Source organism: Streptomyces sp. NBRC 110028, assembly GCF_001417735.1.
Taxonomy (GTDB): domain Bacteria; phylum Actinomycetota; class Actinomycetes; order Streptomycetales; family Streptomycetaceae; genus Streptomyces.
Window position 1 is genome coordinate 230,687 of the sequence record NZ_BBUZ01000026.1, and the last position, 53,314, is coordinate 284,000.

The window sequence follows — 53,314 nt, forward strand, 5'->3', positions numbered from 1 at the left end:
CCGGGGTGACGGCCGCGGCGGCGGAGGCGGCACGCCGCTGGGGCGCCGGCTCGACCGGCTCCCGGCTGGTCACCGGGTCCACCGAACTGCACGCGACGCTGGAGGCGGAGCTGGCCGCGTTCTGCGGCTTCGAGGCGGCGCTGGTGTTCTCCTCCGGGTACGCCGCCAACCTGGCCGCGGTCTCGGCGCTGAGCGGCCGGGGCGCGCTCATCGTCTCCGACGCGGGCAACCACGCCTCCCTCATCGACGGCTGCCGGCTCTCCCGCGCCGAGGTCGCCGTCGCCCCGCACGCCGACCCCGGCGCCGTCGCCAAGGTCCTCGACGGGGCCCGGAAGGAGGACCCGGCTCGGCGCGCGCTCGCCGTCTCCGACTCCGTGTTCTCGGTGGACGGCGACGTGGCACCGCTGACCGGGCTCGCCGCCGCCTGCCGGGCGCACGGCGCGGCGCTGGTGGTGGACGACGCCCACGGCCTGGGGGTGGTGGGCGACGGCGGCCGCGGCGCCCCGTACGCCGCCGGGCTCGCGGGCGCGCCGGACGTGGTGGTCACGGCCACCTTGTCGAAGTCGCTGGGCAGTCAGGGCGGCGTGGTGCTGGGGTCCGCCCGGGTGATCGAGCATCTGGTGAACACCGCGCGTACGTTCATCTTCGACACCGGCCTCAACCCGGCCGCCGTGGGCGCCGCCCTGGCGAGCCTGCGGCTGCTGCGCCGGGAGCCGGAGCGCGCCGCCCGGGCCCGTACGGTCGCGGCACGGCTGCACGCACGGCTGACCGCCGCCGGGCTCACCGCGGCGCGGCCCGACGCCTCGGTGGTGTCGGTGCGCGCGCCCTCCCCCGAGCAGGCGGTGCGCTGGGCCGCGGACTGCCGTGCGGCCGGTGTGGTGGTGGGTGCCTTCCGTCCCCCGTCCGTACCCGACGGCATCTCCCGGGTACGGCTCACCGCTCGCGCGGATCTGACGGATCAGCAGGTGGAGCAGGCGGCCGACGTGATCGTGGGAACCGCACCGGCCGCCTGACGGATCGATCTGACGGATCGGTGTCCGGCGGTGTGGAGGCCTTCCGGCTACGGCCGGGAGGCCTCCCCGGAGCCGGGATCACCGAGATCGCCGTGGCACAGGTCCTCGACGAACGAGGTCCAGGCCGACGGGGGGAACAGCAGGGCGGGACCCGCGGTGTTCTTCGAGTCCCGCACGGCGAGCAGACCCGGGCTCAGCCGGGCCGTTTCGACGCAGTTGTTCATTCCGACGCTGTAGCTGCTGCGCAGCCAGGCAGCGGACTTGACGGACAGATCGGACATGGTGCCCCTCTCAGGCGCCGCCCCCGATTTTCTTGATGAACGTCAATGATTCCTCTGGTGCCAGGGCGTTGGCCCGCAGTACATCGAATGCGCTGCTGTACGCCCGGAGGTCTTCTTTCCGCTCCAGATAGAGGCTACTCGTCAAATGGTCGAGAACTACTACGTCGAGGTCAGTAATGTGCGTAAAAGAGAAGATAATGAAAGGACCTGTAATACCAATGGGCATTCCGGCGGAAAACGGCAATACCTGCAACCGCACCTGCGGTAATTCGGCCAGCTCGGCCAGTTGTCGCAGCTGTGCCCGCATCACCCCGGCGTCGCCCACTCCGCGCCGTAACACCGCCTCGTCGAGCACCGCGTGCAGCCGCAGCGGCTGGTCCTCGCGCAGCACCGACTGGCGCGCGATCCGCACCTCGACCAGCGTGTCCAACTGGTCCTCCGGCAGCTCCGGCAGCGCCGCCCGGGTCACCGTCCGCGCGTAGTCCGCGGTCTGCAGCAGCCCCGGCACCACCGTGGTCTCCAGCGTGTACGCCGCCGACGCCTCCGCCTCCAGGCTGATGAAGTCCCGGTAGGCGGGCGGCAGCAGATCGCGGTACGCGTACCACCAGCCGCGCCGCGACCCCTCCGGATCCGAGGCGCCCCCGCCGCACAGCGCCTCCAGCAGGGCCCGCAGCTGTGGGTCGGTGACCCCGTAGACATCCAGCAGCCGGGCCACATCGGCGGGCTTCGCCCCGCTGCGCCCGGTCTCGATCCGGCTCACCTTCGACTGGTGCCAGCTCAGCCGTCGCGCGGCCTCGCCACTGGTGAGCCCCGCCAGATCGCGCTGGCGGCGCAGCTCCGCGCCGAGCTTGCGGCGGCGTACCGCCGGGCCGTACCGCATGGGATCTCCCTCCCGCATGTCCCGCACTTGTCCCGCCCTGTCGTGACCATGGCCCAGTCTGCCCGGCAAATCCGGTCTTCCGTAGCAGAGTTCACCGCTTCGGGCGACAGATATATGCATAACTTGGTGGATCGCCCACGTCACGGAGGGCATCGGTGGCAGTCTGACGGTCGGAGCCGCCGGGGCCGCCCACCCGGACCCCAAGGCTGCGCGGCGCCGCCCGAACGCGTCCGCAGCCGTGCCCCGGCGGGAAAGGGACAGGCCGTCATGGCAGACCATCAGGAAGCATCCGTCACTCTGCCGAGCGCGCCCGCCTCGGTCCCCGCGGCCCGCGCCTACGTGGGATGCGTGCTGGCCGAATGGGGACTCGGGGAAGGCGAGGAGGCCGCGGACACCGTGCGCCTCATCGTCTCCGAGCTCGCCACCAACGCCGTACGGCACACTTCGGGCCAGTCGCCCACCTTCACCGTGGACATAAAGCTCGACCACGAGGGGAGGCTGGAGATCGGCGTCACGGACAGTTATCCGCGCCGCCCCCAGCGGCTGTCCGCCGACCCCCACCAGGACAACGGACGGGGCCTGGTCATCATCGGCTGTCTGGCCGCCGAATCGGGTGGCGAGGTGTTCGTCATCCCCACCGCGGAAGGCGGCAAGACGGTGGGGGTCGCACTGCCGTGGACCGTGCCGGTGCGCTAGCCCTCGTCGTCATGCGGCACGGTCGGCGGGGGGTGGGCCATCCGGCGGCGGATCCAGCGCGGGAGGACGCCCCACAGCCCGCAGCACACAGCGAACGTGCCCGTCGCCGCGGCGATGCCCGGGCCGCGGCCCAGCACCACGTCCACCACGAGCAGCACCGACCCGGTGAACGCCATCGTCAGCACGTACAGACCGGCCGAGGCCAGCCTCCCGGAGACGTCCACGACCCGTCGCTTGGCGCCCCTGCGGAACAGCGTCCGGTGCAGCGCCGCCGGGGCCGTGAACAGGGCCGCCGCCACGACCGCGAGCAGCAGCGTGGCGACGTACGTGCCGCGCTGCACCTCGTCCAGCGTTCCGAAGCGGTTGGTGAAGGCCAGGGTCAGCAGGAAGGCGAAGAGGATCTGCACCCCCGTCTGGGTGACCCGCAGCTCCTGCAGCAGCTCGGCGAAGTTCCGGTCGTCACGCTCCAGCGCGGTCTCGCGCCGGACGGTTCTCGGGGCGTCGTCCTTCATACCGCTGCGGGTTACCGGAAGCGCTCACAATACGCGCTCCACCTGCCCCGTAGCCGCCCGCGCCTCGGCCAGCTCCAGGATGCGCGCGTACGTACGGCCCGCGTCCGGGCTGATCAGATAGTGGGGCATGTCGCCGCGCTCGATCACCCCGTACGGACTGGTGCCCATCAGATACGAGGAGTACAGGATCAGCCCGTTCGGCCGGCGCGGATCGACGGCCAGTGCCGAGAAGCCGGGGAACTCGTCCGTCCGGTAGACCCGCAGCCCGTCCGCCACCGCCCCGTACCGCTCCTTGAACCGGCCGAACCGCTCCAGCGAATCCTTGATCTTCCGGGTCATGTCCTCCTGGTACTGCCGCGACAGGGTGGCCGCCGCGTCCGAGGACGGATCCAGCAGATAGCAGCGGTACACCCCGCCCCGGCGCAGCAGCCCCAGCACCGCGTCGCGGTAGCGGGCCGGGCGCTCGGTGGTGACCAGCCGGGACGAGGAGGTGCGCAGCGCGGTGCCCATGTCGAGCACCTCCGCGGACGCCGCGTCCAGCATGCGCGCCTTCTCCGCCGAGCTGGGCCGTTCGGGATAGGCGTGCACCGGCGTGCCGCCCGCCAGCCCCCGGCCCGCCAGCCACGCCTTGGCCGCCTCGCCCGGGCCGCCGTCGCCCGCCATCAGATAGACGTCCTTGCCCTCATGGCTGCCGACGTGCGCGAACAGCTCCGCATACCGGCCCGCGGTGCGGTAGACGTCCTCCGAGACCGCCAGACAGTCCGGCGGCGTCGCCTTCTCCAGATGCGCGGCCAGATTGATGTCGGGGGAGTGGATGGTGCCGGTCCGGCCCTCCCCGGTGTGCCGTATCGCCCCCTTGTGCACCGCCATCCGCACATGCAGCTCGCCGTCCACCCCCGCCTGCGCGAACTCGTCCCGCAGATGCCGCAGATCGAGGGTGAGGAACGTCCGGGCCGCCTCCAGCGCGACATCGCGGGCCACGCTCTCGCTGTCGTCGTGGATCGCGAAGAACCCGCCGTCCCCACGCCAGTTCCACAGATCGCTGCGGGCACAGCGGTGCTGCGCGGAGACCTGGCCGATCCGCGCCCGCATCCGCTCCCGCAGCAGATCGAAGCCGTGCGCGGCCCGGTCCCTGGGATTGGAGCGGACGATCGTCGAATAGCCCGAGGTATCGACGAAGACGAGATACACCTGGTCGTACGTCCGGTCCGCCTGGAACTGATCGCTCACCATGGTTCCCCCTCCCGGTGCCGGTCTCCCCCGACCGGCACCGGCCCACGCTAACGCCTCACAGGGGCGGTCACACCAGACCGCGCTCGACCGCGCCGCGCTCCACACAGAACTCGTTGCCCTCGGGATCGGTCATCACCACCCACCCCAGCCCGTCCTCCGTGCGCCGGTCGTCGAGGACCCGGGCGCCGAGCCCGCGCAGCCGCTCCACCTCCTCGTCCCGGGTGCCCGAGGGCGGCTGGATGTCGAGGTGGATCCGGTTCTTGACGGTCTTGTCGTCCGGCACCCGCTGGAACAGCAGACCGGGCACGCCGGTCCGGCCCGAGACGATCAGCACCTCGTCGTCCGGCGCCTCCTCGTCCCTCATGACGTAGCCGGTCAGCCGCGACCAGAACTGCGCCAGGGCGTACGGATCGTGCGCGTCGAAGGTGATGTGCCGGACCGGATTGAGATACGTCATTCGGGGTCCTCCGCGGGTGACGGGTGATCAGGACCGCCCTGATCACCCGTCAACCCAGGGCAGGCCCCGGCAGCCGGCCGGTATTTTTCAGCGCACCTGCCCGTACCAGACCTTCCCGGTCCAGATCCGCTCCAGCCGCACCACCGTGCCCGCCTTCGGCGCGTGCCAGATCCGCCCTTTGCCCGCGTAGAGGCCGACGTGGTAGACGCTGCCTCCCGCGTGGAAGAAGACCAGGTCACCGTGTTCGCGGGTGGACGCCTTGATGTGGCGGGTGCGGTTGTACTGGGCGGCGGCGGTGCGCGGCAGCCGCTTCCCGGCCCGCTTGTACGCGTACTGGGTGAGCCCCGAGCAGTCGAAGCGGTTCGGTCCCGCCGCCCCGTACGCGTACGGCGCGCCCTTCTTCGAGGCCGCGATCCGCAGCGCCTCGGCCGCGACGGTCGCCGCGTCGGCCTGCTGGGGCAGGGCGGGCGCCGCCACGGTGCCGCCGACGGCGACGGCGGTGAGGGCCGAGAGGGCACCGGCCCGGGAGACCATTCTGGGGATCCGTATGTGCGCGGTCATCTCGCACACCACCCTTCGGTGACCGGGTTCGGCCGTCCCAGGGATGGTCGCCCAAGGTGTCCGCCGGTTCCGAGCCGAGCGGGCGCGGTATGAGGGTGGTCACGGCTCCGCCGTTCGGGTGAAGGGGCGGGCCGTGGCCCGGGCCCTGGCCTGCGGGGACGGCGGAACAGGCGCCGTCGGCCGCAACCCGGCGGCGGTCTCGCGCCGGAATCCGGACTGCGCCGTTCGGGTGACGCGGCGGGCGCTCAGCGCGGCGGGACGGACGGCAGTGTCACCCGCTCCGAGCGCCGCTCCCCGTCCAGCACCCGCAGCGCCCGGGCCAGGGTCGCGGTGTGCAGCTGGCTCTCGCCCCGGTCGTGCATCAGCGCCAGCGCGTCCCGCAGCGCGATGGCCCTCCCGACCAGCGCCTGCGCGGCGCGCAGCCCGCTGTAGGTGTCATGGCCGCGGGCCGGATTGATCCGGCCGAGCAGATCGACCGCCTCCAGATAGCGGTCCACGAGGTCTCCCTCCGCGCGGGTCAGCGCGGGCAGCGGGGGCAGTTCCGGCGGAAGCACGGCGCGATCACCTCGCCCCGGGCAGCGAACCGGCACGCTTACGGCTCTCGGTGATCCCGTCCACCAGCCCGTACGCCACCGCGGCCGCGGCGTCGAAGATCGTGTCGCGGTCGACGTCGGCGCGGATCCGCTCGGCGCTCTGCCCGGTGTGCCGCGCCAGCATCTCCTCCAGCAGCGCCTGGGTCCGCAGCAGCTCACCGGCCTGGATCTCCAGGTCCGAGGTGGTGCCCCGGACGGGCTCGCCGAACGCCGTCTGATGGATGAGCACCCGCGCGCCCGGCAGCGCCAGCCGCTTGCCCGGCGTCCCGGCGGCGAGCAGCACGGCGGCGGCGGACGCGGCCTGGCCCAGGCAGATGGTCTCGATGTCACAGCTGACGAAGCGCATCGTGTCGTAGATCGCCGTCATCGCGCCGAACGAGCCGCCCGGGGAGTTGATGTAGAGCGAGACGTCCCTCTCGGGGCCGGCGTATTCGAGGTGGATGAGCTGCGCGATCACATCGTTGGCCGCGGTGTCGTCGATGGGCGTGCCGAGGAAGACGATGCGCTCGGAGAGCAGCTTGGAGTAGGGGTCCATGGTGCGCACGCTGGTGCTCGTGCGCTCCGTGAACTCGGGCAGGACATGGCGCGCCGCCGGTCGTTCCATCGCGGTCACCTCTCGAGGGTCGTGGGGCCCGTGGCTCGGTAAAAAATGTACAGGACGTACGTCCCGTACGATGGGGAGCATGGCGTACGAGATTCCGGTGACGCAAGCCCGGGCGGAGCTGGCGGAGCTGATCAACCGCGTGGTCTACGGCGGTGAGCGGGTGGTCCTCACCCGGCACGGAAAGCCGCTGGTGGCCCTGGTGTCCTCGGCTGACCTGCAACGACTCGACGCGGTCGAGGCGGAGGCGGCGGAGGAGCAGGTGATCAGTACGGTGTCGGCGATGCGTCCGACCTCGTCCGCTCCCGGCGAACGGCGGCGCTTCGGTATCGCGGCGGAGCACCGCGGCCCGGACGCCGGGGATCGGCGTCCGGGCCGCGGGTGACGACGGCTGGGGGAGCGGCGGCTAGGTCCTGTCCGGCGGATCTTCGTGGATCAGCCCGCGGCGTCTGGTGTGGTGCGTCGCAAGGCGGAGGGTCGTCCTCGTACCGGGTCGTACTCGGGCGATCCCGACAACGCGGCGAGGTGCCGCGCCAGGCGTCGCGGGCCCGCGGAGATCCGCCGGACAGGGCCTAGGAGCTGAGCTCCCAGACCGCGTGGGCGATGGCGTCGCTGTTGCGGTCCAGCGCGGTGTCGTCGACGTTGGACGTCTTGTCGCACGCGGAGTGGTAGCACGGGTCGAACGGCTCGCCCGCCGTGCCGCCCCACTTCTCCGCCTGCGCCTGGCTCTTGGTGGACTCGGCGCCGGTGAACAGCCCGCCGACCCGCACCCCGGCGTCCTTGAACGGGGCGTGGTCCGAGCGGCCGTCGCCCTCGGTCTCCTTCTCGGCCGCGATGTCCTTGGCCGCGTACCAGTCCTTGAAGACCTTCTCCAGCTCCGGATCGTCGTCATAGACGAAGTAGCCGGGGTTGGGGGAGCCGAGCATGTCGAAGTTCAGATACGAGTCGATCGTGGCCTTCTCGTCGGACTTCAGGCTGTCCACGTACCTCGTGGAGCCGACCATGCCGTCCTCCTCGTCGCCCCACCAGGCGAACCGCAGATGCTTGGTGGGCTTCAGGTCGGCCTTGGCGACGGCGAGCGCGACCTCCAGGATCGCGGCGGAGCCCGATCCGTTGTCGTTGATGCCGGGACCGGCCTCGACCGAGTCCAGGTGCGAACCGGCCATGAGCACCTGGCCGGCGCTGCCGCCGGGCCAGTCGGCGACGAGGTTGTAGCCCTCGGCGCCGCCCGAGGTGAACTCCTGGACGGACGTCTTGAAGCCCGCCGCGTCCAGCTTGTCCTTGATGAAGTCCAGCGACGCCCGGTAGCCGGGCTGCCCGTGGGCGCGGTTGCCGCCGTGTCCGTCGGCGATCGACTGGAGCTTGGCGAGATCGCCCTTGACGGCCGCCACGTCGATGTCCGGCGCGGCGGCGCGGGGCGATGAGGCCGCCCCGGCTCCCGGCGCCCCGCCCAGCAGGGCGGCGGCGACGGCGGCACAGGTTCCGGCCGCGAGCGCGCCGCGGCGGATCAGCATTATTCGATTCACAGAAGGCTCCGTACAGATGTGGGGGGTTGGAGCGAAACGGATGGATCATGTGACGCGGACATGAGGATCAGCGGTTTGCCATGTAGGCGTCAAGAGCGATTCTTTGCCGACGCGTTAACCACGCCGCAACACCACCGAACTAACCTGCCATAACCCGTGAGCGAGGATGAGGTGGGGAAAACGTGCGCTTGACGCCGCACGAGCAGGAACGGTTGCTCATCCATGTGGCCGCCGAAGTGGCTGAAAAGCGTAGGGCGCGGGGGGTGTCGCTCAATCATCCCGAGGCCGTCGCGCTGATCATCGTGCACATCCTGGAGGGCGCCCGGGACGGCCGTACCGTCGCCGAGCTGATGGCCTCCGGCCGCACCGTGCTCACGCGCGACGAGGTCATGGAGGGCGTCCCCGAGATGATCCACGACGTCCAGGTCGAGGCCACCTTCCCGGACGGCACCAAGCTCGTCACCGTCCACCAGCCGATCGTCTGACGGGAGCGGCGTTCCATGATCCCCGGAGAGATCCTCTACGCGGACGAGCCGGTACGGCTGGGCGAGGGGCTGCCGGTCATCCGGCTCACCGTGCTCAACGCGGCCGACCGGCCGGTCCAGGTCGGCTCCCACTACCACTTCGCCGAGGCCAACCCGGGCCTCACGTTCGACCGCGCCGCGGCCCGCGGCCACCGGCTCCACATCGCGGCCGGCACCGCCGTGCGCTTCGAACCGGGCATCCCGGTCGAGGTGGACCTGGTGCCGCTGGCGGGCGCGCGGGTCGTGCCCGGGCTGCGCGGGGAGACGGGAGGCGCGCTGTGATCGAGCTGAGCCGCGCCGCCTACGCGGATCTGTTCGGGCCGACCGCCGGGGACCGCATACGGCTCGCCGACACCGATCTCGTGATCGAGATCGAGGAGGACCGCTGCGGCGGCCCCGGCCGCTCCGGCGACGAGGCGGTCTTCGGCGGCGGCAAGGTGATCCGCGAGTCCATGGGCCAGTCCCGCGCCACCCGCGCCGAGGGCGCCCCCGACACCGTGATCACCGGTGCCGTGGTGCTCGACCACTGGGGCGTGGTCAAGGCCGACGTCGGTCTGCGCGACGGCCGTATCACCGGGATCGGCAAGGCCGGGAACCCCGACACCATGGACGGTGTCCACCCCGACCTCGTCATCGGGCCCGAGACCGAGGTCATCGCGGGAAACGGCAGGATCCTCACCGCGGGCGCCATCGACGCCCATGTCCACTTCATCTCCCCGACCCTGATCGACCAGGCCCTGTCCTCGGGCATCACCACCCTCGTCGGCGGCGGCACCGGACCCGCCGAGGGCACCAAGGCGACCACCATCACCCCCGGCCCCTGGCACCTCGCCCGGATGTTCGAGGCGCTGGAGGCGTACCCCGTCAACATCGGGCTGCTCGGCAAGGGCAACACCGTCAGCCACGAGGGCATGTGGTCCCAACTGCGCGGCGGGGCCCTCGGTTTCAAGATCCACGAGGACTGGGGGGCCACCCCCGCCGCGATCGACGCCTGCCTCGGTGTCTGCGAGGAGAGCGGCGCCCAACTCGCCATCCACACCGACACCCTCAACGAAGCCGGGTTCGTCGCCGACACCCTCGCCGCGATCGCCGGACGCTCGATCCACGCGTACCACACCGAGGGCGCGGGCGGCGGTCACGCGCCCGACATCATCACCGTGGTCTCCCAGCCGAACGTGCTGCCCAGCTCGACCAATCCGACCCGGCCGCACACCGTCAACACGGTCGAGGAACACCTCGACATGCTGATGGTGTGCCACCACCTCAACCCGGCCGTCCCCGAGGACCTGGCCTTCGCCGAATCCCGCATCCGGCCCGGCACCATCGCCGCCGAGGACATCCTGCACGACCTCGGCGCGATCTCGATCATCTCCTCCGACTCCCAGGCCATGGGCCGGATCGGCGAAGTCGTCCTGCGCACCTGGCAGACCGCGCACGTCATGAAGCGGCGCCGGGGCGCCCTGCCGGGGGACGGGCGCGCGGACAACCACCGGGCACGCCGCTATGTCGCCAAATACACCATCAACCCGGCCGTGGCGCAGGGCCTCGACGGCGAGATCGGTTCGGTGGAGTCCGGAAAGCTCGCCGACCTGGTGCTGTGGGAGCCCGCCTTCTTCGGCGTCAAACCGCATCTGGTGCTCAAGGGCGGCCAGATCGCGTATGCGCAGATGGGCGACGCCAACGCCTCCATCCCCACACCGCAGCCGGTGCTGCCCCGGCCCATGTTCGGCGCGGTGGGGCGTGCCCCGGCCGCCAACTCCCTGAACTTCGTCACGCGGGCCGCGCTGGACGACGGCCTGGCCGACCGGCTCGGCCTCGGGAAGCGGTTCGTGCCGATCCGGGGGACGCGCGGGGTGACCAAGGCGGACATGCGGGAGAACGACGCCATGCCGCGGGTGGAGGTCGACCCCGACACCTTCACGGTGACGATCGACGGCGACCCCGTCGAACCCGCCCCGGCCGCCGAACTCCCCATGGCCCAGCGGTACTTCCTCTTCTGACCGCGATGACCGCGATGACCGCGAAGACCACGGACGACACCGCCGCCACACCGCCACGGGCCACGACCGCGGCGCTGCTCATCCTCGCCGATGGGCGCTTCCCCGCCGGGGGCCACGCCCACTCCGGCGGGGTCGAGGCCGCCGTCACGGCGGGCCGGGTGCGCGACGCGGCCACCCTGGAGGCGTTCTGCCGCGGGCGGCTGCACACCGCCGGGCTGACCGCGGCCGCGCTCGCCGCCGCGGCCGCCGCCGGGATGGACCCGCTCGCGCTCGACGAGGCCGCCGACGCCCGGACGCCCGCCCCCGCGCTGCGCACCACCGCACGCCGCCTCGGCCGCCAGCTGATGCGCGCCGCCCGCGCCACCTGGCCCTCGCCCGAACTCGACGCCCTCGCCGCCGCCCGCCCGCGCGGCGCCCACCAGCCCGTCGTACAGGGCCTGGCCGCGCGCGCCGCCGGGCTCGACCCCACGGCCGCCGCGTACGCCGCCGCGTACGAGTCGGCCGGGGGACCGGCGTCCGCCGCCGTACGGCTGCTCGGCCTCGACCCGTTCGACGCCACCGCCGTCCTCGCCCGCCTCGCCCCCGAGATCGACCGGATCGCCGCCCGGGCCGCCGAGGCGGCCCACCGGGCCCTGGACGAGGGCCCCGGCGCGCTGCCCGCCGCCGCGGCGCCGCTGCTCGACATCGCGGCCGAGCACCACGCCACCTGGCCCGTACGCCTCTTCGCCTCCTAAACCGCCCCCCGGAGCCGCCATGCACCTCGATCACCCCGAGACCTATCCCCGCCGCCACACCCACGGCGCCGCCCCCGGCGCCGACCCCCGCCGCCCCGACGGCAGCCGCCGGGCGCTGCGCGTCGGCCTCGGCGGACCGGTCGGTTCCGGCAAGACCGCGACGGTCGCCGCGCTGTGCCGGGCGCTGCGCGAGGAACTGGCGATCGCCGTGGTCACCAACGACATCTACACCCGCGAGGACGCCGAGTTCCTGCTGCGCAACGCGGTGCTGCCCGCCGAGCGCATCACCGCCGTCGAGACCGGCGCCTGCCCGCACACCGCGATCCGCGACGACATCTCGGCCAACCTCGAAGCGGTCGAGGACCTGGAGGAGAGCGTCGGCCCGCTCGATCTGGTCCTGGTCGAGTCCGGCGGTGACAACCTCACCGCGACCTTCTCCAAGGGCCTGGTCGACGCGCAGGTGTTCGTCATCGACGTCGCGGGCGGCGACGACATCCCGCGCAAGGGCGGCCCCGGCGTGACGACGGCCGACCTGCTCGTCGTCAACAAGACCGACCTCGCCCCGTACGTCGGATCCGACCTGGAGCGCATGGCGCGCGACGCCGAGGAGCAGCGCGGCGATCTGCCCGTCGCCTTCACCTCCCTGGTCGCGCCGGACGGCGTCCGGCCGATCGCCGACTGGGTCCGGGAGCGGCTGACCGCCTGGACGGCGGCCTCGGCGTGACCGGCGGCCCCGGCGTGACCGGCGGCGCGACAGGGGCGCACGGCACCGGCGTACGCGCCGCCGCCCGCCTCGTCGCGGCCGCGGACGGCCGCGGCGGCACCGCGCTGCCCGTGCTGGCCGGGGACGGGCCGCTCGCCCTGCGGCGGACCCGGGCGACCGGCGAGGGCGAGGCGTGCGTCACCGTGGTCGGGGCGATGAGCGCCCCGCTCGGCGGCGACCGCATCGCGCTGACCGCGACCGTCGGCCCCGGCGCCCGGCTCCGCGTCGGGTCGTCGGCCGCGACGCTCGCGCTGCCCGGCCGCCGCGCCGAGCCCGCCCACTACGCGATCCGGCTGACCGTCGCCGACGGCGCCACCCTGCACTGGCTGCCCGAGCCCCTGATCTCCGCCCACGGCAGCGACCTGCGCATGACCACCACCGTCGAACTCGCCCCCACCGCCCGCCTGGTGCTGCGCGAGGAACAGATCCTCGGCCGCTCCGGCGAGCCCCCGGGCGGGCTGACCAGCCGGCTCACCGTGCACCGCGCCGGGCGCCCGCTGCTGGACCAGGAGCTGTCGTACGGCCCCGGCGCGCCCGGCTGGGACGGCGGCGCGGTGCTCGGCGGACGCCGGGCGGCCGGTCAGCTCCTCGTCGTCGACCCGGCGTTCGACACCGACCCGGTGCCGCCCCGCCTGCTCGCCGACACGGCCGTCATCACCCCGCTCGCCGGGCCCGCCGCCCTGGTCGGCGCGGTGGCCACGGACGGTCTGCGGCTGCGCCGGACGCTGGACGAGGCGATGGCGTCCATGCCCGCCCTCAGCGGGCGGCCGGCGGAATGTCGCGTACGAACACCGGCTTGAGCCGCTTCTCCGGCAGCGCGTCCGGCAGCCGTTCCCAGTCCAGGACGTGGGAGACGACGCGCTCGGGCGCCACCTTTCCGGAGCCCGCGAGTGCGAGGGCGTCGGGCAGGTGGTCGCGTACGTTGTCCCGGGCGACGCGCAGGGTGACGCCGGTGAGGTACATGTCGAGCAGCGGCAGTTCGCCGGGCCGGAAGTGGTTGCCCGCGCTCTCGCAGACGCCCTCGGGGGCGAGCGAGGTGAGCGCGAAGGTGAGCTGGTCGACGCGGCCGGTGGCCTCGACGGCGATGTCGAAGCCGTGCCGGATCGGCTCGATCGCCTCGGCGGTACGGGCGCCATAGCTCTCCGCGAGCGCCGCGCGAGGGACCAGTTGTCGCCGGCCGAGGCCATGGCGATGGGGTCGGGCCCCGGCGGCAGCGGCACCAGCATGGCGTCCGCGTACGGCACGCGGACCAGGTCGGAGAAGAGCCCGCCCCAGCTGCCGCCGATCGGCGTGCCGTACATCTCCATGTGCGGCACGGTCGTGCAGTTCACCGCGTCGCCGACGTCCACGACGCGGGCCACGCACTCGTGGCCGAGGGGGAACGGCGGGTCGATGCTGTGTTTGCTATGCGGCTGCCGTCGCGTGGCGTGCCCGGCGAGGATCGCGGAATCCACGTCGCAGGGGGTGGCGGCCACCGGTGCGACGATGGCGTCCCGGCCGGACTCTCCAGCCGGGGGTCGGGCGCCTCGCGCCATTCGACGGTGTGCCGTGCGACGTACGTCAGTTCACGCATCGCCCGGCTCCTGCGTGCTCTGGCGGGCGAGGGCGACCAGGTCGGCGTACCGGATGACCGACCCGCCCGCGCCCCACGTGCCGTCCGGCTGCTCGTGGATCAGCACCCACACCCGTAGCGCCTCGTCCGGGGAGAGCCCGGCGGCCTTCAGCACGCCCTTGGTCACGTCCTCGACCAGACCGGCCTTGCGGCGCTCGGACAGGGCGCCCCGGGGCACCGTGATGTCGACCAGGAAGCGCGGCGCGTCGTCCTCCGCGGTGGTCTGGGCCCCCTCGGGCAGCTCGATCAGATAGCTCCACGCCTGGGCGCGGAAGAGGGCGGTGTCGGGCACGCCCTCCCAGCGCAGCAGCAGCGTGGCGAGATCGCGCTGAATGTCCGCGCGGCCCTCCTCGGTCAGGGCACCGGTCGGGGCGGTCAGCCGGATCATCGGCATGGCTGTTCCTCGGCTTTCGTCGTCCAGCGATGTCAGGTGGTCTATGACGGTCGTTATAGCGCGAGGTCACGCTAGACTATGACGAGCGTTATAGCCAGAGGGGGAGTGAACATGGCCAACGGTGGCCCGCAGGTCCGGCAGCGGATCGTGACCGGAGCGGCCGACATGATCAGCCGGCGCGGTCTGAACGCCACGAGCATCCGCGAGATGGCCAAGCACGCCGAGGCGCCGCTCGGCTCCACGTACCACTACTTCCCCGAGGGCAAGCAGCAGTTGGCCACCGAGGCCGTCCGGTACGCGGGGGAGGGCATCGCCCGCGTCCTGCGCAAGGAGCTTCGGGCGGGCCCGGCCGCGGGGCTCCGGGCGTTCCTCGCCCTGTGGCGCGGGATTGTCATCGACACCGGCTTCCGGGCCGGATGCCCGGTCCTCGCCGTCTCCATCGAGGAGCCCCCGCCCGGCGAGACCCCGCCGGCCCTCGTGGCCGCCGCGGAGGTCTTCGACGACTGGGAGGACCTGCTCGCCGCCTCCCTGCGGGAGCACGGCGCCCCGCCCGGGCAGGCGGAGCAGCTCGCGACGCTCGTCGTCGCGGCCGTCGAGGGAACCGTGGCCATGTGCCGGGCCAAGCGCAGCATTCAGCCACTGGACCGCACCGCCGAGCAGCTCCAGGCCCTCATCGCCGGGGCCGTCGGGAGCTGACGGGCCGTACGTGAAGGTGACGTGTTGATAAAGAAACGGCGGTTTGCCCTGTACTCAGGAGTAAGTGAGGCGCGAGGATCCTCCTGACACTCTGTGATCATCGCCGCACTGGCGGCGCAACAAAGCAGGGGGATTACTACGTGAGACGCACAGCAGTGCTCGGCGTGGCCGGCGGAGTGATGACCGGTGCGCTGATAACCGGTGCGCTGGCCGCTCCCACGGCGGGGGCATCGGAACCCACGCGGACGCCGGGGGGTGTCGCGGAGGCCCGCGGGGCGGCGATCGCCGCGGCCCGGGCCGCGAAGGCGGGCATCGACTGGACGGACTGTCCGGCCGACTGGAACCTGGCCAAGCCCATCCAGTGCGGCTATGTGACCGTTCCGCTGGACTACGCCAAGCCGAACGGCCGCACCATCAAGATCGCGGTGGACCGCGTCGGCAACACCGGGACCGCCTCCGAGCGGCAGGGTTCGCTGATCTACAACCCGGGCGGACCGGGCGGCTCCGGGCTGAAGTTCCCGACCCGGGTCACCAACAAGAACCCGCTGTGGGCGAAGACCGCGAAGGCGTACGACTTCGTGGGCTTCGACCCGCGCGGGGTGGGCCACTCGGCCCCCATCTCCTGTGTGGACCCGCAGGAGTTCGTCAAGGCGCCCAAGATGGACCCGGTGCCCGACAGCGAGGCGGACAAGCGGGCGCAGCGCAAGCTCGCCGCGGAGTACGCCGCCGGGTGCCAGGAGCGCAGCGGCCGGATGCTGCCGCACATGACGACGCCCAACACCGCCCGCGACATCGATGTCCTCCGGGCCGCGCTCGGCGACAAGAAGCTCAACTACCTGGGCGTGTCCTACGGGACGTACATCGGCGGCGTCTACGCGACGCTCTTCCCGGACCATGTGCGCCGCCTGATCGTGGACTCGGTCGTGAACCCGTCGCGGGAGAAGATCTGGTACCAGGCCAACCTGGACCAGGACGTCGCGTTCGAGATGCGCTGGGACGACTGGAAGGCGTGGGTGGCCAAGAACGACGCGGCCTACCACATCGGCGACACCCCGGGAGAGGTGCAGGCGCAGTGGGAGAAGCTGCGCGCGACCGCCAAGAAGAACCCGATCGGCGGCGTCGTCGGCCCGGCCGAGCTGCTCGGCTTCTTCCAGAGCGCCCCGTACTACGACTCGTCGTGGGCCACCGTCGCCCAGGTGTGGAGCGACTACCTCGCCGGTGACGAGAAGGCGCTCGTCGAGGCCGCCGGCCCGGACATGTCGGACACCGCGGGCAACATCGCCTCGGAGAACGGCAACGCGGTGTACACCGCCGTGGAGTGCGCCGACGCCAAGTGGCCGGCCAGTTGGCCGAAGTGGGACCGGGACAACACCCGGCTGCACCGCGACTACCCGTTCCTGACCTGGTCCAACGCCTGGATGAACCTGCCGTGCGCCACCTGGCCGGCCAAGCAGCAGAACCCGCTGGAGGTCGGTGCGGGCAAGGGTCTGCCGAAGACGCTCATCGTGCAGAGCACTCGTGACGCCGCGACCCCGTACGAGGGCGGCGTCGAGCTGCACAAGCGCCTCAAGGGCTCGCGTCTGATCACGGAGAGGGACGCCGGTTCGCACGGCGTCACCGGGCTGGTCAATCCCTGCATCAACGACCGGGTGGACGCCTACCTGCTCAAGGGCACGGTGGACGCCACGGACGTGACGTGCGCTCCGCACGCCACGCCGAAGCCCGCGAAGACCGGCACGGCCGCGAAGGCCGCCGGGGCCGTCGGGTAACGGTCGACCGGGCCCGCTTCCGTACGAGTCGGCGCGTACGGAAGCGAGCCGGCGGCGGCCGCCCCGGCCCGGGGCGGCCGCCGCCGCGTTTCCGGGGAAAACTGCCGACTGTACAACTCACCGCCGCCTCCGGCGAGTCGCCGCATGATGTCCGTAATGGCGGTAAATGCACCGCAAGTTGGCGGTGTGGGGTTTCGGACCCCCCAAGGGTGTGAGCGAATTCGATCGCTTTTTTACGCTCATGGAATTCGCCTCTCGTATTCGTTACCAAGAAAAAATCATCGTCATTTCGGGGTGCGCCGCGACCGCTATGCTCCAGGGCCCATAGCGAGTTCTTCGCACGCATTTTCTCCCGCTGCTTTTAAGGAAGCCGATGGTTTTCGCCGGCGCGTCACCTGGAGGCCGACGGCCCGCCTCCGCGCTCGTATGGCTCATTCCCCCCGCCGCGCTCGCGGCCTGCGCGGCGCTCGCCGTGACCGTGGTGTCCGCCGGGGCGCGGGCGACAGTCGCCTGGTGCGGCGCGGCGGCGACGCTGGCGGTGGCCCTGGCGGCGGCCGAGTCGGCCCGCCGCGGACGCCTGATCGGCAAGCTGCGCGCCCGGATCGCCGAACAGGACGCCGCGTACCGGCAGCGCCTGGTCGACCAGGAGGTGGAGACCCGGCGGCTGGCCGTGGACGTGCTGCCCGTGGCCGTGGAGCGGCTGCAGCGCGGGGCCGAGGTCGACGTCCTGATGAAGGACATCCCGCCCTCGCCCGACCTCGACCCGGACTTCGAATCCGCCCGGCGCGCCGTCCTGCGGATGGTGCTGGAGACCGTGCGGGCCGAGGAGGACCTGCGGGACGCGGCCGGGCGGGCGTTCGTCAACATCGCCCGCCGGGTGCAGGCCATCGTCCACCAACAGGCCATGGACATGCGCGACATGGAGGACAAGCACGGGGCCGCCCCCGAGGTCTACCGCGATCTGCTCCACCTCGACCACGGCAACGCCCTGATCGGCCGGCTCGCCGACAGCATCTCGGTGCTGGGCGGCTCCCACCCGGGCCGCCAGTGGCGCAACCCGGTGCCGCTGTACAACGTGCTGCGCGGCGCCATGTCCCGCATTCTCGAATACCGGCGGGTGGATCTGCACTCGGTGGCCGATGTCGGCATCGTCGGCCCGTCCGTGGAACCGCTCATCCACGCCCTTGCCGAACTGCTGGACAACGCCACCCGCTACTCCCCGCCCATGACCCGGGTACATCTGACGGCGGTCGAGGTGCAGTCCGGGGTGGCGGTCGAGATCGAGGACGCCGGGGTGGGCCTGTCGGAGGAGAGCGGCAGGCGCGCCGAGTACGTGATGGAGCAGGCGGGCACCGGCTTCGACCTCGACGACCTCGGCGAGACGCCCCGGCTGGGCCTGGCCGTGGTGGGCCGGCTCGCCGTGAAGTACCGGTTCCAGGTCTCGCTGCGGCCCTCCGCGTACGGCGGCGTCCGCGCGGTGCTCGTCGTCCCGCAGGACGTCATCTGCCCCACCCCCGCCCCCGGCGGTGCCATCGCCCGGGCCCAAGTGCTGCCGCCGCCCAAGCCCATCAAGCGCGCCGCGCCCTATCCGCCGCTGCCGGACCACATCACCGGCCCGGTCGCCCACGACCACAACGGGATCCGCCACAACACCGCCGGACTGCCCCAGCGCCGCCGCCGGATGCCGACCGTGACCCCGCCCATCCGCGTCGACGCCGACCCGGAGCCCGCCCCGGCGGGCCCCCCGGCACCGGCCGAGCCGCCCATCCAGCCGGGGATGTGGCTGGCCGCGTTCACCAAGGCCGTGTCCGGCGAGGCGGATCCGGTGGACCTCGCCGGCCGGCCCTACGGCGACGAGCTGTCGGATACGGCGAACGCCCCGGACAACGCCTCGGACGCCCAGAACACCTCGGATAAGGGTGAGTAGCACGTGACGCAAGCGCGGTTCAACATGGACTGGATGCTCCGGGACCTCGCCAAGAGCGTTCCGCAGACCCGCCACGTGGTCCTGCTGTCCTCGGACGGACTGTGCATGGCCCAGGTCGGTACGGACGAGGACACCGCCGACCGCCTGGCCGCCGCCTGCGCGGGACTGCAGAGCCTGTCCACGGCGATCGCCGCCGAATTCCCCACCGGCGACGGGCGGATGCGGCTGGTGGTCATCGAGGTCGACGGCGGCTTCTTCTATCTGATGGCGGCCGGCACCAGCTCCTACCTCGCGGTGCTCGCCGAGGACGGCGTGGACGCCGGGCTGATGGGCCAGTGCATGAGAGACCTGGTCGCCCGGCTCGGCGAACACCTCAGCAGTCCGCCACGGGCCGGACGCGTGACATGAGCCGGACCGGAAAGGGCACCGACGAAGGAGGCCCCGAACGGCTCTACCTCGTCGACGGCGGCCCCGGCCGGTCCGCGCGGGCGGACACCATCGAACTGGTCAGCCTGATCGTGGCCCGGGCCGAACCCGAGCCGGGCATGCCGCCCGAGGCCGCCGCCGTGCTGCGGATGTGCCACTTCCCGCTCTCCGTGGCCGAGATCTCCGCGTATCTGACGCTGCCCGTCAGCACCGTGACCGTCCTCCTCGCGGATCTGCTCGCCCACCACCAGGTGGAGGCCCGGGCACCGGTCCCGGCCGCGGTGCTGCCCGACACCGAACTTCTGCAGGCGGTGATGCATGGACTACAAAACCTCTGAGCCGATCGTCGGACCCCGCAGCGAGGACACCCTTCCGGCCTCCGCCGCCGCGGCCGTCAAGATCGTGATCGTCGGCGGATTCGGCGTCGGCAAGACCACCATGGTCGGCTCGGTGAGCGAGATCCGCCCGCTGACCACCGAGGAGACGATGACCCAGGCCGGGGTCGGCGTCGACGACATCGCCGGGGTGGAACGCAAGACCGAGACCACCGTGGCCATGGACTTCGGCCGGATCAGCCTCAACGAACAGCTGGTGCTCTACCTCTTCGGCACCCCCGGCCAGGAGCGCTTCTGGTTCCTGTGGAACGGCCTCTTCGAGGGCGCGCTCGGGGCCGTGGTCCTCATCGACACCCGCCGTCTGGAGGTCAGCTTCGACGTCCTGGGCCGGCTGGAGGAGCGGGGCGTCCCCTTCGTCGTCGCCATCAACGCCTTCCCCGGGGCGCCCGACCACCCCGTCGGCCGACTGCGCGCGGCCCTGGACCTGCCCGACTCCGTCCCCATCGTCGACTGCGACGCCCGCGACCGCGCCTCCAGCCGCGACACCCTCCTCAGCCTCGTGCGCTATCTGCAACACCTCACCACCGCCACCCCGGAGACACCGTGACCCCTCCCCCCGACCAGTGCCCCGCCCACGCCCAAAGCCCCCTCGCCGGTGTGGTGGACCTCTTCGGATCCGAGAACGAGAAGGACCCGATGGGCCTGTACGAGCGGCTGCGCACCGAGCACGGACCGGTGGCCCCGGTGCGGCTCGGCGACGACGTACCGGCCTGGCTGCTGCTGGGCTACCGCGAGAACCTGGAGGTCGCCCGCACCCCCTCCCGGTTCTCCCGCGACTCCCGCTACTGGAGCGCCTGGGCGGAGGGCCGGATCCCGGACGACTCGCCGCTGCTCCCGGTGGTCGGCTGGCAGCCCATGTGCACCTTCGCCGACGGCGACGAGCACGAGCGGCTGCGCGCCGCGCTCACCGACAGCATGAACCGCGTTGACCGCCGAGGCATCCGCCGCCACATCACCCGCTTCACCCATCGACTGGTCAACGAATTCTGCGCCGAGGGACAGGCCGAACTCGTCACGGGCTTCGCCCAGCGGTTGCCCATGCTCGTCCTCACCCAGGTGCTCGGCATGCCCGACGAGTACGGCCCACGGCTGGTCGAGGCCACCCGCGACCTGATGAAGGGCTCCGACACGGCCCTGCGCAGCGACCGTTACGTCACCGACACCCTGCGCCACCTCGTCGAGCGCAAGCGCGCCGAGCCCGGCGAAGACCTCGCCTCCTGGCTGCTGGGCCACCCCTCCGAGCTGACCGAGGAGGAGGTCGTCCAGCATCTGCGGCTCGTACTGCTCACCGGCAACGAGACCACCACCAACCTCATGGCCAACACGCTGCGCATGGTCCTCACCGACCCGCGCTTCCGCGCCTCCCTGGCCGGCGGCCACATGACCCTGCCGGACGTCATCGAGCACGTGCTGTGGAACGAACCGCCGCTCACCGTGGTCCCCGGCCGCTGGGCCACCGGCGACACCGAACTGGGCGGACGGCGGATCAAGGCCGGGGACATGCTGCTGCTCGGCCTCGCCGCCGGGAACGTCGACCCCGCCATCCGCCCCGACCTCGGCGCGCCCATGTACGGCAACCGCTCACATCTGTCGTTCAGCGGCGGCCCGCACGAATGCCCCGGCCAGGACATCGGCCGCGCCATCGCGGACACCGCCATCGACACCCTGCTGCTGCGCCTGCCCGATCTGCGGCTGGACGTGCCGGAGACCGAGCTGAACTGGGTCGCGTCGTGGATCTCCCGCCATCTGGTCGCGCTGCCGGTCGCGTTCATGCCGCGCCGGCCCGCCACCGATCCGGTGGACACCTCCGGGCTGCTGCCCGCGCCCAGGACGCGCCCCGCGCGCGCGGTGCTCGCGGACGACGAGGAGGCCTTACCCGTGGACGAGGCCGCCACCGCCGCCATGCCGCCCCCCGCGCGGGTGCCGTGGTGGACGGCCCTGTGGCGGTGGCTGCGCGGCACCGCGTCGTGAGCTGACGCCGTGAGCTGATACGGGGCCGGCCCGCTCAGCGGGCGAGCAGCGTCCCCACCGCCAGCAGCGCGAGCACCACCCAGGCGAACCACAGCCAGCCATTGCTCCCCAGCGCCACGGTGTAGGCGGTCACCGCCACCAGGCCTCCCACCGCGCACACCGTCATTCCCTTGGCGGATCCGGTCATCCCCGACCTCCTCACGGCGGTCCCGGCATCCCGGCGCCGGAACACCGGCCCCACGGCCGAGACTCCATGGTCTCTCGGTCGTGGGGTCTTCGGCTAGCGCCCGCGGGCCTGGAGCGACGCCAGATAGGCGTTGTACGCGGCGAGTTCCTGATCGCCGTCGCGGTCCGCCGTACGGTCGTCGCGCCGCGCCTGGCGCTGGTCCGACCGGTACCACTGGTACACCAGCGCCACCAGCACGATCACCGACGGGACCTCGCTGAACGCCCAGGCGATGCCGCCCGCCGCGTTCTGGTCGGCCAGCGCGTCGATCCCCAGCGAGCCGGGCGGATGCTCGAACGTGCCGACCATGGGCGCGGTCGCCATCATCAGCGCGATCCCGAAGAACGCGTGGAAGGGCATCCCCGCGAACAGCTCCAGCATCCGCATCACATAGCCCGGCCGGTGCGGACCCGGGTCCACGCCCATGATCGGCCAGAAGAAGACCAGACCCACCGCGAGGAAGTGGACCATCATCGCGATGTGCCCGGCCTTGGACCCCATCAGGAAGTCGAACAGCGGGGTGAAGTACAGCCCGTACAGGCTCGCGATGAACAGCGGGATCGTGAACACCGGGTGGGTGATGAACCGCATGTAGCGGCTGTGCAGCAGCGCCACCAGCAGCTCCCGCGGCCCCTTGCGGCCCCGCCCGGCCGCCGGCAGGGCGCGCAGGGCCAGCGTCACCGGCGCGCCCAGCAGCAGGAGGATGGGGGAGACCATGCTGATGATCATGTGCTGGACCATGTGCACGCTGAACATGACCATGCCGTAGTCGTTCAGCCCGGTGCACATCGCGACCACGATGGTCAGCACACCCGCCACGAACGCCGCCAGCCGCCCGACCGGCCAGCGGTCACCGCGCCGCCACAGCCGCGCGACGCCCCAGCCGTACAGGGCGAGGGCGAGCACACAGCCGACGAGGAAGAAGGGATCACCGCCGAACTGCAGCCCGCGCGACAGCGTGAACGGCGGCAGATCCATCATCATGCCGTGCCCGCCGTGATCCATTCCCTATCCCCGGCCTTCCTGGGTTCTCCCGGTGCGCACGAAAAGTGCTCGCACCAGCCTAGAACCGGTCAGATCACAGCACGCACTCGGCCTCGGTGTACCGCTCGGTGGGGACCGTCTTCAGCCGCTCCACGGCGTCCGCGAGGGGCACCAGCACGATGTCCGTGCCGCGCAGCGCCGTGATCTTGCCGAATTCGCCGCGGTGCGCCGCCTCCACGGCGTGCCAGCCGAAGCGGGTGGCCAGGACCCGGTCGTACGCCGTCGGCGTGCCGCCGCGCTGCACATGGCCCAGGATCACCGGCCGGGCCTCCTTCCCCAGCCGCCCCTCCAGCTCGACGGAGAGCAGGCGGGCGATACCGGCGAACCGCTCGTGGCCGTAGACGTCCCGTTCCCCGGCCGTGTACTCCATCGTGCCCTCGCGCGGCTTGGCGCCCTCGGCGGCCACCACGATGGCGAACTTCTTGCCCGCCTCGAACCGTGCCCCGACGGTCGCGGCCAGCTCCTCGATGTCGAACGGGCGCTCCGGTACGACGATCGCGTGGGCGCCCGCGGCCATGCCCGAGTGCAGCGCGATCCAGCCGGTGTGGCGCCCCATGACCTCGACGATCAGCACCCGCTGATGGGACTCCGCGGTGGTCTTGAGCCGGTCCAGGGCCTCGGTCGCCACCCCGACCGCGGTGTCGAAGCCGAAGGTCACATCGGTCGAGGCGATGTCGTTGTCGATCGTCTTCGGCACCCCGACGATCGGCAGCCCGGCGTCGGACAGCATCCGGGCCGCCTTCAGGGTGCCCTCGCCGCCGATCGGGATGACCGCGTCCAGGCCCAGCTCCTCGACATGGCCCTTCGCGCGCTCCACCCCCTCGCGCAGGTGCGCGGGCTGCACCCGGGTCGAGCCGAGGATGGTGCCGCCGAGGGCCAGGATGCCGCCCACGGCGTCCAGGTCGAGCTTGCGGTAGTCACACTCCAGCAGGCCCTTCCAGCCGTCCTGGAAGCCGATCACCTCGTCGCCGTGGTCGACGACGGCGCGGTGGACGATGGACCTGATGACCGCGTTCAGCCCGGGGCAGTCGCCGCCGGACGTGAGCACACCGATGCGCATGGCGCGTGATTCCTCTGTCTATGAGAGGCCGACGGCCGGACCGCGCTGTCCGGCGGGACGACAGACACCCTAACGGCGACCGGGCGGGCCCGCCGGGGACCCGCCCGGGAACGGGTCAGGCGGGCTGGGCGGTGGCCGCCGCGATCCGCTCGTTGCGCAGCGCCTCGTACCACTGGTCGTCGACCGGCGGCAGCCCGTTCACATCGAGCGCCAGCTTCAGCAGATGGTCCGCGATGTACGGGTTGCGGGCCATCACCGGACCGTGCATGTACGTCCCGAAGACGGTGTCCTTGTACGCGCCCTCGTAGCCGTCGCCCGTGCCGTTGCCGTTGCCGAACCGGACACGCGCGAAGGGGCGCGCGGTCGGGCCCAGATGGGTCACGCCCTGGTGGTTCTCGAACCCGGTCAGCGGCGGCAGGCCCAGCGGGTCGTCGATGTCGGCCAGCACATCGCCGACGCAGCGGGCGCCCTCACCGCGGGTGCTGATCACGTCCAGCAGCCCCAGACCCTGCTGGCGCTGCCCGAGGTCGTTGATGAACTCGTGGCCGAGGATCTGGTACCCGGCGCACACCGAGAAGACGATCGCCCCGTTGGCGACCGCGCGGTTCAGCCCGCCGTCCCGCATCAGCCGCTCGGCGGCGAGCCGCTGCGGGCGGTCCTCACCGCCGCCGATCAGGTAGATGTCCCCGGAGGTGGGGATCTGCTGGTCGGAGCGGACGTCCAGGCGGGAGACGTCCAGCCCGCGCTGGCGCGCCCGGCGCTCCACCACCAGGACGTTGCCCTGGTCGCCGTACGTGCTCAGCAGGTCGGGGTAGACCCAGACCAGACGCAGGCCGTTCTGGCTCGTGCTACGCATCGTCGTGTCTCCTCGTACGGGGGTCAGTTGCCGACCCGGCGGCGCAGGTCCTGGAACGCGGTGTAGTTGGCGATCACCTCGATGCGGCCGGGCGGGGAGATCCGCACCGCCTCGTCCGCGTCGGCGCAGACCCGGAAGTCGAGCCCGGCGACCTCCAGGCGCACCGCGAGGTCCAGCTTGCGGTCGCCGATCACGCAGATCGGGTGCCCGGCGAGCCGGGTGTAGTCCACGTCCCACAGCCAGGAGGTGTCGGTGCCGTCCGCGCCGCGCGCGTTCACCGAGAGGATCACCGGGGTGGGCGGCGGATCGATCAGCGAGAACGTCTCCAGCCAGCCGGCCGGGTTCTTCGCCAGCAGCAGCCGCAGCTGCCGCTCCTGGAAGGTGACCACGTCATAGCGGCCGGCGACGGCCTGCACCTGGTACATCCGCTCCAGCGCGACCTGCGGGGGCACGCCGAAGGTGGCGGCCACGGCCGCCGAGGTGGCCGCGTTCGCCTTGTTCGCGCGGCCGGGCAGCTGGAGGTGGATCGGCCAGGCCGCGCCGTGCGGGTCCAGCACGTAGTCGCCGTTCAGCGCCCAGCTGGGCACCGGGCGGCGGAAGCCGCACTCGCCGCACACCCAGTCGTCGCCGGGGCGCTGGAGCACCCCGCCGCACGACGGGCAGGACCAGGCGTCGTCCTTCCACTCCTGACCCGCGGCCACCCACACCACATTGGGGCTGGAGGAGGCGGCCCAGACGATGAGCGGGTCGTCCGCGTTCGCGATCACCATGGCCTTCGTACCGGCCAGGCCCTCGCGCCACTTCTCGGCGAGCATCCGCGTCTCGGCGGCCCGGTCGAGCTGGTCGCGCGAGAGGTTCAGCAGCGCGATGGCCTTGGGCTCGGTGTCGCGGGCGACCCCGGCGAGGTACTTCTCGTCGACCTCGATCACGCCGTAGCGGGCGTCGGAGCCGCCCGCCAGGGCCGAGGTGATGCCCGCGGGCATATTGGCCCCGAGCGCGTTGGAGACCACCGGGCCCGCGGCCCGCAGCGCCTCGGCGATCAGCCGGGTGGTCGTGGTCTTGCCGTTGGTCGCCGACACCAGGATCACGTCCAGGTGGTTCGCCAGCCTGCTGAGCAGATCGGGGTCGAGGCGCAGGGCCACCTTGCCGCCGATCACCGACCCGCTGCCGCGGCCCGCGGCCTTCGACACCGCCGCCGCGGCCTTGCCCGCCGTCACGGCCAGCTTGGCACGTGGCGACAGCGGCTCTGAGTTGCCTGCCATCGTCTCTCGATCCTCCTCGCATACCGGCGCCGCACCTGCCCCCCGAGGCACCGGTGGTACGCCCCCTCCGCGCCGAATCGCCAGCCGGGAGGCCACGGTCGGGGATCAGCCTATCGAGATCCGGCCGGTGTCCCGAATCCCGTCGGCCCTTCCGGGGGACCGTACGCTTGGCTCCCATGCGAAACGGCGCGATCCCCGGGAGCCGGGGGAGGGTGCGGCCCCTGCGGCTGCTCGGCGATCAGGCGCTGCGCGCGCCCTGCGAGGAGGTCACCGCGTTCGACGCCGCGCTCGCCGGGCTGGTCGAGGACCTGTTCGCCACGATGTACGCGGCGGGCGGGGTGGGCCTCGCCGCGAACCAGATCGGCGTGGGGCTGCGGGTCTTCGTGTACGACTGCCCGGACGACGAGGAGCGGCGTCATCTGGGGCATGTGGTGAACCCCCGTACGGTCACGGCCGACGGGGTGACCGTACGGGGCGCGGAGGGCTGTCTGTCGCTGCCGGGCATCGAGGCGGGCACCCCGCGCTTCGACCGGGCGGTGGTGGAGGGCGTGACGGTGACCGGGGAGCCGGTGCGGGTCGAGGGGAGCGGCTTCTTCGCCCGCTGTCTGCAGCACGAATGCGACCACCTGGACGGCGGGCTGTTCCTGGACCGGCTGGACGGCTTGCGGCGGCGCCGGGTGCTGTGGGCGGCCCGCCGCGCGCCGTGGGCGCACCAGCGGACGTCATTCCGTGGCGCTCAGAACCCCGGGGCGCCGATGCGGTCGTCCACCAGGGCCAGCCTGCCCCACAGCAGATCGGTGAGGTGACGCACCAGCCGCTCGCGCGAACAGGGCCGCTCCCGCAGCCACCAGTCGCCCGCGGCGTGCATCATGCCGACGATCCCGTGGCCCCAGATCCGGGCCACCTCCTCGCCGCCGGGGCCGAGTTCGACCCGGTCGGCGATCACCTTGGCCAGCTCGTCGCCCATGCGGCGCAGCAGCGGGGCGGAGTGGTGGCCCACGTCGAAGCCCTGTTCCTGTTCCTGCTGCTGGCCCTGGTCGGCCGGGTGCATCAGGAAGCGGTAGACCTGGGGCCGGGCCTCTATGGCCGCCAGATAGGTGTCCAGCGTGGCCGCCACCCGTCCGCGGCGGTCGGGCGCGGGGGCGTCCAGGGCGTTGCGCAGCGAGGCGAGCAGGCCGTCGGTGTGGCGTACCGCGAGGGCGCGGTAGAGCCCTCCCTTGTCGCCGAAATGGCGGTACAGAATGGGCTTGGTGATGCCCGCTTCCGCGGCGATCGCGTTCATCGAGGCCTCGGGGCCGTCGCGCAGCACCACCCGGTCGGCGGCCTCCAGCAGCTCCTTGCGGCGCCGTGCGGCGGCCTGCTGCTGATGGTCCTCGCGCTGGCTGGTCCCGGTCTCCATGACGTGGCCTCCCCGTCCCCCTGATGTTTCACGCGTTACATGTATGGGCTCCGCGTATCTGCGCAACGTAACACCCGGCCGGGCGGAGGGGTTCGAACGGCCGTGGAGTTGACATCTCCTACTGGCCGGTAACAGACTGCTGTTACCGTAGGTAACGGCAGATGTAGCAGGTGGAGGGGCCATGGCGGAATTCTCGTTCGAACTCAACGAAGATCAGAAGGCAGTGCGCGAGTGGATCCACGGCTTCGCCGCGGACGTCATGCGCCCCGCCGCCGCGGAATGGGACGAGCGCGAGGAAACCCCCTGGCCGATTATCCAGGAGGCCGCCAAGATCGGCCTGTATTCCCTGGACTTCTACGCCCAGCAGTACTTCGACCCCACCGGCCTCGGCATCCCCATGACCATGGAGGAGCTGTTCTGGGGCGACGCGGGGATCGCCCTGTCCATCGTCGGCACCGGCCTGGCCGCCGTCGGCGTGCTCGCCAACGGCACCGAGGAGCAGATCGGCACCTGGATCCCGCAGATGTACGGCGACGCCAATGACGTGAAGGTCGCCGCCTTCTGCTCCTCCGAGCCCGACGCGGGCTCCGACGTCTCCGCCATGCGCACCCGGGCCGTCTACGACGAGGCCAAGGACGAATGGGTCATCAACGGCACCAAGACCTGGGCCACCAACGGCGGTATCGCGGGCGTCCACGTCGTGGTCGCGGCCGTCGACCCGGAGCTCGGCTCCAAGGGCCACGCGTCCTTCATCATCCCGCCCGGCACCCCCGGCCTGTCCCAGGGCCAGAAGTTCAAGAAGCACGGCATCCGCGCCTCCCACACCGCCGAGGTGGTCCTCGACGGCGTACGCGTGCCCGGCAGCTGCCTGCTCGGCGGCAAGGAGAAGCTGGACGAACGCCTCGCCCGCGCCCGCGAGAGGGCCACGGCGGGCGGGGAGCGGCTGAAGAACGCCGCGATGGCCACCTTCGAGGCGTCCCGCCCGGCCGTCGGCGCCATGGCCGTCGGCACCGCCCGCGCCGCGTACGAGGTCGCCCTCGACTACGCCAAGACCCGGCAGCAGTTCGGCCGCCCCGTCATCGACAACCAGGGCGTCGCCTTCCAGCTCGCCGACATGCGCACCCGGATCGACGCCTCGCGCCTGCTGGTGTGGCGCGCCTCCTGGATGGCCGTGAACGGCAAGCCCTTCGAATCGGCCGAGGGCTCCATGTCCAAGCTGTTCGCCAGCGAGACCGCCAAGACCGTCACCGCCCAGGCGGTCCAGATCCTCGGCGGCAACGGCTTCACCCGCGAGTACCCGGTCGAGCGGATGCACCGCGACGCCGCGATCTACACCATCTTCGAGGGCACCAGCGAGATCCAGCGCCTGGTCATCGCCCGCACCCTCTCCGGCGTCCCGATCCGCTGACCCCCGTGCATCACTTCGCGCCGAAGCGGCGTTCGCGCCCCGCGAACGCCGCCAGCAGGCCGCGCAGTTCGTCCGCCGTGAAGTCCGGCCACAGCGTGTCCACGAAGAACAGCTCCGCGTAGGCCGCGCGCCACAGCATGAAGTTCGAGATCCGCTGCTCCCCGGACGTCCGCACCAGCATGTCGATGTCCGGGAGGTCGCCGTGCGGCAGGTGCCGGGTGAACAGCGCCTCGTCGATCAGGCCCGGGTCCAGCGCCCCGTCAGCCGAGGCCCGCGCCAGCGATGTCGCCGCGCGGGCGATCTCCTCCCGCCCGCCGTGGTTGAAGCAGAACGCCAGCGTCATCGCGCGGTTGCCGGCCGTCTCGGCCTCGGCCCGGCGCAGGGCGGCCAGGGTGGCGCGGGGAAGGCGGGCCTCGGAGCCGAGCCAGCGCAGCCGTACGCCGCGCTCGCCGTACGCGCGGAAGACATCGGCCAGCTGGGCGGTGAGCCGCATGAGGGCGGCCACCTCGCCGCGCGGCCGGTTCCAGTTCTCGGTGGAGAAGAAGAACAGCGACAGGTGCTCGACGCCCTCCTCCAGCGCCGTGTCCACCACGCGCGGCAGCGCCAGCACGCCCGCCTCATGGCCCCGGGTGCGGGAGAGGCCGCGCGAGGACGCCCAGCGGCCGTTGCCGTCCATGATGATGGCCAGGTGCCGCGGCCGCGCCGAGCGCTCCTCCCGCGGGCCGCGCTGCCGTACGACGGCGGCCTCCCCGGCGACGGACGCCCGCAAGCGCCGTTTGACCGAGGGCACTCTCCAGGCTCCGACCTCGAACACCCGCGCGTCCCTCCGCCTCGGCTTCCCCGGTGCCGTGTCTGACGACGGGGCGGGGCCGCGGGTTACCTGCCCGGTGGCCGAACCATTCGTTTGGTCGGCACGGCCGGCTCGGCGACGGCCCTCGTCATGGTTTCCGCGCGACGCCCCCGTGCACATCCGTCGTCTCGACGGGCGTTTCGGACGGCCCGGGCCGCCACAGCGGACACGAGACGATACCGGGTTCGATCAGCTCCAGGCCGTCGTAGAAGCGGCTGATCTCCTCGAGGCCGCGCAGCACGTACGGCACGGCGCCGGTGTCGTCGTAGCCCTGCTGGGCCTCCTTGAGCGCCTGGTTGGTGTCGGTGCTGTCGTAGTGCACGAAGTAGCTGCCGGAGGGCAGGGCCTGCTGTAACCGGCGGACGATCGACACCGCCGCGCCGTAGTCCTGGATGTGGCCGAGGATGCCCATCAGCATCAGGGCGATGGGCCGGTCGAAGTCCAGCGTCTTCGCCGCCATCTCCAGGATCCGGTCCGGGTCGTGCAGATCGGCGTCGATGTAGTCGGTCACGCCCTCGGGGGTGCTGGTGAGCAGCGCCTGTGCGTGCCGGAGCACCAGCGGGTCGTTGTCGACGTAGACGATCCGGGCCTCGGGCGCCACCCGCTGGGCGACCTGGTGGGTGTTGTCGTAGGTGGGCAGCCCGGTGCCGATGTCCAGGAACTGGCGGATTCCGCACTCGCCCGCCACATGGGTGACGGTGCGGATGAGGTACGCGCGCGAGGCGCGGGCCATGACCTCGATGTTCGGGGCGACCTCCCGGTACTGATCACCGGCGATCCGGTCCACCTCGTAGTTGTCCTTGCCGCCCATCCAGTAGTTCCAGATCCGGGCCGAGTGCGGGACGTTCGTGTCGATCTTCGACCACGCCTGCTGGTCGGGGCCGGGGGCGGACGAACCGTTGGTCATCGGGGCTTCTCCTGCCGTGCGTCATGCCTGTGCGAGGCTCCAACTTACCTACTCTGCACGGAAGTTCAGTGGTTCTGGGCATAGCGGCGGACGGGTGAGCGAATCCGTGGCAGGCGGCGGGCGAAGGAGGCCGTCTGGAGCGTCACCGGAGTCTCGCCCGGGCCCGGCTCCGCGCCCGGACCGGAACCGGGCTCCATCGGAGGCTCCTCGTCGACCGTGACCACCGGGGCGTGCTGGGCGAGGGTGCGGAAGGCGTGGTCGAAGCCGGTCAGCGCCGCGTCGATCTCCGCGAGGTCCGCCGCGCCGGCGCCACGCGCGGCCAGCCGGTCCTCCAGTACCGTCGCGGGCGCGGTCACATGGACGAACGCCCCGTCGCGCTCGGCCACCGCATCCGCGAAGTCGAACGCCTGGATCCAGGTGACCCGGGAGTGCCCGCGCCGCAGCGGCCCGTAGACCAGCTCGCCGACCAGCCCCGCGTCCACCGCGAGCGCCCCGTCGTGCTGGAGCAGCTCGCGGTAGGGGCGGACCGGGTCCAGGTGCGGGAGGTCGGGGGAGGGGCGGGTGACGGTGAAGCCGTGCCGCTCCGCGAGCCCGGCCAGCAGCCCGTCCCGGCGGACACCGTCACACCCCTCGACGATCAGTGTGCGCCGCTGTGGATACGCGTGCTGGAGGTTCATCCCGTCTTCCCGTCGTTCCGGAGCGATCCGGATTGGATGGAGGGACGACACCGCCGCCCGCCACGGCGCCTTCAGTGTGCGTGGCGGGGCGGCGGGGGCGGGAGTGCGCTACGGGGTTGTGCGGTTGTGCGCCCGTAGTGGTTTTCGAATCATGGCCCGTCAGGGGGTACGCCCGGCGCGCCTTGGGGCGGCCCCCGGATGGGGGTCCGCGCGAGTCCTGGGCGACGCTGACGCGAGCCCCCGCGCGATGCCGGCGCGGTGGCCTACGAGATGAGGAAGTCGGCCTCGCCCGCCTTGGCGGCCTCCAGGAAGGAGGCGACCTCGGAACGGGTGTAGATCAGGGCGGGGCCGCCCGGGTCGGTGGACTGGCGGAGGGCCACCCGGCCGTCCGCCAGCCGCTTGGCCTCGATGCAGGTGCCTCCGTTGGATCCGCTCCAGGGCTTTTCCCAGCCCTCCGTGCCCAGGTCCGTAGCCGGCATCCCGGTGTAGACGGGGTCTGTCATCACAGCTCCTTACGCAGTTCGGCCAGGATGGTGCTGGTATCGCCGATCGGGTCCGCCTGGACCGCCATCCGGTCCAGGACCTCCAGATAGGCCCCGACCTCCTTCGACCGGTCCACGTAGACCGCGCCGGTGAGGTTCTCGGTGTAGACGACGTCGGGCAGTTCGGAGAACCCGAAGCGGAAGTAGTGGAAGGGGCCGAAGGCCCCGGGGTGCGGCCCGGACGCGAAGCGCATGATCTGCAGCCGGACCTTGGGCATCGACAGCGTGTCGACGATGTGGTCGATCTGGCGCCGCATCACCTCGCTGGGGCCGACGGGGCGGCGCAGCACGGTTTCGTCGAGGATGGCCCACATGATCGGTGCGTCCGGCTTGGTGAGCAGGCTCTGCCGCTGGAGGCGCAGGGCGGTGCGGCGCTCCAGCTCCTCCTCGGTGTCGTTGGGGAAGCCGATGCGGAGCACCGCCCGGGCGTAGTCCTCGGTCTGCAGCAACCCGGGGACGTAGTGCGGCTCATACGCACGGATGACGGTGGCCTCGCTCTCCAGGCTGACATACGCACTGAACCAGTCGGGCAGTACGTCCCGGAACTGATGCCACCAGCCGGGCTGGTTGGCCTCCCGGGCGAGGGCGAGGAAGCTCTCGAGCTCCGATCCCCGGACGCCGTAATTCCACAGCAGTTCCTTGACGTACGGGATCTTGAGGCCGACTTCCGCCTTCTCCATCCGGCGCACCGTCAGCGGGGTCACCTCGATGGCCTGAGCTGCCTCTTCGAAGGAAACCCGGGCCTTCTCCCGCAAGTGCCGCAACCGCTTGCCGAGAACCTTGCGTAAGACGGTGGGGGCGGCGCCGCTCGGCCGTGCCTCGCTCACGTCCCGCCTCCCGGAGTGGCTGTCATATGCCTGCACAGTGTGCCTGCACAGTGTGCCACGAGCCCGACGACACAGACAGAGCTATGCGGATCGTTCTGAAATTATCAGAACGAAGGTTGCGGGGTGAGTGACCCACCACGCATAGTGAGCGGGTGACCCATCTCACCCTCCACGGCGGGGGCTCCCAACCTCCTTTGTCCACAACGTCGTTGACACAGCCGTCGCCTACGGCGCCGTGCGGCGGGGATCCCGAAACCTTCCGTGGCGCGTGCCGGGGAGGGTTACGGTGATGCCGGGCGCACAGCCGGTAAGCGGGCGCCAGTGCGCCCCCGTCAACGCCGCGTTGGCCGCGGCCCTCAAGGAATCCGGTTGCTCCTACGCCTCGTTGGCGCACCGGGTCAACGAACTGGGCCGCAGACAAGGGCACGAGTCGAACTACGACAAGGCGTCCGTCACCCGCTGGCTGCAGGGCGGCCAGCCGCGCGGCAGCACACCCGAACTGATCGCCGCCGTGCTCTCCAACCGGCTCGGCCGGCCGCTGGCCCCCGCCGAGCTCGGCTTCATCGCCGACCGTCAGCGCCCCGTCGTCGCCAGAGCGCTGGCCTACCGGGAGGACGTAGCAGAGACCTTGCACACGCTCGCCGAACTCGGCTCCACCGATATCTCCCGCCGCAGCCTGCTGGGCGCGGTGCCCTTCGTCGCCGGAGCCCTGGTGACCCCGCAGCGCGAATGGCTGCTGTGGCTGGTCGAGAACCAGGACACCCCCCGGCTCTCCTCCGCGGCCGATGGCGGCCGTGTCGAGCAGGTCCACGCGGCCATCAGCATGTTCGACGAGATGGACAACCGCTTCGGCGGCGGCCAGGTCCGCGCCAGCATCGTGCTCTATCTGTCGACCGAGGTCGTGCCGATGCTCCAGCAGCGCGGCGCGCCGCCGCACGAGCGGCGCCAGCTGTTCACCGCGGCCGCCAAGCTGGCCGCGATGGCCGGCTGGAGTTCCTACGACAACGCCGAATACGGCCTGGCCCAGCGCTATATGACCCAGGCGCTGCGGCTGTGCGCCGAGGGTGGCGACCGGGTGCTCGGCGGCCAGATCCTGGCCGGCCTGTCCCATCTGGCCACCAACCTCGGCCAGGCGGAGGCGGGCGTCGAACTGGCCCGGGTCGGCGTCGCCACCGCGAAGAACGCGGGCAGTCCGCTCGGCCTGATGCGGCTGCACGCCATGGCCGCGCGCGGCCATGCGGCGCTCGACCAGCCCCGGGAGGCGTCCAAGGCGCTGCGCGCCGCCGAGGCCCAGCTGGAGGCGAGCCGGGGCGCCCAGCAGGAGTCGCCCTGGGTGCGCTTCCTGGACCACCACTATCTGGCGGCCGAGGCGGCCCTGTGCTTCCGGGACCTGGGCAACGCGACGGAGGCCGAGAACGCGGCCACCGAGTCGGTCCGCGCCAACGCCGACCGGCGCCGCCGCCAGGCCATCAGCCGCTCCGTCCTCGCCACGGCCTACCTCCAGCAGAACCGGCTGGACGAGGCCATCAGCGCCGCGGGCGAGGCGCTGGACACCCTCAGCGGGGTGCACAGCGAGCGCTCGATCCAGGCGCTGCGCGACTTCCGCAGCCGGCTGCGGCCCCGGCGGGGCGAGCCCATGGTGCGCGAGTTCGAGCATCGCTCCCGGGCGGTGCTCGGGTCCGCGGCCTGACCGCGGCGCGCGGCGGGCTCCCGGAGCGGGGGACCGGGGGGCTGCCGTGCGAAGGGGTGCGCAAAGGGGGCAGGGGAGTACGGCCGTGGCGGGTGTCACCGGGTCGGGTGACACCCCGCCCTTGGTCGCCGATGGGTGTCAGTAGCCGTTCGGGGTGGGGGCGTTCTGGGCCCGGTCCACGGGCACGTGCGCGCCCGAGACCCCGCTGGAGGCGTCGGAGAGCAGAAACGCCACGACCCGGGCGACCTCCAGCGGTGTGACCAGCCGGCCGGCCGGAACCTCGGCCGTGAACCGGGCGTAGCTCTCCGGCTCCTCGGCGCGCATCCGGTCCCAGCGCTTGCCGGGGATGAGCATCGAGCCGGGCGAGACGGCGTTCACCCGGATGTGGTCCGGGCCCAGTTCGCGGGCGAGTGAGGCCGCCAGATGGATCTGGGCGGCCTTGGCCGCCCCGTACTGCGCCTGTGGTCCCGGTTTCCAGCCGGAGATGGAGGCGACCACCACCACCGAGCCGCCGCCGCGGTGCCGCAGATGCGGCACCGCGGCCTTGATCAGCCGCGCCGTATGGCCGACGTTCAGCTCCCAGGTCGCCGACCAGTCCCGGGCGTCCGCCTCCTCCAGCCCGCGGCCCCGTGCGCCACCCGCGCACGCCACGACGCCGTCCAACCCGCCGAAACGTTCCGCCGATGCCTGGACGAATGCCTCCAGCCGGTCCGGCGCCGTGAGGTCGAGGGCCTCGGTGAACAGTGCCCCCGGCGGACTCGTATCCGACTGCGTGGACAGCGACGCCTTAAGGGCCCGCAAGTCCTCAGCCGTCCGCGCACAGGTGGCCACCCGCGCGCCGGTGGCGGCCAGCAGCCGCACGATCTGTTCGCCGAGTCCCCGGGTGCCCCCGGTGACCAGCACGCGCTTGCCGTCCAGGCGGAACACACCCGGCAGTCCGGACCCTGCGGCCGGGGCGGATTCCCCGCCGCGGTCCCCGCTCACGCCTGCCCCGCCAGGGCCGTGCGGCCCGAACCACTACGCCCGTACAACCGGACAACCCCCATGCCCTCTCGCCCACCGGTCGGTTCAACCGTTTTTCTACATGACGGTGACCGATGACGCTCCGAGCTGCCGTCGAAGGAGGAACCATGCCGGTATCCGGCATCCAGCGCGACCGCGTCGACTCCGTCCGTGGCAGCCGGTCCAGGCGGGTCGGGCGGGGGGCGCGCACCAACCGCCACCGGCTCAGACGCAGCGCTGTCAGTCGCCAGCAAGCGCCTACCCGCGTAACCGAATGTCAACCACCCCATGTGCCTGTATGTCATGAGAGCCCACAGACCGACGAGGACGGACACCGTGAGCCGATCCCTCCCAGGACTGCCGCAGCGGCCGGCACCGGCCGATGACGAGGACCTGGGGCGCGATCGCCCGGCCCTCGCGGTGTCCGTCAACCGCCACTGCATCCGGATCACCGGGCCCGAACCGCGCGGGGAGGGGCCGATGAGCGCCCTGGTCGCCCGCCGCCTCTTCCGGGCCGAATTCCCCGCCCTTCCCGACCGTGCCGCCGCGGTGCGGCGCATGGTCACCGGCCATCTGAACGACTGGCGGCTCGGCGCGCTCGTCGACGGTGCAGTCCTCGCCACCAACGAACTGTTCGCCAACGCGGTGGAGCACGGCAGCTCCGGCCCCGCCGACACCGTGACCATCACCGTCTCCCTGGAGGCCGCCGGATGCTTCGGCCATGAGCTGCGGGTCGAGGTGGCCGACGGCTCGCCCGTCATTCCCGTCTTCCGCCGCGCCTCGCCGACCGAGGAGTGCGGCCGCGGTCTCGCCATCGTCGACTGCCTCGCCAGCGACTGGGGCACCGAGCCGCCGGGCCCGGGGGGCGAGGGGAAGAAGGTGTGGTTCACCCTGCCGCTCGAGCGCGCCTCATGAGCCCTGTGGGCGGCACCGTGGAGACCGACGCGGCCGACTGGCTGCTGTCCGCCAGCGACGACCCCGGGCGGGTGCGGCTCCAGTGGGCCAGCGGCGACGGCCTCGCCGATCTGCCGGTGGGCACCGTCTTCGACCTGGTCCGGATGGCCGACGACATCGGCACGGCGGTGATCCAGGCCCTCCAGCGGCGCGACGCCGCGACGGGGCCCGTGATGCTGGCGACCACCAGCCATGTGCTGACCTTCCTCGTCCCGCCCGGCTCCGCGGCCGAGTGGAAGCACTGGCTGGCCGGGACCCCGTACGCCCGCCGTCGCACGGTCGCGGCGGCCGGGGCGGGCCGGGTGCTGCGGTGCCCCCGCCCGGGGTGCGTGCGGCGCGGCCACGTCTGGCTGACCCGGCCCGGCGACGGCCTCACCGACAGCCGTACGCTGCGGGCGGCCCTGGAGGAGGCGGCGGGCCGTCCGGCCTGATCCACAAGACACCCCCTACAGGGGTCTCGCGCCACCCCGCCGTATCCGCGCAGGTGGGGACGTAGCATCGTGTCGTGGCATGAACACCATCGCCCTCTGGGAACTGGCCGCGCTCGCCGGTGCGGCCCTGCTCGTCGGCTTCTCGAAGACCGCCGTCAGCGGGGCCAACACGGTCAGCCTCGCCATCTTCGCGGCCGTACTGCCCGCCCGTGAGTCGACGGGGGTGCTGCTGCCGCTGCTCATCGTCGGCGATGTGCTCGCCGTGGTCACCTACCGGCGGCACGCCCATTGGGCCACTCTGTGGCGGCTGCTCCCCGCGGTCGCGGTCGGGGTGGTGGCGGGCTGGGCGTTCATGCTGTGGGCCGACGACGCGGCGGTGCGCGTGTCGATCGGCGCGATCCTGCTGTTCATGGCCGCCGTCACGGTGTGGCGACGGCGTGCGGGGGCGGACGGGGCGGCGGCCGGCCGGTCCGCCGGCGGCGCCGGGGGGCGGGCCAAGGCCGGTTCGTACGGTGCCCTCGGCGGGTTCACCACCATGGTCGCCAACGCGGGCGGCCCGGTGATGTCCCTCTACCTGATCTCCTCCGGTTTCCGGAAGCTCGGCTTCCTGGGCACCTCGGCCTGGTTCTTCTTCATCGTGAACGTGTGCAAGGTGCCCTTCAGTGTCGGTCTCGGCCTGATCGACGGCGACTCCCTGAAGCTGGACGCGGGCCTCGCCCTCTTCGTGATACCCGGCGCCCTCCTTGGCAAGCTGTGCGTCGACCGCATCGACCAGCTGCTCTTCGAGCGGCTGGTGATCGCGGCGACCGTGGTGGGCGGACTGCAGCTGCTGCTGCGCTGACCGGCCCGCGCGCTGACCGCGGCGCACTGCCGCGAGGCCAAAGAGAGCGATAGCGTACTGAACGAGGTGGATTACACCACCGAAGGGTGAACCGAATAAGGGGGTTGTTCCGGCATGAAATCGACCAGACTCAGTGGCTTACGTGGAACGTTCGCCGTCCTCATCGCCGCGTTCGCCGTCGTCCTCGGCCTGGCCGCGCAGGCCGGGACGGCCCGGGCGGACGACGGACCGGGCCTGACCGGACTGAGTTTCACGTCGGTCAACAGCGGCCGCAACCTGGACGTACAGAACGGCAACACCGGGGACGGCGTCTTCATCGTCACCAACTCCGCGCCGGGCCACCACCAGAAGTGGCACGCCAACACGCAGGCCGACGGGGCGTTCACCCTCGTCAACGACGACACCGGCAAATGCGTCGAAGCCGGCTACCCGCTCAGGCAGCAGTCCTGTACCGCGTCGTCCGGCCAGCGCTGGTACTTCCAGCCCGTGAGCGGCGCGAGCGACACGTTCATGATCCGCAACGCCGGTGACAACAAGTGCGTCGACGTCGTCCTGGCCGCCCAGTACGACGACGCGTGGACCCAGACCTACGGCTGCAACGGCAGCAAGGCGCAGCAGTGGAGGATCCCCTCGTCGGCGACCGGCGCCGCCCTCCGGGCCGCGGTGGAGCACGCGTCGAAGCGCTGCCAGAAGGACGCGGCGACCTGCTCGTGGACGAAGGGTTCCCAGGCCCCGGCCGAGCCGCTGCCGAAGAGTTGCGTCTCTCCCGTCTGGTACAACGGCACGGAGGCGCCGGTCCCGTGGACGTTCTCGCTGAAGACCAGCACCGGCTGGTCGAGCAAGCTCGGGGTGTCCTTCACCGGGGAGATCGGCGCGGGAAGCGCGAGCCCCGTACAGACCAGCGTCAGCCTCACCATTTCCGGCGAGGTCAGCTACAGCCTGAGTGAGGAGCTGGGCAACAGCCTGACGATCAGCGTGCCGTCACATCAGTACGGTTGGGTGGCGCTGTCGGAGCTGGCGACGAAGGTGACCGGTGAATGGACCTTCGACGCGAACGGTTTCCCGTGGAAGGCGCAGGACACCGTCACGGTCCCGCTGCGCAGCGACGACCAGGGCCGGTCCAGCATCTATCTGGCGCAGACCAGCCCGGACTTCACGTCCTGCGACAGCTGAGCCGGAAGGTGGGTCCGCGCGGCCGTGCGGACCCACCCCCTACGTCCAAGCCGCCCGGTGGGCGGTGGCGAAGTCCCGGAACGACCGGGGCTCGCGGCCGGTGATCCGCAGGACCGTATCCGTCGTACGGTCCTCCGCGCCGCCCCGGATGTCCTCGTCCAGGGCCGCCAGTATCGCCGCGAACTCGCGCGGTATCCCCGCGTCCGCCAGCCTCTCCCGCAACGCCCCGGCCGTCACCGTGACATGGCCGACCCGGCGCCCGGAGACCTCGGCCACGACGCGCGCCGCGTCGGCGTAGCCGAGTGCCTGCGGGCCGGTGATGACGTGGTCGGTGTTGTGCGGGCGGTCGTCCAGCAGGGCCCGGACGGCGACGGCGGCGATGTCGTCCGCGTCGACGAAGGCGACCCGGCCGTCGCCGGTGGCGGTGACGATCCAGCCGTCGCCGCGGATGGCATGGGCCACCGCGTGGTCGCCGGTGAAGTTCTGCATGAACCACGACGGCCGCAGCACCGCCCACTCGGGCACCGTGTCCCGCACGAGTCGGTGCAGGGCGCCCAGGCCGGGGGCGTCGGCGGGGACCGCGGAGGAACTGAGCAGCACCACCCGCCGTACGCCCCGGCCGAGCGCGGCGGCGAGGAACGGTTCGACGAGGGGCACCGGGTCGGCCTCGCCGACGGGGGCGACCAGATAGATCCGCTCCACCCCGCTCAGCGCGGCGGCGTGGGTGGCCGGGTCGTACCAGTCGAAGCGCACCCCCTCCGCGCCCGCCTCGGTTCCGGGCCGCCGGGCAGCCGCCCGGACCGGCACCCCGCGCTCCCGCAAGCGCCGTACGACGCGCGAGCCGGTGTTGCCGGTCGCGCCGGTGACCAGCACGGCGGGTTCAGCCATCGGTCCGGCCCCCCTCGGTGGCGAACGTCAGCCCGTCGTCCAGCATGAGCGGATTCCAGTAGTCCCGGTAGGAGACGATCTCGCCGTCCCGGACGGTGATGACGGCCACGTAGTCGATCCGGTGCGCGCGGCCGGTGGCGACGGCGACGGCGTCCACCGCGAACTCCACGATCAGCACGCCCGGGTCCGCGGTCCGGTGGACGACCTCGTGGACGACGGCCCGCAGGTCGATGTGGTCGGTGTAGTCGCGCACGTACTCCCGCACCGCCTCGCGGCCCTCCAGTCTGCGCGGCCACCCGGGCGGGGCGAACGGGAACTCCATGGTGCCGTCCTCGGCCCACAGATCCACCCCCGCATGTCGTGGGCGAGCAGAAGCTCCCTGGCCCGCTCGTACACCCTGACGCGTTCGTCCATGACGGGTTCTCCTTCGATGGATGGACGGAATGAATGGACGGGACGGTACCGTCCCGTTCGCCATGTAAGCAGAACGGTACCGTCTCGTCCATCTGCTAGGGTCGGCCCATGCCGGACCCCTCCCGCTCCGCCTCACCCGCCCGGCGCGCCCCGAGCGGCGCCGCCACGCTGCGCCCGCACAAGACCGAGGCCATCCGCGCCGCCGTGCTCGACGAACTCGCCGAACAGGGCTACGCGCGGCTGTCGATGGAGGCGGTCGCCAAACGGGCCGGGGTCGGCAAGAGCGCGCTGTACCGGCGGTGGTCCTCCAAGCAGCAGATGGTCATCGACGTCGCGTCCGAACTGAGCGTCGCGATGGTCGACCTGCCCGACTCCGGGTCGCTGCACGGCGATGTGCTCGCCGCGCTGCGCGCGGTCGTCGACTGGCTGACCCATCCGCGGTTCAGCCGCATCATCCCGGACCTGATCGCCGAGGCACGCCGGGACGAGGCGCTGTCGCGGGCGCTCGCCGACAGCATCGGCGGACCGCGCCGCGATCGCGCGGTCGCGCTGCTGGACCGCGCGATCGCGCGCGGCGACCTGCCGCCGGACACCGACCGCGAACTGGCGCTCGATCTGCTCGCCGCGCCCGTCTACTGGCGCGTCGCGGTGCGGGGCGTGCCGCCGGAGCCGGGCTACCTGGAGCGCGCCGCCGACCTCGTCGTGCACGCCCTGTCGGCCCGGGGCGCGCGAGCCCGGCATGATCCGGAGGACACCCCCTAGTTCCCCGTATGGGCCCGGAAAACAGGGCGGTGCGGTACGCGCCGCCGCATCATCCTGGGGAGGGCGAGCCATCGCCCGCGGGGCGGCCGCGCCGCGCACCTGCCGACGACCGCGACCCGAGGAGCCCCCCATGGCCACCGGTCTCTCCGTCCATATCGGACTCAACCAGGTCGATCCCGTGGCGTACGACGGCTGGAACGGCGAGCTGAGCGCCGGCGAGCAGGACGCGGCCGACATGGCCCGGCTCGCCGGCGCCGCGGGCTTCGAGGTCACCGGCCCGCTGCTGACCGGCGCCGCCACCGCCGAGGCGGTCACCTCGGCGCTGGAGACCGCGGCCGGCCGGCTGGCCGAGGGCGACATCCTCTTCCTCACCTACTCCGGCCACGGCGGCCAGGTGCCCGACCTCAACCACGAGGAGACCGGCGACCGGCTGGACGGGACCTGGGCGCTGTACGACCGTCAACTGGTCGACGACGAGCTGTTCGGGCTGTTCGGCAAGTTCGCCAAGGGCGTGCGGATCTGGATGCTCTCCGACAGCTGCCACAGTGGTACGGCCGCCCTGCGGCTGCCCGAGCTGCTCAGCCCGGGCGAACTCGGCCGGCGCTTCGCCACCGACGACCCCCGCGAGGTCGGCAGGAGGCTGCGGGCCATGCCCCAGCCCGTGCAGTCCGCGCTCTACGCACGGGACCGCGACCTCTACGACCGGATCCAGAAGACCCACACCGCCAAGGACCTCGCGAGGATCGACGCCGATGTGCTGCACATCTCCGGCTGCCAGGACAACCAGACCTCCGCCGACGGCGTCGTCAACGGACTGTTCACCGGCACCCTGCTGGAGGTCTGGCGGGGCGGCGCGTTCCCCGGCAGCTACCGCGCGCTGCACCAGGAGATCGTCAGGAGGATGCCCCCGGACCAGACCCCTCATCTGTCGCTGGCCGGATCCGCGCGCCCCGCCTTCGCCCGGCAGCGCCCGTTCACCATCTGACCGTGACCGCATATCCCCCATCGGTGGTGCGGCGGTGTGCAGGGCGAGGTATGACAGAGGGAGGGCACGGCGAGCCGGTGAGGTGCCGGTATGACGACGCATGACCGTCTTGACCACGACAGCGAGGCGGACCGGACGGGCGGGGACGGTCCGGCCACCGCCGCGGGCGGGGTGCTGGGCTTCCTGCGGGTCGCCGCCGTGGTGCTGGACGCCGACGGCCAGATCACCCTGTGGAGCCCCGAGGCGGAGCTGCTGTTCGGCTTTCCGGCGGCCGAGGCCCTGGGCCGCCGCGCGGACCGGCTGCTCGTCCGCCCGGAGGACCGTCGGGCGGCCGTGGAGTTGTTCGCCCGGGTCCGGGCGGGCGACACCTGGGCGGGTGTCTTCCCCGTCCGGCGCCGGGACGGCGCCATCGTGCGCGTGGAGTTCCACACCATGGGCCTCCACGACGTGCACGACGACGCGTACGCCCTCGGGCTGGCCGCCGATGAGGAGACCGTACGGCGGGTCGAGACCGACCTGGCCGTATCGGGCCTGTTGATCGAGCAGTCGCCCGTCGGCCTCGCGGTCTTCGACACCGAGCTGCGGTGGCTGCGCGCCAACCCCTCGCTGCGGCGCATGAACGGCCTGGCCGAATCCCTGGTGCGCGGGCGCCGGATCAGCGAGATGCTGCCCGGTCTCGACGCCGAGGCCATCGAGACCGCCATGCGGCGCGTTCTGGCCACCGGGGAACCGATCCTGGACCAGCAGACCATCGGCCGGACCCCCGCCGACCCCGACTCCGACCACGCCTGGTCGGAGTCGTACTACCGGCTGGAGGACTCCGGCGGCCGGGTCCTGGGCATCGCCGTCTCGATCATCGACGTGTCCGCACGCCACCGGGCGGCCAGCGAGGTCGCCGAGGCGCGTGAGCGACTGGCCGTCGTCGCCGACGCGGGCGTCCGCATCGGCACCACCCTGGACCTGCGGCAGACCGCCCAGGAACTCGCCGACGTGGCGGTGCCCCGGCTCGCCGACCTCGCGGCCGTCGACGTCCTCGACGCGGTGGTGCACCGCGAACCCGTGGCCCGGGGGCGCAGCGACGGCTCCGCCCGCTTCCGTGCGCTCGCCGTCGCCGCCGGCTACCCCACCGACGCGGTCCACGCCGCCGACCCGGTCGGCGAGATCGCCCGCTACGGCCCGAGCCGCCTGATCACCCAGTGCGTGCGCGACGGCAGGCCGATCCTGCTGTCGCACACCTCCGAGCAGGACATACGCCGTATCGCGCGCGACGAGGACGCCGCCGAGGTGCTGCGCCGCGAGGGCGTCCACTCCTCCATCGCCGCCCCGCTCATCGCCCGCGGCAGCGTGCTCGGCACCCTCAGCCTGCACCGCACGGTCAACACCAGGCCCTTCGACGAGGACGACCTGACCCTCGCCGGCGAGCTGGCCATCCGCGCCGCCCTGGCCATCGACAACGCCCGGCTGTACGGGCGTGAACGGGACGCCGCGCTCACCCTCCAGCACAGCCTGCTGTCCCTGCCGCCGCGGGAACTCGACGGCCTGGAGACCGCCTCCCGTTATCTGCCCGCGGTCAGCGCCGCGGGCGGCGACTGGTTCGATGTGCTGCCGCTGCGGGACGGCAGGGTCGGCCTGGTCGTCGGGGATGTCATGGGCAAGGGCATCCACGCCGCCGCGATCATGGGGCAGCTGCGCACCGCGACCCGCGCCTTCTCCAGACTCGACGTGCCTCCCATCGAACTGCTGCGCCACCTCGACGAGATCACCCGGACCCTGGGCGACTCCATCGCCACCTGCCTGTACGCGGTCTGCGACCCGCGCACCGGATACTGCGAGCTGTCCACAGCGGGCCATCTGCCGCCGGTCCTGGTCCACCCGGGCGGCGACGCCGAGCTGATCGACGCCCCCAGCGGCGCACCGCTGGGCGTCGGCGGCGTTCCGTTCGCCGCGGTCGACTGCGAACTGGCCGAGGGCGCGGTGCTGGCCCTGTTCACCGACGGCCTGGTGGAGAAGCGGCACGAGTCGCTGGACGTCGGACTGCACACCCTGGTCCAGCTGCTGCGCCGCCACCACCACGGCCCGCTGGACCGGATCTGCGACCAGGTGCTGGCCGCGCTGCACGGGGCGCCGGACGACGATGTCGCGCTGCTGCTGGCCCGGCTGTGCGGGCGCTCGCCCTCCGACGGGGAACGTGGTTACGGTGGATAGTCCGTATATGGCTGCAAACGCCGCATTGGGTGGTATCCCATGCACCGCATCGCCCGCGGTTCCGCCGTCCTGATCACCCTGGCCGCCGTCGGCCTCGGCACCCCGGCCGCTGCCCTCGCCGCCGCCGGGCGGACGCCGGAGCCGAGGCACGGGCCCGAGCCGCAGGTCGCCGTCATCGGCACCGGAGGCACCATCGCGGGCGTGAGCAAGAGCCGGGTGTCCTTCCAGAACTACGCGTCCGGACAGCTCCCGGTGTCCCGGCTGGTCGATGACCTCAGACCCGAGGTCAACCGGCTCGCCGACGTCACCACCCGGCAGTTCGGCAACAAGGACTCCAACGACTACTCCCTCCCCGAGTACCGGAAGCTCACCGCCGCGGTCGACGACGCGCTGCGCACCAACGACGCGGTCGTCGTCACCACCGGCACGGACACCATGGAGGAGTTCGCGTACTGGCTGGACCTCACCGTCCGCAGCGACAAGCCCGTGGTGCTCACCGGCGCGCTGCGCCCCTGGACGGTCATCGGCTCCGACGGCCCCGCCAACCTGTACAACGCGATCCGCCTCGCCGCGAGCGGCCGCACCACCTGCTTCGGCACCGTCGTCATGCTCAACGACCAGATCCAGGCCGCCCGCGAGGTCCGCAAGGCCGACGCGCTGCGGCTCAACGCCTTCACCAGCGGCAGCAGCGGTGAGCTGGGCGTCGTCGACCAGAACCACATCCGCGTCGACCGGGCCCCGGCGCGCGTCCAGGAATGCGGCAAGCCGGGCTGGAAGACCCCCTTCGACCTGGACCGCATCGCCCGGCGGCCGCTGCCGAAGGTCGAGATCGCCTACAGCTACCAGGGCGCCGGACCCGAGGCCATCAAGGCGTTCGCCGACGCGGGCGCCGCCGGCGTCGTCACCGCGGGCACCGGCGCGGGCGGCCTCTCCCCGGCCATGACAGAGGCCCGCGCCGACGCGGTGAAGAACGGCGTGGTCTTCGCGTCGGCCTCCCGCACCGGCTCGGGGGCGGTGTACGACCCCCACGTACGCGGAGTCGTCGGCGCCGAGGACCTGACCCCGCAGAAGGCCCGGCTGCTGCTGACGCTGTCGCTGGCGAGGACCCACAACGAGGACCGGATCCAGCACTGGTTCGCCACCCTGGGCGCCGAGCCGCTGGTGTCACCCCGGCGGTAGCCGCCGGTCACTCCCCGCGGAACGTGCGGCGGTACGCGCTCGGAGAGACGCCCAGCGCCTCGCGCAGATGCATCCGCAGCGACGCCGCCGTGCCGAAGCCCGCCTCCGCCGCCACCTGGTCCACCGGCAGATCCGTCTCCTCCAGGAGCCGGCACGCCCGCTCCACCCGGCGCTGGGTCAGCCACCGCACGGGCGTCATCCCGACCTCCTCCCGGAACCGGCGCGAGAACGTCCGCACGCTCATCGACTCGCGCGCGGCCAGCTCCGCGAGGGACAGCGGGCGGTCGAGGCGGGTCAGGGCCCAGGCCCGCGCCTGCGTCGTGGAGGAGCCGCGCGGCGCCGGGACGGGGCGGCGGATGAACTGGGCCTGGCCGCCGTCGCGGTGCGGCGCCACCACCGCGCCCCGCGCGACCTCACCGGCCACCGCGGAGCCGTGGTCGAGCCGGATCAGATGCAGCAGCAGGTCGATGCCTGAGGCGTCCCCGGCGGAGGTGAGGACGTCGCCCTCGTCCGTGTACAGGACGTCGGGGTCCAGCTCGACAGACGGGAACAGTGCCCGGAATTGGTCCGCGGCCTGCCAGTGCGTCGTCGCCCGGCGGCCGTCCAGCAGCCCGGCCGCCGCCAGGACGAAGGCGCCGGTGCAGATGGACGCCACACGGGTGCCGGGCCGCCGGATACGGGCGAGGGCCCCGGCCAGCGCCGGGCCGAGACGGCCCTCGGTCTGCGGCTCGTCCTTCTCGTTGGCGGCCGGGACGATCACCGTGTCGGCCTCGGCCAGCGCCTCCGGGCCGTGGGCGACGTTCACGCTGACATCGGAGTCCGTACGCACCTCACCGGGCATCAGCGCACACGTCACCACCTCGTACAGCGGCTCACCGGACGCCGAGACGGCCCGCCCGAACAGGCGGTGCGCCATGCCCAGCTCGAACGGCAGCATCCCGTGCCGTACCAGCACGGCCACCCGGTGCCGGTCCGGATGCGCGAAGACGGAGGCCATGGCCGTGATTGTCGCACCCTCACCGCTTGGCGCGGCTCGGCTGGACCCGCTTCGGCTCGCCCTTCATCTTGGGGTGCTCGGGCGGATACGGAAGGTCGCCGAGACCGTGCTCCCGCTCGTCCCGGTCGGCCAGTTCCAGCGCGGCCTCCAGCCGGTACGCGTGCTCGTCCATGTCCGCGTGCACATCGCCCACCTCCCGGTAGCGCACCGGCATGGTCGCCAGGTCGAAGTCGCGCGGCCGGGCGTCGGGTACCTCCTCCCAGCGCAGCGGCGCGGAGACCGGCGCGTGCGGCTGGGGGCGTACGGAATAGGCGCTGGCGATGGTGCGGTCCCGCGCGGTCTGGTTGTAGTCCACGAAGATCTTCTCGCCGCGCTCCTCCTTCCACCACGCCGTGGTGATCCGCTCCGGCGCCCGCCGCTCCAGCTCCCGCGCGACCGCGATCGCCGAGCGCCGCACCTGGGTGAAGGTCCACTCCGGCGCGATGGGCACGAAGACGTGCAGCCCCCGCCCGCCCGAGGTCTTGGGCCAGCCCCGCAGCCCCAGCTCGTCCAGCACCTCGCGCAGCTCGCCCGCGGCCCGTACCGCGTCCTGGTAGTCCGTGCCCGGCTGCGGGTCGAGGTCGATGCGCAGCTCATCGGGGTGCTCGGTGTCGGGGCGCCGCACCGGCCACGGATGGAAGGTCAGACAGCCCAGGTTCGCGGCCCACACCACGGCCGCCACCTCGGTGGGACACATCTCGTCCGCGTACCGCCCGCTGGGGAAGGAGATGCGGCCGGTCGGGGTCCAGTCGGGGAGGTTCTTCGGCGCCCGCTTCTGGAAGAACGATTCCCCCGTCACCCCGTCGGGGTAGCGCTCCAGTGTCGTCGGCCGGTCCCGCAGCGCCCGCAGCGCGCCGTCGCCGACGGCGAGGTAGTAGCGGGCGAGGTCGAGCTTGGTGAAGCCCCGCTCGGGGAAGTACACCTTCCCGGGGTTGGACAGCCGCACCGTGCGCCCACCGACGTCAAGCTCCACCGTCTCTGCCATACCCCAACGCTAGGTCCACTCCGCCCGCTCCACCTCCCGGCGGGCGCGCGGGCCCCTGCGGCCGCACAATCGAAGACATCATGGACCTTCCGGTGATGCCCCCGGTGGCACCGATGCTGGCCAAGTCGGTGGCCACGATCCCGCCCGGGATGCGGTACGAGGCGAAGTGGGACGGCTTCCGGGCCATCGTGTTCCGCGACGGGGACGAGATCGAGATCGGCAGCCGGACGGCCAAGCCGCTCACCCGCTACTTCCCCGAACTCGTCGACGCCTTCCGCACTCATCTGCCGCCGCGCTGCGTCCTGGACGGCGAGATCGTCATCGCGCGCGGCGGCCGTCTGGACTTCGACGCACTCCTGGAGCGCATCCACCCCGCCGACTCCCGGGTGCGGATGCTGGCCCGGACCACCCCGGCGGGCTTCGTCGCCTTCGACCTCCTCGCCCTCGGTGACACCTCGTATCTGGACGTGCCCCTCGGCGAGCGCCGCGAGGCCCTGACCGAGGCGCTCCGCGAGGCCGGCGACCCCGTGTTCACCGCCCCCTGGACAGACGATCTCGACGTGGCGCGGCAGTGGTTCGACCACTACGAGGGCGCCGGGCTGGACGGCATCGTCGCCAAGCGCCCCGACCTCGGCTACCGGCCCGGCGAACGCGTCATGGTCAAGGTCAAGCACGAGCGGACCGCCGACTGCGTGGTGGCGGGCTTGCGGCTGCACAAGTCCGGACCGGTCGTCGGCTCCCTGCTGCTCGGCCTGCACGACGCCACCGGCCGCCTCCAGCACGTCGGCGTCTGCGCCGCCTTCCCGATGCGCCGCCGCCGGGAGCTGATGACCGAGCTGGAGCCCCTGCGCATGGAGTCGGCCGAGGGCCACCCGTGGGCCGACTGGGCGCGCGAGGAGGCGCACACCCGGAGCCGGATGCCGGGTGCGCCCAGCCGCTGGACCGGCGTCAAGGACCTGTCGTGGCTGCCGCTGCGCCCGGAGCGGGTGTGCGAGGTCGCGTACGACCACATGCAGGGCGACCGCTTCCGGCACACCGCCCGCTTCCGGCGCTGGCGGCCCGACCGTGAGCCGGAGAGCTGCACCTACGCGCAGCTGGAGGAGCCCGTCTCGTACGACCTGCGCGAGGTGCTGGGCGGCTAGCGGGCAGACACCCTGGTAGCGCACCCCCTGGTAGCGCTACCGCCGCGCGCCGCGCTTCTGCGTCATGCTCAGGAACCAGTCGCGCGCCGCCCCGGCGGCCTGCTCCAGCGCTCCCGGCTCCTCGAAGAGATGGGTCGCCCCGGGCACCACATGGACCTCGTGCGGCGCGGCCAGCATCGCGGCGGCCTGTTCGTTCAGCCGCAGCACTTCGTGGTCGTCACCCCCCACGATCAGCAGCACCGGCTGATTCACCCGGTTCAGCACCCCGCCGGCGAGGTCCGGGCGGCCGCCCCGGGAGACCACGGCCCGCACCCGCTCCGGCCGCTCGGCGGCGGCGGTCAGGGCGGCCGCCGCGCCCGTACTGGCGCCGAACAGGCCGACCGGCAGCCCGGCGGTGCCGGGGTGGTGGCCGAGCCATTCGACCGCCGCCGCCAGCCGCCGCCCCAGCAGTGGGATGTCGAAGCGGTGCTCGGCGGTGATCGCGTCGACTCGCTCCTCGGCCTCGGTGAGCAGGTCGAACAGCAGCGTCGCCAGCCCTGCCTCCTGCAGCACCCGGGCCACCGCCCGGTTGCGCGGAGAGTGCCGGGAGCTGCCGCTGCCGTGGGCGAACGCCACCACGCCGGAGGGGTTGTCGGGAAGGACCAGATCGCCCACGAGCAGGGCGTCGTCCGCGGCGATACGGGCGGTCTCGGAGCGCATCGGCACCTCCTGCCGTAACGGGTCACGCGGGTCACGCGTGGGCCAGCAGCCCTTGGCGCAGCTCGCTGTAGAGCCGGGACAGCCGGCGGGATATGTGCATCTGCGAGAAGCCGAGGATCTCGCCGATCTGGCTCTGCGAAAGCCCGGCGAAGAACCGCAGGTAGAGCACGTAGCGGTCCTGTTCGGAGAGATTCGCGATGAGCACCCGCAGCGACTCCCGGTTGACGACCCGTTCGATCGCGGCGTCGTCCGCGCCGACCGTCTCGGCGAGCAGCCGCTCCTCGGCGCCCTGTACGGCGGCGTTGAGGGACAGCGGGGTGCAGGAGGCGCTGGCCTCCAGACCGGCGCGCACGTCCTCCTGCGGCATACCGGTACGGGTGCTGATCTCCCCGACGGTCGGGGTGCGGCCGCCCAGCTCCTGCTCCAGCGCGTCGCGCGCCGAGCGGGTGCGGGAGCGGACCTCCTGGATGTTGCGCGGGATGTGCAGCGTCCACAGATAGTCGCGGAAGTGCCGTTTCAGCTCACCGGTGATGACGGGGATCGCGTACGAGGGGAAGGCGTGGCCGAGGTCCGGGTTGTAGCGGTCGACGGCCTTCACCAGGGCCAGCGAGGCGACCTGGGTGAGGTCTTCGATGTTCTCGCCCTTGTTGCGGAAGCGCAGCGCCAGACGCTTGGCGACCGGCAGCCACTCGCAGATGATCGCCTCGCGCAGCGCGTCGCGTTCGGGCCCGGAGGGGAGCCGGGACAGTCGCAGGAAGGCGCCGCCGGTGTCGGGGGTGTCGTCATGGCGTCGGCGGCGAGTCGCGGTTGCTGGCATGGTCACTCGCCTCCGTGGTCCGATGTCACGGCCTGCCCGCGGCACAGCGGTGATGCGGTGAGGCCCCGCTCTTGGAGGGGGCGATCGGTTTCACGGTCGGTTCTGCGGTCGCAACCAGGCTCGCATGCACCCCAAGGTCGTGCAATTCGGTCAAATCGCCCCACCTTTTCTGCGTCTTTGGGGGGAACTGTGACGCTGGGTGATTCGGTGCCGGAGCGCTTGGGTATCCGCCGGTGATGGACGCCCCCCTTCGTCTCGCCCAGCAGCCCGAGGCCGACGCCCTGCTCGCGCGCAGCCCCCTCGCCCTCCTGACCGGCATGCTGCTCGATCAGCAGGTGCCCATGGAATGGGCGTTCACCGGCCCGTACACCATCGCGCGGCGGATGGGCGCCGACGACCTGGACGCCCATGAGATCGCCGCGTACGACCCCGAGCGGTTCTCGGAGCTGCTGTCGGAGAAGCCGGCCGTGCACCGCTACCCCGGATCGATGGCCAAGCGGATCCAGCAGCTGTGCCAGTACCTGGTCGAGACTTACGACGGTGACGCGGCCGCCCTGTGGCGCGATGCCCCCACCGGCGCCGAACTCCTCCGGCGGCTGAACGCCCTGCCCGGCTACGGCAAGCAGAAGGCGCAGATCTTCGCCGCCCTCCTCGGCAAGCGGTTCGCGGTGCGGCCCGAGGGCTGGCGCGAGGCGGCGGGGGCGTACGGCGAGGAGGGCTCGTACCGCTCGGTGGCCGACATCACCGGACCGGAGTCACTGGACAAGGTGCGCGCCCACAAGCAGCAGATGAAGCGGCAGGCCAAGGCGCGTGGCGCCGGGGGCTGAGGCCGCGAGGGGCGCCCGGGTCAGGCCGTGCCCAGCGCGCCGCGCAGGGTGTCCACGGCGAGGGTGAGCGCGGCCCGTGCCGCATGGGTGTCGCGCAGCGCGTCGAGCATCAGGAAGTCATGGATGATGCCCTGCATCCGCAGCGCGGTCACCGGCACCCCGGCGTCGCGGAGCTTGTTCGCGTACGCCTCGCCCTCGTCCCGCAGCACATCGGCCTCACCGGTGATGACCAGCGCGGGCGGCAGCCCCTTGAGCTGGTCGGTGTCCGCGCGCAGCGGGGAGGCGGTGATCTCGGCGCGCTGCGCGGGGTCGGTCGTGTACTGGTCCCAGAACCACTTCATGCCCTCGCGGGTCAGGAAGTAGCCCTCGGCGAACTGCTCGTACGAGCCGGTGTCGAAGCTCGCGTCGGTCACCGGGTAGAACAGCACCTGCTGGACGAAGGCGACATCGCCGCGCTCCTTGGCCATCAGCGTCAGCGCGGCGGTCATGTTGCCGCCCACCGAGTCCCCGGCCACCGCGAGCCGGTCCGCGTCGAGCCCGGCGCCCTCGCCGTGTGCCACGACCCACTGCCCGACCGCGTAACACTGCTCCAGGGCCACCGGATAGCGGGCCTCGGGGGACAGGTCGTACTCGGGGAACACCACGGCCGCGCCGACCCCGACCGCCAGCTCCCGGGCCAGCCGGTCATGCGTGTGCGCGTTGCCGAACACCCAGCCCGCGCCGTGCACATAGAGGATCACCGGGAGCGTCCCGGAGACATTCGGCGGACGGAGGACCCGTGCCCGCACCCCACCGGCCGGAATGCCGGTGACGCCGATCCACTCCTCGTCCACCTCGGGTTTGGGAACCTCCCCGGACTGCACCGCGTCGACCGTCCTGCGGCCCTCCGCGGGCGACATCTCGTACAGAAACGGTGGCCGCGCGGTGGCCTCGGCGAACGCGGCGGCTGCGGGCTCCAGAACGGGGCGGGGCGGTGCGGTGCGCGGCATCTGCGGCTCCTTGGCGGTCCGGGCTTCCGACCCTCTCACCGCACGCGCGACCGCACCCGTCCGCTTACGCCGGCAGGGCTACGCGGCGCCCCCGCGACCCCGGGCCCGATCGGACCGGACCAGGCCGGATCAGGTCAGCGGGCCCGGCGCCGGGGAGGGGTCGGGGACCGGATCGGGGCCCGGGGGATGGGGCACCGGATCGGGGGACGGGCCCGGAGGCGGCCCCGGCGTGGGGCTCGGCGGCTCCGGCGGAGGCGACGGCACCGGATCCGGCGGCGGCCCCGGAGGCGGTCCGGGCACGGGCCCCGGCGCGGGTCCCGGCTCGGGGCCGCCCGGCCCCGGCGACGGGGTCGGGTTCGGCGGCACGGGGTCGTCGGGCCGCGTCGGGTCGGCGGTGGAATGCGGATCGGTCTGCCGTGCCACGATGTCCTCCAAAGCTCATGAGACGGTGGCCACGTCATATGCGGGTCGGGTGCCCGATCGCCCCCTGTCCACGCATGACTACGGCGGAATTCATCCGGGAGTCCCGTCGTCCACGACAGTGACCTCGACGCCCCCGGCGCGCAGCGCCCGGAGCTCCTCCCGGTCGGAGCCGCTGTCGGTCACCAGGGTCCAGCCGGGTGGCAGCCGTACCCAGGTGTGGAACGGGCGCCGGCCCACCTTGGCCGAGTGCGCCAGCACGTACACCTTCTCGGCGCGCCGGGCCATCAGCTCCTTGAGCCGGGTCTGCCGCAGATCCGCCTCGCAGATGCCGTGTTCGGCCGTCACCCCGTCGGCGCCCAGGAAGACCCGGTCGAACGTCATGCGCTCCAGCGCCGCCTCGGCGAGCGGGCCCAGGAAGCTCTGGCTCAGCGGCCGGAGCGTACCGCCCAGGCACTCGACCCGGACGGACTCCACGTCGGCCAGCTCCTGGAGCGCGGTCAGCCCGGTCGTGGCCACCGTCAGCCCCTCGGCCGTGCGCAGCTCATGGGCGAGGGCGCCGACGGTCGAGCCCGCGTCCAGCAGCACCGTCTCGCCGGTGCGGACGGTGGACGCCGCCCAGCGGGCGATGGCCCGCTTCGCCTCGAACGCCTCGCCGGTGCGCTGGCGCAGCGACGCCTCGGGGTGGGCGACCAGGGCCATCGCCCCGCCGTACGTGCGCGCCAGCCGGCCGTCGGCGGTCAGCTGGGCGAGGTCGCGGCGGATGGTGGAGGCGGTGACCCCGAAGGCGCGGGACAGCTCCTCCACGCTGGCGAGGCCCGTGGTCGTCGCGAGGTGGACGATCTGGTCGCGCCGGGCCCGTGCTCCCTGTACCGGCAATGTCACGCGTCCTTCTCGGTCCGTGAGTGGTGGGCTTCAGCGGGTGGGCGAGGGCGACATGTCGGCGGCCTGCCGCAGCGCCTCGATCATGCTACCGGCGTCGGCCTTTCCGGTACCGGCGATGTCGAACGCGGTGCCGTGGTCGACGGAGGTACGGATGACCGGGAGGCCGACGGTGAGGTTGACCCCGGCCTCCAGCCCCAGCACCTTGACCGGGCCGTGCCCCTGGTCGTGGTACATGGCCACGATCAGGTCGTAGTCGCCGCGCCCGGCCAGGAAGAAGGCGGTGTCGGCGGGGAGCGGCCCGCGGGCGTCGATGCCGTCCCGCCGCAGCACCTCCAGCGCGGGGACGATCTTCTCCTCCTCCTCGCCGT

General features: G+C 72.4%; 60 protein-coding genes and 1 pseudogene (2 of these 61 cut by a window edge). 29 read left to right on the forward strand and 32 right to left on the reverse strand.

The genetic code is table 11. The features are described 5' to 3' along the window. A protein-coding gene (locus tag ASC60_RS16250) for an 8-amino-7-oxononanoate synthase (protein ID WP_055551459.1) crosses the window boundary here: on the forward strand, positions 1-1,013 show its 3' portion. The gene continues 181 nt to the left of window position 1, outside the view; 1,013 of the gene's 1,194 nt are visible here — the last part of the coding sequence; the start codon falls outside the window, past its left edge; the stop codon is at positions 1,011-1,013. A gap of 47 nt (positions 1,014-1,060) precedes the next feature. Here ASC60_RS16250 and ASC60_RS16255 read toward each other — a convergent pair whose 3' ends face one another. Both ASC60_RS16255 and ASC60_RS16260 read right to left on the reverse strand, forming a co-directional pair. Next, positions 1,061-1,294, reverse strand: a complete 234-nt coding sequence (locus ASC60_RS16255) for a DUF397 domain-containing protein (RefSeq protein WP_055551461.1) — start codon at positions 1,292-1,294, stop codon at positions 1,061-1,063. Between the two features lie 10 nt (positions 1,295-1,304). Further along, the gene (locus ASC60_RS16260) at positions 1,305-2,174 is read right to left on the reverse strand and encodes a helix-turn-helix transcriptional regulator (protein ID WP_055551463.1); all 870 of its coding nucleotides are present in this window, start codon (positions 2,172-2,174) and stop codon (positions 1,305-1,307) included. A gap of 267 nt (positions 2,175-2,441) precedes the next feature. On the opposite strand from ASC60_RS16260, the gene ASC60_RS16265 reads away from it, so the two are divergent. Continuing rightward, complete coding sequence (locus ASC60_RS16265; RefSeq protein ID WP_055551465.1) at positions 2,442-2,870, forward strand: ATP-binding protein; 429 nt, start codon at positions 2,442-2,444, stop codon at positions 2,868-2,870. Here the strand turns inward: ASC60_RS16265 and ASC60_RS16270 are convergent. The 6 genes from ASC60_RS16270 to ASC60_RS16295 form a co-directional block, all read right to left on the reverse strand. Beyond that, positions 2,867-3,382: a DUF6328 family protein gene (locus tag ASC60_RS16270; protein WP_055551467.1), complete on the reverse strand. Its 516-nt coding sequence runs from the start codon at positions 3,380-3,382 to the stop codon at positions 2,867-2,869. The two genes, ASC60_RS16265 and ASC60_RS16270, sit on opposite strands and share 4 nt — an antisense overlap. Before the next feature lie 24 nt (positions 3,383-3,406). Beyond that, the gene (locus tag ASC60_RS16275) at positions 3,407-4,615 is read right to left on the reverse strand and encodes a hypothetical protein (protein WP_055551469.1); all 1,209 of its coding nucleotides are present in this window, start codon (positions 4,613-4,615) and stop codon (positions 3,407-3,409) included. A gap of 67 nt (positions 4,616-4,682) precedes the next feature. Then, positions 4,683-5,072 (reverse strand): VOC family protein, encoded by a 390-nt coding sequence (locus ASC60_RS16280; RefSeq protein ID WP_055551471.1) that lies wholly within the window; start codon positions 5,070-5,072, stop codon positions 4,683-4,685. Between the two features lie 87 nt (positions 5,073-5,159). Next, the gene (locus tag ASC60_RS16285; protein WP_055551827.1) at positions 5,160-5,633 is read right to left on the reverse strand and encodes a C40 family peptidase; all 474 of its coding nucleotides are present in this window, start codon (positions 5,631-5,633) and stop codon (positions 5,160-5,162) included. A gap of 245 nt (positions 5,634-5,878) precedes the next feature. Beyond that, the gene (locus ASC60_RS16290; protein ID WP_055551472.1) at positions 5,879-6,187 is read right to left on the reverse strand and encodes a hypothetical protein; all 309 of its coding nucleotides are present in this window, start codon (positions 6,185-6,187) and stop codon (positions 5,879-5,881) included. 7 nt (positions 6,188-6,194) lie between these two features. After that, positions 6,195-6,830 carry an ATP-dependent Clp protease proteolytic subunit gene (locus ASC60_RS16295; protein WP_055551474.1) on the reverse strand — a complete coding sequence of 212 codons (636 nt, stop codon included), beginning with the start codon at positions 6,828-6,830 and terminating at the stop codon, positions 6,195-6,197. Between the two features lie 79 nt (positions 6,831-6,909). Between ASC60_RS16295 and ASC60_RS16300 the strand changes: the two genes are divergently transcribed. Beyond that, a complete protein-coding gene (locus ASC60_RS16300; protein WP_055551475.1) occupies positions 6,910-7,212 on the forward strand; it encodes a type II toxin-antitoxin system Phd/YefM family antitoxin in 303 nt (100 codons plus the stop codon). Positions 7,213-7,399: 187 nt separating this feature from the next. Here ASC60_RS16300 and ASC60_RS16305 read toward each other — a convergent pair whose 3' ends face one another. Then, the gene (locus tag ASC60_RS16305) at positions 7,400-8,341 is read right to left on the reverse strand and encodes a M28 family metallopeptidase (protein WP_055551477.1); all 942 of its coding nucleotides are present in this window, start codon (positions 8,339-8,341) and stop codon (positions 7,400-7,402) included. A gap of 194 nt (positions 8,342-8,535) precedes the next feature. On the opposite strand from ASC60_RS16305, the gene ASC60_RS16310 reads away from it, so the two are divergent. From ASC60_RS16310 to ASC60_RS16335, 6 genes are read left to right on the forward strand one after another with little or no spacing between them, the layout of a single operon-like run. Further along, positions 8,536-8,838 carry an urease subunit gamma gene (locus tag ASC60_RS16310; protein ID WP_055551479.1) on the forward strand — a complete coding sequence of 101 codons (303 nt, stop codon included), beginning with the start codon at positions 8,536-8,538 and terminating at the stop codon, positions 8,836-8,838. A 15-nt stretch (positions 8,839-8,853) separates the two neighbouring features. Continuing rightward, positions 8,854-9,159 (forward strand): urease subunit beta, encoded by a 306-nt coding sequence (locus ASC60_RS16315; RefSeq protein WP_055551481.1) that lies wholly within the window; start codon positions 8,854-8,856, stop codon positions 9,157-9,159. After that, on the forward strand, positions 9,156-10,877 hold the full coding sequence (locus tag ASC60_RS16320; RefSeq protein ID WP_055551483.1) for an urease subunit alpha: 1,722 nt from the start codon (positions 9,156-9,158) through the stop codon (positions 10,875-10,877). Before ASC60_RS16315 ends, ASC60_RS16320 begins: the two co-directional genes overlap by 4 nt. Positions 10,878-10,891: 14 nt before the next feature. Further along, positions 10,892-11,611, forward strand: a complete 720-nt coding sequence (locus tag ASC60_RS16325) for an urease accessory protein UreF (protein WP_055551484.1) — start codon at positions 10,892-10,894, stop codon at positions 11,609-11,611. A gap of 19 nt (positions 11,612-11,630) precedes the next feature. Continuing rightward, positions 11,631-12,335: an urease accessory protein UreG gene (gene ureG / locus ASC60_RS16330; protein WP_055551486.1), complete on the forward strand. Its 705-nt coding sequence runs from the start codon at positions 11,631-11,633 to the stop codon at positions 12,333-12,335. Continuing rightward, positions 12,332-13,174, forward strand: coding sequence for an urease accessory protein UreD (locus ASC60_RS16335; RefSeq protein ID WP_234356966.1), 843 nt, complete (start codon positions 12,332-12,334; stop codon positions 13,172-13,174). The genes ureG and ASC60_RS16335 overlap by 4 nt, the downstream gene beginning before the upstream one ends. Here ASC60_RS16335 and ASC60_RS16340 read toward each other — a convergent pair. Both ASC60_RS16340 and ASC60_RS16345 read right to left on the reverse strand, forming a co-directional pair. Continuing rightward, a pseudogene (locus ASC60_RS16340) lies at positions 13,131-13,947 on the reverse strand (dehydrogenase). The gene ASC60_RS16335 and the pseudogene ASC60_RS16340 overlap by 44 nt on opposite strands. After that, positions 13,940-14,380, reverse strand: a complete 441-nt coding sequence (locus ASC60_RS16345) for a tautomerase family protein (RefSeq protein ID WP_055551487.1) — start codon at positions 14,378-14,380, stop codon at positions 13,940-13,942. The pseudogene ASC60_RS16340 and the gene ASC60_RS16345 overlap by 8 nt, the downstream one beginning before the upstream one ends. Positions 14,381-14,491: 111 nt before the next feature. Between ASC60_RS16345 and ASC60_RS16350 the strand changes: the two genes are divergently transcribed. From ASC60_RS16350 to ASC60_RS16380, 7 genes are all read left to right on the forward strand, one after another. Continuing rightward, positions 14,492-15,076 carry a TetR/AcrR family transcriptional regulator gene (locus tag ASC60_RS16350; protein WP_055551489.1) on the forward strand — a complete coding sequence of 195 codons (585 nt, stop codon included), beginning with the start codon at positions 14,492-14,494 and terminating at the stop codon, positions 15,074-15,076. 179 nt (positions 15,077-15,255) lie between these two features. After that, the gene (locus ASC60_RS16355; RefSeq protein ID WP_055551831.1) at positions 15,256-16,845 is read left to right on the forward strand and encodes an alpha/beta hydrolase; all 1,590 of its coding nucleotides are present in this window, start codon (positions 15,256-15,258) and stop codon (positions 16,843-16,845) included. A 373-nt stretch (positions 16,846-17,218) separates the two neighbouring features. After that, a complete protein-coding gene (locus ASC60_RS16360; protein WP_055551491.1) occupies positions 17,219-18,772 on the forward strand; it encodes a sensor histidine kinase KdpD in 1,554 nt (517 codons plus the stop codon). A gap of 24 nt (positions 18,773-18,796) precedes the next feature. Beyond that, on the forward strand, positions 18,797-19,180 hold the full coding sequence (locus ASC60_RS16365; RefSeq protein ID WP_079038446.1) for a roadblock/LC7 domain-containing protein: 384 nt from the start codon (positions 18,797-18,799) through the stop codon (positions 19,178-19,180). Continuing rightward, positions 19,177-19,536 (forward strand): DUF742 domain-containing protein, encoded by a 360-nt coding sequence (locus ASC60_RS16370; RefSeq protein WP_055551494.1) that lies wholly within the window; start codon positions 19,177-19,179, stop codon positions 19,534-19,536. The genes ASC60_RS16365 and ASC60_RS16370 overlap by 4 nt, the downstream gene beginning before the upstream one ends. Further along, positions 19,517-20,140, forward strand: coding sequence for an ATP/GTP-binding protein (locus tag ASC60_RS16375; RefSeq protein ID WP_055551496.1), 624 nt, complete (start codon positions 19,517-19,519; stop codon positions 20,138-20,140). Before ASC60_RS16370 ends, ASC60_RS16375 begins: the two co-directional genes overlap by 20 nt. Beyond that, on the forward strand, positions 20,137-21,564 hold the full coding sequence (locus tag ASC60_RS16380) for a cytochrome P450 (RefSeq protein WP_055551498.1): 1,428 nt from the start codon (positions 20,137-20,139) through the stop codon (positions 21,562-21,564). Before ASC60_RS16375 ends, ASC60_RS16380 begins: the two co-directional genes overlap by 4 nt. A 34-nt stretch (positions 21,565-21,598) precedes the next feature. Here the strand turns inward: ASC60_RS16380 and ASC60_RS42235 are convergent, their stop codons facing one another. From ASC60_RS42235 to ASC60_RS16400, 5 genes are all read right to left on the reverse strand, one after another. Further along, positions 21,599-21,751 carry a hypothetical protein gene (locus ASC60_RS42235; RefSeq protein ID WP_199830969.1) on the reverse strand — a complete coding sequence of 51 codons (153 nt, stop codon included), beginning with the start codon at positions 21,749-21,751 and terminating at the stop codon, positions 21,599-21,601. A gap of 93 nt (positions 21,752-21,844) precedes the next feature. Beyond that, the gene (locus ASC60_RS16385) at positions 21,845-22,795 is read right to left on the reverse strand and encodes a cytochrome c oxidase assembly protein (protein WP_055551499.1); all 951 of its coding nucleotides are present in this window, start codon (positions 22,793-22,795) and stop codon (positions 21,845-21,847) included. 73 nt (positions 22,796-22,868) lie between these two features. Next, a complete protein-coding gene (locus tag ASC60_RS16390; RefSeq protein WP_055551501.1) occupies positions 22,869-23,894 on the reverse strand; it encodes a 6-phosphofructokinase in 1,026 nt (341 codons plus the stop codon). 115 nt (positions 23,895-24,009) lie between these two features. Then, positions 24,010-24,750: a type 1 glutamine amidotransferase gene (locus tag ASC60_RS16395; RefSeq protein WP_055551503.1), complete on the reverse strand. Its 741-nt coding sequence runs from the start codon at positions 24,748-24,750 to the stop codon at positions 24,010-24,012. Positions 24,751-24,773: 23 nt separating this feature from the next. Further along, a complete protein-coding gene (locus ASC60_RS16400) occupies positions 24,774-26,012 on the reverse strand; it encodes a MurT ligase domain-containing protein (protein WP_055551504.1) in 1,239 nt (412 codons plus the stop codon). Positions 26,013-26,188: 176 nt separating this feature from the next. Between ASC60_RS16400 and def the strand changes: the two genes are divergently transcribed. Beyond that, positions 26,189-26,818 carry a peptide deformylase gene (gene def / locus ASC60_RS16405; protein ID WP_234356967.1) on the forward strand — a complete coding sequence of 210 codons (630 nt, stop codon included), beginning with the start codon at positions 26,189-26,191 and terminating at the stop codon, positions 26,816-26,818. Here the strand turns inward: def and ASC60_RS16410 are convergent. Continuing rightward, on the reverse strand, positions 26,749-27,411 hold the full coding sequence (locus ASC60_RS16410; RefSeq protein ID WP_055551506.1) for a TetR family transcriptional regulator: 663 nt from the start codon (positions 27,409-27,411) through the stop codon (positions 26,749-26,751). The genes def and ASC60_RS16410 overlap by 70 nt on opposite strands. 181 nt (positions 27,412-27,592) lie before the next feature. Here ASC60_RS16410 and ASC60_RS16415 point away from each other — a divergent pair, with 181 nt between their 5' ends. After that, positions 27,593-28,819 (forward strand): acyl-CoA dehydrogenase family protein, encoded by a 1,227-nt coding sequence (locus tag ASC60_RS16415; RefSeq protein ID WP_055551508.1) that lies wholly within the window; start codon positions 27,593-27,595, stop codon positions 28,817-28,819. A gap of 10 nt (positions 28,820-28,829) precedes the next feature. On the opposite strand, the gene uppS is transcribed toward ASC60_RS16415, so the two are convergent. The 5 genes from uppS to ASC60_RS16440 all read right to left on the reverse strand — a co-directional run bounded on the left by uppS (position 28,830) and on the right by ASC60_RS16440 (position 32,622). Next, positions 28,830-29,633 carry a polyprenyl diphosphate synthase gene (uppS, locus tag ASC60_RS16420; protein ID WP_055551510.1) on the reverse strand — a complete coding sequence of 268 codons (804 nt, stop codon included), beginning with the start codon at positions 29,631-29,633 and terminating at the stop codon, positions 28,830-28,832. Positions 29,634-29,757: 124 nt separating this feature from the next. Next, the gene (locus tag ASC60_RS16425; protein WP_055551513.1) at positions 29,758-30,576 is read right to left on the reverse strand and encodes an SAM-dependent methyltransferase; all 819 of its coding nucleotides are present in this window, start codon (positions 30,574-30,576) and stop codon (positions 29,758-29,760) included. A 65-nt stretch (positions 30,577-30,641) separates the two neighbouring features. Further along, positions 30,642-31,253, reverse strand: coding sequence for a hypothetical protein (locus ASC60_RS16430; protein ID WP_055551516.1), 612 nt, complete (start codon positions 31,251-31,253; stop codon positions 30,642-30,644). Between the two features lie 263 nt (positions 31,254-31,516). After that, complete coding sequence (locus ASC60_RS16435; protein WP_055551517.1) at positions 31,517-31,756, reverse strand: DUF397 domain-containing protein; 240 nt, start codon at positions 31,754-31,756, stop codon at positions 31,517-31,519. Continuing rightward, complete coding sequence (locus ASC60_RS16440) at positions 31,756-32,622, reverse strand: helix-turn-helix transcriptional regulator (RefSeq protein ID WP_055551519.1); 867 nt, start codon at positions 32,620-32,622, stop codon at positions 31,756-31,758. The genes ASC60_RS16435 and ASC60_RS16440 overlap by 1 nt, the downstream gene beginning before the upstream one ends. A gap of 289 nt (positions 32,623-32,911) precedes the next feature. On the opposite strand from ASC60_RS16440, the gene ASC60_RS16445 reads away from it, so the two are divergent. Then, positions 32,912-34,312, forward strand: a complete 1,401-nt coding sequence (locus ASC60_RS16445) for a hypothetical protein (protein WP_055551521.1) — start codon at positions 32,912-32,914, stop codon at positions 34,310-34,312. Positions 34,313-34,450: 138 nt separating this feature from the next. On the opposite strand, the gene ASC60_RS16450 is transcribed toward ASC60_RS16445, so the two are convergent. Continuing rightward, entirely contained in the window at positions 34,451-35,296 is an 846-nt protein-coding gene (locus ASC60_RS16450; RefSeq protein ID WP_079038437.1) for an SDR family NAD(P)-dependent oxidoreductase, read from the reverse strand. 354 nt (positions 35,297-35,650) lie between these two features. Between ASC60_RS16450 and ASC60_RS16455 the strand changes: the two genes are divergently transcribed. The 4 genes from ASC60_RS16455 (at position 35,651) to ASC60_RS16470 (ending at position 38,713) form a co-directional block, all read left to right on the forward strand. After that, positions 35,651-36,229: an ATP-binding protein gene (locus tag ASC60_RS16455; protein ID WP_234356968.1), complete on the forward strand. Its 579-nt coding sequence runs from the start codon at positions 35,651-35,653 to the stop codon at positions 36,227-36,229. Next, on the forward strand, positions 36,226-36,699 hold the full coding sequence (locus tag ASC60_RS16460) for a hypothetical protein (RefSeq protein ID WP_055551525.1): 474 nt from the start codon (positions 36,226-36,228) through the stop codon (positions 36,697-36,699). The genes ASC60_RS16455 and ASC60_RS16460 overlap by 4 nt, the downstream gene beginning before the upstream one ends. Positions 36,700-36,778: 79 nt before the next feature. Then, positions 36,779-37,540, forward strand: coding sequence for a sulfite exporter TauE/SafE family protein (locus tag ASC60_RS16465; RefSeq protein ID WP_055551527.1), 762 nt, complete (start codon positions 36,779-36,781; stop codon positions 37,538-37,540). Between the two features lie 114 nt (positions 37,541-37,654). Continuing rightward, positions 37,655-38,713, forward strand: a complete 1,059-nt coding sequence (locus ASC60_RS16470) for an RICIN domain-containing protein (protein WP_055551529.1) — start codon at positions 37,655-37,657, stop codon at positions 38,711-38,713. 39 nt (positions 38,714-38,752) lie between these two features. On the opposite strand, the gene ASC60_RS16475 is transcribed toward ASC60_RS16470, so the two are convergent. Continuing rightward, positions 38,753-39,601, reverse strand: a complete 849-nt coding sequence (locus ASC60_RS16475) for an NAD(P)H-binding protein (RefSeq protein WP_055551531.1) — start codon at positions 39,599-39,601, stop codon at positions 38,753-38,755. After that, a complete protein-coding gene (locus ASC60_RS16480; protein WP_370592920.1) occupies positions 39,594-39,923 on the reverse strand; it encodes a nuclear transport factor 2 family protein in 330 nt (109 codons plus the stop codon). The genes ASC60_RS16475 and ASC60_RS16480 overlap by 8 nt, the downstream gene beginning before the upstream one ends. A gap of 200 nt (positions 39,924-40,123) precedes the next feature. Between ASC60_RS16480 and ASC60_RS16485 the strand changes: the two genes are divergently transcribed. From ASC60_RS16485 to ASC60_RS16500, 4 genes are all read left to right on the forward strand, one after another. Beyond that, positions 40,124-40,777 (forward strand): TetR/AcrR family transcriptional regulator, encoded by a 654-nt coding sequence (locus ASC60_RS16485; protein WP_055551533.1) that lies wholly within the window; start codon positions 40,124-40,126, stop codon positions 40,775-40,777. A gap of 130 nt (positions 40,778-40,907) precedes the next feature. Then, positions 40,908-41,762, forward strand: coding sequence for a caspase family protein (locus ASC60_RS16490; RefSeq protein WP_055551535.1), 855 nt, complete (start codon positions 40,908-40,910; stop codon positions 41,760-41,762). Positions 41,763-41,852: 90 nt separating this feature from the next. Next, positions 41,853-43,967 (forward strand): SpoIIE family protein phosphatase, encoded by a 2,115-nt coding sequence (locus ASC60_RS16495; protein ID WP_055551536.1) that lies wholly within the window; start codon positions 41,853-41,855, stop codon positions 43,965-43,967. Positions 43,968-44,006: 39 nt separating this feature from the next. Next, positions 44,007-45,146: an asparaginase gene (locus ASC60_RS16500; RefSeq protein ID WP_055551538.1), complete on the forward strand. Its 1,140-nt coding sequence runs from the start codon at positions 44,007-44,009 to the stop codon at positions 45,144-45,146. 7 nt (positions 45,147-45,153) lie between these two features. Here the strand turns inward: ASC60_RS16500 and ASC60_RS43740 are convergent, their stop codons facing one another. Together ASC60_RS43740 and ligD are read right to left on the reverse strand one after the other, a co-directional pair. After that, entirely contained in the window at positions 45,154-46,143 is a 990-nt protein-coding gene (locus tag ASC60_RS43740; RefSeq protein WP_055551540.1) for a GlxA family transcriptional regulator, read from the reverse strand. Positions 46,144-46,162: 19 nt separating this feature from the next. After that, complete coding sequence (gene ligD / locus ASC60_RS16510; protein ID WP_055551541.1) at positions 46,163-47,167, reverse strand: non-homologous end-joining DNA ligase; 1,005 nt, start codon at positions 47,165-47,167, stop codon at positions 46,163-46,165. Between the two features lie 80 nt (positions 47,168-47,247). Between ligD and ASC60_RS16515 the strand changes: the two genes are divergently transcribed. After that, complete coding sequence (locus ASC60_RS16515) at positions 47,248-48,309, forward strand: ATP-dependent DNA ligase (protein WP_055551543.1); 1,062 nt, start codon at positions 47,248-47,250, stop codon at positions 48,307-48,309. A gap of 36 nt (positions 48,310-48,345) precedes the next feature. On the opposite strand, the gene ASC60_RS16520 is transcribed toward ASC60_RS16515, so the two are convergent. Continuing rightward, the gene (locus ASC60_RS16520) at positions 48,346-49,008 is read right to left on the reverse strand and encodes a dienelactone hydrolase family protein (protein ID WP_055551545.1); all 663 of its coding nucleotides are present in this window, start codon (positions 49,006-49,008) and stop codon (positions 48,346-48,348) included. A 31-nt stretch (positions 49,009-49,039) separates the two neighbouring features. Further along, entirely contained in the window at positions 49,040-49,825 is a 786-nt protein-coding gene (locus ASC60_RS16525; protein WP_055551547.1) for a sigma-70 family RNA polymerase sigma factor, read from the reverse strand. A gap of 236 nt (positions 49,826-50,061) precedes the next feature. Here ASC60_RS16525 and ASC60_RS16530 point away from each other — a divergent pair, with 236 nt between their 5' ends. Next, positions 50,062-50,652, forward strand: a complete 591-nt coding sequence (locus ASC60_RS16530) for an HhH-GPD-type base excision DNA repair protein (RefSeq protein WP_055551549.1) — start codon at positions 50,062-50,064, stop codon at positions 50,650-50,652. Positions 50,653-50,672: 20 nt separating this feature from the next. Here ASC60_RS16530 and ASC60_RS16535 read toward each other — a convergent pair whose 3' ends face one another. From ASC60_RS16535 to pdxA, 3 genes are all read right to left on the reverse strand, one after another. Further along, positions 50,673-51,641 (reverse strand): alpha/beta hydrolase, encoded by a 969-nt coding sequence (locus ASC60_RS16535; RefSeq protein ID WP_055551551.1) that lies wholly within the window; start codon positions 51,639-51,641, stop codon positions 50,673-50,675. Positions 51,642-52,154: 513 nt separating this feature from the next. Further along, positions 52,155-52,940, reverse strand: a complete 786-nt coding sequence (locus ASC60_RS16540; RefSeq protein ID WP_055551553.1) for a DeoR/GlpR family DNA-binding transcription regulator — start codon at positions 52,938-52,940, stop codon at positions 52,155-52,157. 36 nt (positions 52,941-52,976) lie between these two features. Continuing rightward, positions 52,977-53,314, reverse strand: partial view of a 4-hydroxythreonine-4-phosphate dehydrogenase PdxA gene (pdxA, locus tag ASC60_RS16545; RefSeq protein ID WP_055551555.1) — the end only. It continues 691 nt past the right edge of the window; the window shows 338 of its 1,029 coding nt (coding positions 692-1,029); its start codon lies off the right edge, out of view; it ends in the stop codon at positions 52,977-52,979.

What these genes read in the sequence shown, in the direction of transcription:
- ASC60_RS16255 (WP_055551461.1), bottom strand. Translation starts at nt 1,294, where the DNA reads ATGTCCGATCTGTCCGTCAAGTCCGCTGCCTGGCTGCGCAGCAGCTAC.
- ASC60_RS16260 (WP_055551463.1), bottom strand. Translation starts at nt 2,174, where the DNA reads ATGCGGTACGGCCCGGCGGTACGCCGCCGCAAGCTCGGCGCGGAGCTG.
- ASC60_RS16265 (WP_055551465.1), top strand. Translation starts at nt 2,442, where the DNA reads ATGGCAGACCATCAGGAAGCATCCGTCACTCTGCCGAGCGCGCCCGCC.
- ASC60_RS16270 (WP_055551467.1), bottom strand. Translation starts at nt 3,382, where the DNA reads ATGAAGGACGACGCCCCGAGAACCGTCCGGCGCGAGACCGCGCTGGAG.
- ASC60_RS16275 (WP_055551469.1), bottom strand. Translation starts at nt 4,615, where the DNA reads ATGGTGAGCGATCAGTTCCAGGCGGACCGGACGTACGACCAGGTGTAT.
- ASC60_RS16280 (WP_055551471.1), bottom strand. Translation starts at nt 5,072, where the DNA reads ATGACGTATCTCAATCCGGTCCGGCACATCACCTTCGACGCGCACGAT.
- ASC60_RS16285 (WP_055551827.1), bottom strand. Translation starts at nt 5,633, where the DNA reads ATGACCGCGCACATACGGATCCCCAGAATGGTCTCCCGGGCCGGTGCC.
- ASC60_RS16295 (WP_055551474.1), bottom strand. Translation starts at nt 6,830, where the DNA reads ATGGAACGACCGGCGGCGCGCCATGTCCTGCCCGAGTTCACGGAGCGC.
- ASC60_RS16300 (WP_055551475.1), top strand. Translation starts at nt 6,910, where the DNA reads ATGGCGTACGAGATTCCGGTGACGCAAGCCCGGGCGGAGCTGGCGGAG.
- ASC60_RS16305 (WP_055551477.1), bottom strand. Translation starts at nt 8,341, where the DNA reads ATGCTGATCCGCCGCGGCGCGCTCGCGGCCGGAACCTGTGCCGCCGTC.
- ASC60_RS16315 (WP_055551481.1), top strand. Translation starts at nt 8,854, where the DNA reads ATGATCCCCGGAGAGATCCTCTACGCGGACGAGCCGGTACGGCTGGGC.
- ASC60_RS16325 (WP_055551484.1), top strand. Translation starts at nt 10,892, where the DNA reads ATGACCGCGAAGACCACGGACGACACCGCCGCCACACCGCCACGGGCC.
- ureG (WP_055551486.1), top strand. Translation starts at nt 11,631, where the DNA reads ATGCACCTCGATCACCCCGAGACCTATCCCCGCCGCCACACCCACGGC.
- ASC60_RS16345 (WP_055551487.1), bottom strand. Translation starts at nt 14,380, where the DNA reads ATGCCGATGATCCGGCTGACCGCCCCGACCGGTGCCCTGACCGAGGAG.
- ASC60_RS16350 (WP_055551489.1), top strand. Translation starts at nt 14,492, where the DNA reads ATGGCCAACGGTGGCCCGCAGGTCCGGCAGCGGATCGTGACCGGAGCG.
- ASC60_RS16355 (WP_055551831.1), top strand. Translation starts at nt 15,256, where the DNA reads ATGACCGGTGCGCTGATAACCGGTGCGCTGGCCGCTCCCACGGCGGGG.
- ASC60_RS16360 (WP_055551491.1), top strand. Translation starts at nt 17,219, where the DNA reads ATGGTTTTCGCCGGCGCGTCACCTGGAGGCCGACGGCCCGCCTCCGCG.
- ASC60_RS16365 (WP_079038446.1), top strand. Translation starts at nt 18,797, where the DNA reads ATGGACTGGATGCTCCGGGACCTCGCCAAGAGCGTTCCGCAGACCCGC.
- ASC60_RS16370 (WP_055551494.1), top strand. Translation starts at nt 19,177, where the DNA reads ATGAGCCGGACCGGAAAGGGCACCGACGAAGGAGGCCCCGAACGGCTC.
- ASC60_RS16375 (WP_055551496.1), top strand. Translation starts at nt 19,517, where the DNA reads ATGGACTACAAAACCTCTGAGCCGATCGTCGGACCCCGCAGCGAGGAC.
- ASC60_RS42235 (WP_199830969.1), bottom strand. Translation starts at nt 21,751, where the DNA reads ATGACCGGATCCGCCAAGGGAATGACGGTGTGCGCGGTGGGAGGCCTG.
- ASC60_RS16385 (WP_055551499.1), bottom strand. Translation starts at nt 22,795, where the DNA reads ATGGATCACGGCGGGCACGGCATGATGATGGATCTGCCGCCGTTCACG.
- ASC60_RS16390 (WP_055551501.1), bottom strand. Translation starts at nt 23,894, where the DNA reads ATGCGCATCGGTGTGCTCACGTCCGGCGGCGACTGCCCCGGGCTGAAC.
- ASC60_RS16395 (WP_055551503.1), bottom strand. Translation starts at nt 24,750, where the DNA reads ATGCGTAGCACGAGCCAGAACGGCCTGCGTCTGGTCTGGGTCTACCCC.
- ASC60_RS16400 (WP_055551504.1), bottom strand. Translation starts at nt 26,012, where the DNA reads ATGGCAGGCAACTCAGAGCCGCTGTCGCCACGTGCCAAGCTGGCCGTG.
- def (WP_234356967.1), top strand. Translation starts at nt 26,189, where the DNA reads ATGCGAAACGGCGCGATCCCCGGGAGCCGGGGGAGGGTGCGGCCCCTG.
- ASC60_RS16410 (WP_055551506.1), bottom strand. Translation starts at nt 27,411, where the DNA reads ATGGAGACCGGGACCAGCCAGCGCGAGGACCATCAGCAGCAGGCCGCC.
- ASC60_RS16415 (WP_055551508.1), top strand. Translation starts at nt 27,593, where the DNA reads ATGGCGGAATTCTCGTTCGAACTCAACGAAGATCAGAAGGCAGTGCGC.
- ASC60_RS16425 (WP_055551513.1), bottom strand. Translation starts at nt 30,576, where the DNA reads ATGACCAACGGTTCGTCCGCCCCCGGCCCCGACCAGCAGGCGTGGTCG.
- ASC60_RS16430 (WP_055551516.1), bottom strand. Translation starts at nt 31,253, where the DNA reads ATGAACCTCCAGCACGCGTATCCACAGCGGCGCACACTGATCGTCGAG.
- ASC60_RS16435 (WP_055551517.1), bottom strand. Translation starts at nt 31,756, where the DNA reads ATGACAGACCCCGTCTACACCGGGATGCCGGCTACGGACCTGGGCACG.
- ASC60_RS16445 (WP_055551521.1), top strand. Translation starts at nt 32,912, where the DNA reads ATGCCGGGCGCACAGCCGGTAAGCGGGCGCCAGTGCGCCCCCGTCAAC.
- ASC60_RS16460 (WP_055551525.1), top strand. Translation starts at nt 36,226, where the DNA reads ATGAGCCCTGTGGGCGGCACCGTGGAGACCGACGCGGCCGACTGGCTG.
- ASC60_RS16465 (WP_055551527.1), top strand. Translation starts at nt 36,779, where the DNA reads ATGAACACCATCGCCCTCTGGGAACTGGCCGCGCTCGCCGGTGCGGCC.
- ASC60_RS16470 (WP_055551529.1), top strand. Translation starts at nt 37,655, where the DNA reads ATGAAATCGACCAGACTCAGTGGCTTACGTGGAACGTTCGCCGTCCTC.
- ASC60_RS16475 (WP_055551531.1), bottom strand. Translation starts at nt 39,601, where the DNA reads ATGGCTGAACCCGCCGTGCTGGTCACCGGCGCGACCGGCAACACCGGC.
- ASC60_RS16480 (WP_370592920.1), bottom strand. Translation starts at nt 39,923, where the DNA reads ATGGAGTTCCCGTTCGCCCCGCCCGGGTGGCCGCGCAGACTGGAGGGC.
- ASC60_RS16485 (WP_055551533.1), top strand. Translation starts at nt 40,124, where the DNA reads ATGCCGGACCCCTCCCGCTCCGCCTCACCCGCCCGGCGCGCCCCGAGC.
- ASC60_RS16490 (WP_055551535.1), top strand. Translation starts at nt 40,908, where the DNA reads ATGGCCACCGGTCTCTCCGTCCATATCGGACTCAACCAGGTCGATCCC.
- ASC60_RS16495 (WP_055551536.1), top strand. Translation starts at nt 41,853, where the DNA reads ATGACGACGCATGACCGTCTTGACCACGACAGCGAGGCGGACCGGACG.
- ASC60_RS16500 (WP_055551538.1), top strand. Translation starts at nt 44,007, where the DNA reads ATGCACCGCATCGCCCGCGGTTCCGCCGTCCTGATCACCCTGGCCGCC.
- ASC60_RS43740 (WP_055551540.1), bottom strand. Translation starts at nt 46,143, where the DNA reads ATGGCCTCCGTCTTCGCGCATCCGGACCGGCACCGGGTGGCCGTGCTG.
- ligD (WP_055551541.1), bottom strand. Translation starts at nt 47,167, where the DNA reads ATGGCAGAGACGGTGGAGCTTGACGTCGGTGGGCGCACGGTGCGGCTG.
- ASC60_RS16515 (WP_055551543.1), top strand. Translation starts at nt 47,248, where the DNA reads ATGGACCTTCCGGTGATGCCCCCGGTGGCACCGATGCTGGCCAAGTCG.
- ASC60_RS16520 (WP_055551545.1), bottom strand. Translation starts at nt 49,008, where the DNA reads ATGCGCTCCGAGACCGCCCGTATCGCCGCGGACGACGCCCTGCTCGTG.
- ASC60_RS16525 (WP_055551547.1), bottom strand. Translation starts at nt 49,825, where the DNA reads ATGCCAGCAACCGCGACTCGCCGCCGACGCCATGACGACACCCCCGAC.
- ASC60_RS16530 (WP_055551549.1), top strand. Translation starts at nt 50,062, where the DNA reads ATGGACGCCCCCCTTCGTCTCGCCCAGCAGCCCGAGGCCGACGCCCTG.
- ASC60_RS16535 (WP_055551551.1), bottom strand. Translation starts at nt 51,641, where the DNA reads ATGCCGCGCACCGCACCGCCCCGCCCCGTTCTGGAGCCCGCAGCCGCC.